The sequence below is a fragment of the Marimonas arenosa genome, assembly GCF_030848945.1.
GTDB lineage: Bacteria > Pseudomonadota > Alphaproteobacteria > Rhodobacterales > Rhodobacteraceae > Marimonas > Marimonas arenosa.
In genome coordinates, this window is sequence record NZ_JANHAX010000006.1 from 280034 (window position 1) to 326842 (window position 46809).

Sequence of the window (46809 nt, forward strand, 5' to 3'; positions counted from 1 at the left end):
GCCATAGGCACCGAGGACGAGTACACGTCTCACCTGGCGGCTCCGAAGAGGCCTTTCAGGGCCCGGGCCACCGTGGCTGAGACCGAAGGCCGTTTGCCCTTTGCAAACGGCAGCGGCCGACAGACCTCCATCGCCGCGACACCCACCCGGGCAGTGAGCGCACCATTGACGACACCCTCGCCGAAGCGGCGCGACAACTTGCCCAAAAGCCCGCCTCCGGCGAGGCTGCCCAGCATATCGTCACCCACCGCGACGGCGCCGGTGGCAACGAGATGGGTCAACACCGCCCGCGTCAGCCGCCAGCTACCAAGCGTGCCCGAACGGCCGCCATAGATCTCGGCAATCCGCCGCATCATGCGCAGGTTGGCGGTGAGTGCCGCCACCACATCGGCCAGCGCCAGTGGCACGATGGCGGTGACGGTGGCGACCTGCCGCGCCGCGGCTTCGATCTCTTTCAGCGCGGCCGCGTCGAGCGGGGCCATCAGTTCGGCCTCGGCCAACGTCATCAGCGTGGCAGCGTCGAACTGTTCCGGCCCACGCTCTTTGAGCCGTGCCCGTCCCCATTCCAGCTCGGCCCGCCCGGCATACAGCCGGTCGAGTCGAGTCACCACATCGCGGGCCGCCTGCAAGTCGTCGGTCGACAGCGCCGCGGTGGCGGCGTGGTGCAACGCATCCATGCGCCTGAGCCGGGCAAAGCCGGCAAGCTCCTTGAGCGCGATCGCCAGCAGAACCAGCAGGAAGGCGGATGTGAGCCCGGTCACCGCCCAGCCGAGCAATGGCGCGCGGTCAATGAGCCCGGTGACGAAATCCCAGGCCGCAACCGACAACCAGGCAGCAACCAGCGCCCCCAGCAGCCCCCAGAACCAGCGCGCCAGCCGCGACGGGCGGCGCGCGGCCAGCGCCGCGACGCTTTGCATCGCGCGACCTTCCGGCAGGTCGGCGGTATCCGGCACCGGCGGCGCTTCGGCCGGGCTCTGCGCCGGGGTGCGGCCTTCCAGGTCGATCAGAACCGGGCCCTTGGTCATGGCGCGTTCCTTTTCCAGATCAGCCGCATGTCCGGGCGGCCTTCATCATTGCCTTGCCCCTCGCAGGACAGGTTCACCGGGTAGAAGCCATGCGCGGCATAAAAGGCCCGGGCGGCGGCATTGTCCTGCGCGGTCCAGAGTTCCAGCCGCTGGGCGGCAGTCTGCGCCTCGGCCATCAGCCGCGAGGCCACGCCCGTCCGGCGTGCCCGCGGATGGGTGTAGAGTGCGTGAATGCGGCTGCCGTCACGGGCCAGGAAGCCGCACGGACCGAGCCGGCCCGGCACATGGGTGATCTGGCCGCGACGGATCAGCCGGGCGAGCAGGACGAGGTCGCCGAGACGGGCGCGCCAATCACGGCGGGGCACCGCCGCCCAGAGGATACGGGCGAGCCGCAACACATGCCAGAGACGGGCACGGCACGGAGTCATAGCCGGTCCCCCAGCAGAAACTCGGCGGCGCGGTCGAGCCGGATATGCGGCGGTCCCTCGCCCGGCTTCAAGCTGAGACGCGCGGGCGCGAAGGTCATCACCTCGTAGTCGGCATCGAGCCATCTGTCCGCGCCCTGGCGCGCCGGGTTCAGGAGCCGCATCGGGTCGTCGGGCAATGCACCGGGATAGAAGGCAGCCTGCTTGCCGCTGTCGCGCAGCGTGCCGCGGACGCAGTCGAGACTGTCCCCGTCGTGGTCGATGGTCTCCTCCACCGTCGCCCGCAGGCTGGCTAGCGCCATGGCGCGGGTCTCGGCCCCGGCAAAATCTGCGCGGTCACGGGCCTCGCGTACCAGCGCCTCCATGATCGCGGCAAGGCGGCCGTGCTGGCTGTGATGCAGGTGATCGGCCTTGGTCGCGGCAAACAGGATCTTCTCGACCCGTTTGCCCATCAGCAGACGGCTGAGGAAGGCGTTGCGGCCGGGACGGAAGGCGCCGAGGATATCGGCCAGCGCCCGACGCAAGTCGTCCACCGCCGGCGGCCCGGCATGGATTGCCCCCAGCGCATCGATCAGCACCACCTGGCGGTCGATCCGCGCGAAGTGATCACGAAAGAAGGGTTGGACGACGCGCGCCTTGTAGGCCTCGAACCGGCGCTCGAACTCGCGCCACAGCGCGCGGCGGGCCGTCCGGTCGGGCCGGGCGAGCGGCGCAAAGGTCAGCACCGGCGATCCGGCGAGATCGCCCGGCAGCAGGAACCGCCCCGGCGTGCAATCATAGAAGCCTGCCGCGCGGGCCGTAGCGAGGTAGTCGGTATAACTGCGCGCCAGCGCCTGGGCCTGGACCTCATCAAGCGGCGATGCGGCGTCGGTCGTCCGCGCCAGCGCCAGGTAGTTGGCGGCCTGCGGCCGGGTCGCGGCCCGGGCCAGTTGGTCGGCGCTCCAGGCCGCGAAATCCTTCTCCATCAGGCCGAGATCGAGCAGCCATTCACCGGGGTAATCGACGATGTCGAGATGCACGGTGCGCGGCCCGGTCAGTCCAGCCAGCAACCCAGCCGGGCGGACCCGGAACGACAGCCGCAATTCGGACACCGCCCGCGTGCTTTCGGGCCAATGCGGCGCGGCACCGGTGAGCGCGGCGAGATGAGCTTCGTAATCGAAACGCGGCACGGTGTCGTCGGGCTGAGGCTGCAGGAAAGCGGCCACGATCCGGCCCTCGGCCTCGGCCGTCAACCCGGCCATGCGGTCCCGGTTGGTCAGATTGGCGACCAGCGAGGTGATGAACACGGTCTTGCCTGCCCGAGACAGCCCGGTGACGCCGAGCCGGATCACCGGCTCGAACAGCGCCTCCGAAACACTGTCGGAGACGGCCTCAACCCCGCGCGCGACGCTGTCTGCCAGCCTGGAGATGACCACTCGCGGCGCCCCTTTCCGCCTGTTCTTTGCTCCAAGATAATGCCGGGGCGGGCTGCGCGCCACCCCTTGCCGGGCCGCTGGCCGCGCGATAAGGGGCGGATATGCCACGATACGCCCTCAGGATCGAATATCACGGCGGCCCGTTCGCCGGCTGGCAGCGCCAGGCCGACCAGCCCTCGGTGCAGGGCGCGGTCGAGGCGGCGTTGGCCCGGCTCGAACCCGGACCGCACACAATAGCCGCGGCAGGGCGTACCGATGCGGGGGTGCACGCATTCGGGCAGGTGGCGCATTGCGACCTGGAAAAGGACTGGGATCCGTTCCGCCTGAGCGAGGCGCTGAACTATCACCTGAAACCGCAGCCGGTGGCGATTCTCGCCGCGGCTCGCGTCGACGACGACTGGCACGCGCGGTTTTCGGCGGTGGAGCGGCGCTACCTGTTCCGCCTGCTGGTGCGGCGGGCCCCGGCCACGTTGCAGCGCGGACTGGTCTGGCAGGTGAAGGCGCCGCTCGACCTCGACGCCATGCGCGCAGGAGCCGCGTATCTGGTGGGACGGCACGATTTCACCACCTTCCGCTCGACCATGTGCCAGGCCGAGAGCCCGGTGAAGACGCTGGATGAGATATCCATCGAGCCGGTGGCGCGGGAGACCGCAGCCGAGTTTCACTTCCGCTTGCGCGCGCGTTCCTTCCTGCACAACCAGGTCCGGTCAATCGTCGGAACGCTGGAACGGGTCGGCGCCGGAAGCTGGTCGCCGGAGGATGTCAAATCGGCGCTCGACGCCGCCGACCGCGCCGCCTGCGGCCCGGTCTGCCCGCCCGAGGGGCTTTATCTTGCCGACGTAGGATACCCCGAGGACCCGTTTGCCGCGGATTGACAGGCCGGGCGCGGACGCCGGAGACTGTGTAAGGTGACGGCCGCTGGTCCCGGCGTCGAGGTCTGATCCGCTTCGATCCGCTGCTTCTTCTGTTCAAAAATACCTCGGGGGTTTGGGGGCAGCGCCCCCAAGGCCTGCGCGCGCCGGCAAACCATTGTGTCAGGCGCTGCGCGACAGGCGGTCTTCCAGCACCTCGAAAGGCACGCCGGGGTCGTCCTTGGCGCAGCGGATCACCAGCGAGGTCTTGACCGACGCCACGTTCTCGGCCGCCGTCAGTTCCTCGGTCAGGAAGGACTGGAAGGTCGAGAGATCGGGCGCCACGCATTTCAGGATGAAATCGACCTCGCCGTTGAGCATGTGGCACTCGCGCACCAACGGCCAGGCACGGCAGCGGGCCTCGAACCTGCTGAGATCGGCTTCCGCCTGGCTCTGCAGGCCGACCATGGCGAAGACCTGCACTTCGAACCCCAGTTCGCGCGGATCGACATCGGCATGGTAACCGCGGATGAAACCCTGCTCCTCGAGCGTGCGCACCCGGCGCAGGCAGGGCGGCGCCGAGATGCCGACGCGGCGGGCCAGTTCGACATTGGTCATGCGCCCGTCGGCCTGAAGCTCGGCGAGGATCTTGCGGTCGATCGGGTCAAGGCGCGTGCCTGCCATGATTGGGCCTCTCCTGAGAATTTAAGGATGTTATAGCATCGCTTCGACTGCGCGCAATATTGTTTCACAACGCCGCAATATCCTTATGCAAGCTGCCCCGGCAGCGACAAAGCCGCGCTGCCAGGCTCCCGGGGGCTTTTCTGTCGCGCAGGCCGTGGTTATATCGCGCGGGACACAGCCTATTCACCCCGGGGGACACAAAATGGCAGAGACGCGTCACACCAAGGTTTTGATCATCGGATCCGGTCCGGCCGGCTATACCGCCGGTGTCTATGCCTCGCGCGCCATGCTGGAACCGATCCTGGTCCAAGGGCTTGAACCCGGCGGCCAGCTGACAACCACGACCGAGGTCGAAAACTGGCCCGGCGACGTCGAGGTGCAGGGCCCGGAGCTGATGATGCGGATGGAAGAACACGCCCGCGCCGTCGGCACCGAGATCATTTCCGACATCATCACCGATCTCGACCTGTCGCAACGCCCGTTCACTGCCACCGGCGACAGCGGCACGATCTACACCGCTGACGCGGTGATCCTGGCCACCGGCGCCCGCGCCAAGTGGCTGGGCCTGCCGAGTGAAGACAAGTTCAAGGGCTTCGGCGTCTCGGCCTGCGCCACCTGCGACGGCTTTTTCTATCGCGGGCAGGAGATCGTGGTGGTGGGCGGCGGCAACACCGCCGTGGAAGAGGCGCTGTTCCTGACCAATTTCGCCTCGAAAGTCACCCTGATCCACCGCCGCGACGAGCTGCGCAGCGAAAAGATTCTGCAGGACCGGCTGTTCAAGAACCCCAAGATCGAACCGCTGTGGTTCCACACGCTGGAAGAGGTGGTCGGCGAAGACAGCCCGCTGGGCGTCACCGGCGTCAAGGTCAAGCACGTGAAGACCGGCGAGATCACCGAGATCCCGTGCAAGGGCGTCTTCATCGCCATCGGCCACGCGCCGGCAAACGAACTGGTCAAGGACGTGCTGGAGACCCATATGGGCGGCTATGTGGTGACCAAGCCGGACAGCACCGAAACGAGCATTCCCGGCGTCTTCGCCGCCGGCGACCTGACCGACCACAAATACCGCCAGGCCGTGACCTCGGCCGGCATGGGCTGCATGGCCGCGCTCGAGGCCGAGCGGTTTTTGGCCGAGCAGGAAGGCTGATCCCCGGCCACATGGCGATCCGCGTCCCGGGCCTGACCCGGGACCTCAACCACTGTTATCCGAGGCCCCGGATCGGGTCCGGGGCCCAGCGGTCCCGCGTTGCAGATGAGTCACGCCCCGAAATCACCCGAATTCACCGCTTGAGGTTTGTTCAGAAATGAACAATACGAGAAATGTTCACGAATGAACGCACCTAGAGCAGACCCGGATGACCCCGACCGACCCGAAAACGCCGCAGAAGACAGCCCTGTCGGAAGACGACGATCTGCGCTTCCGCCTTCTGCGCCAGCTCGATCTGGCGCCGGAGGCGTCGCAGCGCGCGACGGCGCAGGCACTGGGCATCTCGCTGGGGCGGCTCAACGGGCTGATGCGGGCCGCTGCCGAGGCCGGGCTGATCAAGGTCGGAGACCGCGACGGCCCCGACCGGCGGGCACGCTTCGCATACAGCCTGACCACCCGCGGCGCAGCGGAAAAGCTGCGCCTCACTGACCAGTTCCTGGCCCGCAAATTCGCCGAATACGACGCGCTCCATGCCGAGTTGACCGGCACCACCAGCGGCCATGCTCCCTTCAAACACAGGACCAAAATCGTGCAGAACAACCTTGCCCCCATCCCCGAACTCTATGTCTCCTACGACAGCGCCCAGAAGCTCAAGGTCGAGGCTGCCGATTTGGTCAGCCATGACCTGACGCCGCGGCAGATCTGCGATCTGGAACTGTTGATGAACGGCGGGTTCAACCCGCTCAAGGGGTTCCTCAGCGAGGCGGACTATGACGGCGTGGTCGAGAACATGCGGCTGGCCAACGGGTCGCTCTGGCCGATGCCGGTCACGCTGGATGTCAGCGAAACCTTCGCCGAAAGCATCGAACTGGGTCAGGATATCGCCCTGCGCGACCAGGAAGGCGTGATCCTTGCCACCATGACGGTAACCGACCGCTGGACGCCGGACAAGAAACGCGAAGCCGAAAAGGTCTTCGGCGCCGACGACGACGCGCACCCGGCGGTCAACTACCTGCACAACACCGCCGGCAAGGTCTATCTCGGCGGCCCGGTGACCGGCATCCAGCAGCCGGTACATTACGATTTCCGCGGCCGCCGCGACACGCCGAACGAGTTGCGCGCCTATTTCCGCAAGCTGGGCTGGCGCAAGGTCGTGGCCTTCCAGACCCGCAATCCGCTGCACCGGGCGCACCAGGAACTGACCTTCCGTGCCGCCAAGGAGGCGCAGGCCAACCTGCTGATCCACCCGGTCGTGGGCTTGACCAAACCGGGTGACGTCGATCATTTCACCCGGGTGCGGTGCTATGAGGCCGTGCTCGACAAATATCCGGGGTCGACCACGACGATGAGCCTTCTGAACCTCGCCATGCGGATGGCCGGTCCGCGCGAGGCGGTCTGGCACGGGCTCATCCGCAAGAACCACGGCTGCACCCATTTCATCGTCGGCCGCGACCACGCCGGGCCGGGCAAGAACTCGCAGGGCGAGGATTTCTACGGGCCCTATGACGCCCAGGAGATGTTCCGCGAGTATCAGGACGAGATGGACATCGAGATGGTCGACTTCAAACACATGGTTTTTGTCCAGGAACGCGCTCAATACGAGCCGGCGGACGAGGTCGAGGACGACGCCACCGTGCTGAACATCTCGGGTACCGAGCTGCGGCGGCGGCTGCGCGAGGGGCTGGAAATTCCGGAATGGTTCTCGTTCTCGGAGGTGGTGGGCGAGCTGCGCCGGCGCTATCCGCCGCGCTCCAACCAGGGCTTCACGGTTTTCTTCACCGGCTTCTCCGGGTCGGGCAAATCGACCATTGCCAACGCGCTGATGGTCAAGCTGATGGAAATGGGCGGACGGCCCGTAACGTTGCTCGATGGTGATATCGTGCGGAAGAACCTTTCCAGCGAGCTCGGCTTCTCGAAGGAACACCGCGACCTCAACATCCGCCGCATCGGCTATGTCGCCAGCGAGATCACCAAGAACGGCGGCATCGCCATCTGCGCGCCGATCGCGCCCTATGCCACCACCCGCCGGGCGGTGCGCGAGGAGGTCGAGCAATACGGTGCCTTTGTCGAGGTGCATGTCGCGACAAGCATCGAAGAATGCGAACGCCGTGACCGCAAGGGGCTCTACAAGCTGGCGCGCGAAGGCAAAATCAAGGAGTTCACCGGGATTTCCGACCCCTATGACGTGCCGGACCACCCCGAGCTGCGGGTCGAAACCGAGAACGTGGATGTCGACAACTGCGCCCACCAGGTGATCCTGAAGCTGGAGCAGATGGGGCTGATCGCAGGGTAGAACGCGCCTCGGCACGAATCTGAAAGCTCCCCGGCGCCGGCGCGTCGGGGTGTTTTCGTTCAGGCTTCGTGATCAGCCGTTGCGTTCGGTTGCAGTGCTCAGGCTTCGGGCGTGCCGCCGGCGAGAATGGTCTGGTAAAGCGGCCGGTCGATGTTTCCGCCTGACAGCACCAGCCCGACCTTTCGGCCTTTCAGCCGCTCCTTTTCCTGCAGCGCAAGCGCCAGGGCCGCCGCCCCTGCCCCCTCGGCAAGGTTGTGCGTGGCGCTGTAGAAGAGCCGCACGGCGTCGGCGATTTCATCATCCGTGACCGCGCCGATATGGCTGGTGCCGGTGGAATAGATGTCGAAGGCTTCCTGAACGGGAACACGCACGCAGGTGCCGTCGGCGAAGGTGCGGGCCTCGTTGGTCTCGATCAGCCGACCCGCCTCGACCGAAAGCTTGACGCAGGGCGCGCCGGCGGCCACGACCCCGACGACCTCGGTGCTGAGCCCCAGCGCATCACGCGCCGCGATGGTGCCACAGATACCTGAGCCGCAGCCAATCGGGACATAGACCACGTCGAGATCCGGATGCGCCGTGAAAAGTTCATAACCATAGGTGGCCACGCCACGCACCAGTTCGCGATGAAACGGCGGCACCGGATAAAGCGGCTCGGTCTGCGCGAGCCGCATGGCTTCGTCCTTGGCCTCGTCGAAATCTCGGCCGTGCACGATCAGATCGGCCCCATAAGCGCGCATCGCGGCGTTCTTTTCGACCGAGTTGCCGTGCGGGACGAGGATTTTCGCGGTCAACCCGGCGGCGATGGCCGCGCGCGCCTGGGACTGACCGTGGTTGCCACGGGTGGCGGTGACAACCCCCTGCATGTCGGGGTGGGTGCGTTTGAGCCAGTCGATGAAGGTGATGCCGCCGCGCACCTTGAAGGCGCCGGTGGGGGCGTGGTTCTCGTGCTTGACGATGACGGTGGCGCCCAGCGCTTCGCTGAGCAGCGGCCAGTCATGCGCCGGAGTCGGCGGCACGTGACGCCCGACCAAGGCATGCGCCTCCTCCAGCTCGGGTATGGTGAACATGGCTCCGACCCTCCTGTCTGTTGCGGCAAAGATTGACAGCGCAGACGGGCGGGGTAAACCCCGGCTGACGACCGAAGGGACTGCGATGACCGTGATCGCCCTCACCTCGGTCCCGCCACGCTTTGCCGGGCTGGGACCGGTGCTGGAAAGCTTGTTGGCCCAAGGGGCCGCTAAGGTGGTGCTCGCCCTACCCCGGCGCTATCTGCGTTTTCCAGGCGCGGTCTCTCCCCCGCCCTTGCCGGGCGGCGTCGACCTGCTCCGATGCGAGGATCACGGCCCGGCAACCAAGTTCCTGGCAGCGCAATCCGCCGAACCAGGCGCAGCAATCGCGATTTGTGATGACGATTGCCTTTACGCGCCGGGCTGGCTGGCGGCGCTGGAGGACGCCGCGGAGCACGGCGCGGCGGCGGGTTCGGTTTTTTCCGTTGAACGGCTGAAACGGCGCGGCGGGCTGGTGGCGCAGGGGTTTGCCGGGGTACTGGTACCGGCGGGATTCACGTGCCCGCCGCCGCCCGAGGTGTGCCTTGCGGCAGATGATCTGTGGCTGTCGGCGCATCTGGCGCTGGCGGGGGTCGAAATCTCCGAATGCAGCTCGGCGCGGGCGGCCGTTGCGCCGTTCTCCGCGCCGGAGCCGCTACAGGACCGGAAGCGGGCAGAGACCTACGCCAAGGCGGCGGCGGATATCCACGACCGCCTGGGCATATGGCCACCGACGTACGGTGAGTGAAAACACCCGCCCTAAGGGGTCAGTGCACGGTGACCGGTGCCAGGTCGTTCTGCCGTGCCAGCACGAAGGCCAGCGCCCGGTTCGGCACCAGTGCCAGCTGTTCACCATCGGCACGGTACACGCCGTAAAGGCTTTCGAGGCCGCCGGCCTGCGCCTGCACGTCCGCAGGCAGGTCTTTCACCGCCACCTTACGCACGTAAACGATGCGGTTCTCATCTTCAGGCCCAAAATCGTATTTCACATCCATGACGTTACCCTTTCCTGATCGAGATCGTCTGCACCACCTGTTCGGGGACGGCGCGGGTCAGATCGACATGTAAAAGACCGTTTTCCATCACCGCCTCGCCCACCTCGACGCCGTCCGCCAGCACGAAGCTGCGCTGGAACTGACGCGCCGCGATGCCGCGATGCAGGAAGATGCGGCCCTCGGCATCGTCGCTCTGGCGGCCGCGGATCACCAGTTGTCGGTCCTCGACGGTGATCGAGAGGTCGGATCCAGAAAACCCGGCCACGGCCAGTGTGATGCGATAGGAGTTGTCCGAGGTCTGCTCGATATTGAAGGGCGGATAGCCTTCGTTGCCGGACTTGGCGTTGCGTTCCAGCAGACGTTCGAGCTGTTCGAACCCGAGAAGATAGGGGGCAGTCCCCAGGGTGAGTTTCGTCATCGACACGGCCCTTTTGGTGCATAAGCGACAGTGCAAGGGCGGCCCCGTTCCGGCAGCCGCCTGGTAAGAATATGGTAGCGCTCGACAAACCATGCAAGAGCCCATGCAGGGGCTTTGCGAAAACGCGGAATTTCAGTATCTTATCGTTGTCTGAAGTGAAAGGAATCAAGCTGCGATGAACGCCCCTTCGGATATCTCGATGAAAACTGACGAGGTGCTGCGCGTGGAACTGGAAGTGTTCCGCCGTGAGCACCGGGAACTTGACGAGTCGATCCGGGTCATGCAGGAGCGCGGCACCGCCGATCAACTTATGCTGCAGCGGCTGAAAAAAAAGAAACTGGCGCTGAAGGACATGATTGCCCTGATCGAGGACCGCCTGACGCCGGATATCATTGCCTGAGGCGGAATTATCCCTATAGTGCGCCTCTCTTGATACCGGGGACAGATCATGAGCGATGTGAAAGTCGGCATCATCATGGGCAGCCAGTCAGACTGGCCCACGATGAAAGAAGCGGCGAATATTCTGGACGAATTGGGTGTTCCTTACGAGGCGAAAATCGTCTCGGCCCACCGCACGCCCGACCGGCTATGGGACTATGGCAAGACCGCCGTCGACCGCGGCTTGAACGTGATCATCGCAGGCGCCGGCGGAGCGGCGCATTTGCCGGGCATGATGGCTTCGAAAACGCGGGTTCCGGTGATCGGCGTTCCGGTGCAGACACAGGCCCTGTCGGGCGTCGACAGCCTCTATTCCATCGTCCAGATGCCGAAAGGCTACCCGGTTGCCACGATGGCGATCGGGGCCGCCGGAGCGGCTAATGCCGGGTTGATGGCAGCGGGCATTCTCTCCGTGTCGGATCCGGCGCTCGCCGAACGGCTGGACGAGTGGCGTGCAACACTGTCGGCCTCGATCCCGGAGACACCAAGCGATGACTGAGCCGCTCGTCGCCGGATCGATGATCGGCATCCTCGGTGGTGGGCAGTTGGGCCGCATGCTGTCCGTTGCAGCGGCGCGGCTGGGGTATCGCTGCCACATCTACGAGCCCGGCGCGGGCGCGCCCGCCGGCCACGTGGCCGAGCGGGTGACGACCGCGGGCTATGACAACGAAGCGGCGCTACGCACCTTCGCCGAGAGCGTCGACGTGATCACCTATGAGTTCGAGAACATCCCGACCTCGGCGCTCGACATCCTCGAGACGTTGAAACCCATCCGCCCCGGGCGCGAGGCGCTGAGAGTCAGCCAGGACCGGATCATCGAGAAAGATTTCCTGACCGGGCTCGGGCTGCAGACGGCCCCCTACGCGCCGGTCAACTCGGAGAACGATCTGCGGGCCGGCATCGCCACGATCGGCACACCCGCGATCCTGAAGACCTGCCGCTTCGGCTATGACGGCAAGGGGCAGGCCCGGCTCGATGCGCCGGACGAGACCGGCGCGGCCTGGGCGGCGATGGCCGGAGCACCGTCGGTGCTGGAGGGCTTTGTCGATTTCAGTCACGAGGTGTCGGTGATCGCGGCGCGGGGGCTGGATGGCTCGGTCGCCTGTTTCGACCCGGGCGAGAACGTGCACCGCGAGGGCATCCTCCGCACGACCACCGTACCGGCGCGGCTCACACCCGCCCAGCGTACTGACGCGGTGCTCTTGGCGGCGAAGATCCTCGGCGCGCTCGATTATGTCGGCGTGATGGGGGTGGAGCTGTTCGTGACCCCTGGCGGTCTGATCGTCAACGAGATCGCCCCCCGGGTGCACAATTCCGGCCATTGGACGCAACAGGGCTGCAGCATCGACCAGTTCGAACAACATATCCGGGCCATCGCCGGCTGGCCGTTGGGCGACGGCGAGCGCTATTCCGATGTCGTGATGGAAAACCTGATCGGCGACGACATGGACAAGGTGCCGGCGCTGGCAACGGAACCGAATGTGGCGATCCATCTCTATGGCAAGGCCGAGGTCAAAACCGGCCGCAAGATGGGCCATATCAACCGGGTCAAGCGCGGTTGAGAGGTCGCGGGGGGCGCTGCCCCCCAGCCACAAAATCCATGGATTTTGTGGCATCCCCCCGGAGTAATTTCTGCAAGATGAAGGGGCGAGAGGCCTTCTCTCTCAGTGCCGAGCCGCCTTGAGCGCATCGATTTCGGCTTGCATCCGTGCCATCTGCTCCTGCTGGCGGGCGATGTAGATATGAGCATGCTCAAGTTCGTTCAGCATGCGGCCGAGCTTGTCCGAGACGTTGATCGGTTCATTCTCGCTCGTCGGGCCGACATTGGGCAGGTGGCCCAGCGCGAACATCCGCTCGGTGTGCTCGGCAATCGACGGCAGGTCGTAGTCGTCGCTGAACACCAGGTCGCAGCCGCCGCCGCAGGTGGTGCCGCCGGTTGTCAGCGTGCCGGTCAGCGTGGCGTCGCCGTTTGATTTGACTTCGAAGAGCTTGGTCTTGGCCGAGGAGGCGGAACCGACGGCGCCCTGTTTGAGGATGAAGTTCGTCCCCGCCCCGAACGACCATTCGCCACCCGTCGAGGTATTGCCCATCACGATCTCGGGGCGGCCGAAATTGCGCAGGTCGAGCAGGGTGCGGGGGCTGGAGACGGCGCTGTTTTCCTGGACATAGAGCCTGGCCGTGCCATTCGAGCGCAGCACGTGCAGCGCCGCTTCGGGGGTGAAGGCACCGACGCCGACCCGGCCGGCGTCGTCGACCACCAGCGAATAGCCGTTGATGCCGGTCTTGACATAGATCGGGGTGATGCCGGCGGTCGGGTTATAGAGCTCGAAGCCGCCGTGATTGCCCTGAAGCACCCATTGCTGCGGCGTCTAGCCTTGGCTGCCGTCCTGTTCGAGCCGGATCGCCGGCGTGGTGCCGTCGACGATGTGCAGATCGCTTTGCGGCAGGGCGGTGCCCAGCCCGATATTGCCGCTGCTGCCGAGCCAGAACGCGTTCTCGGGCGCGCCGCCTGCGATGGTGAAGGGGGTGGTGCCGGCGGTGGTGTCCTCGACGGCGAACTTGTCGATCCCGCCCGAAGCGCGGGTGTTGGGATCGTTGATCCGCAGTTTCCAGTCGCGGTCGGGGCTGGTGGACGAGGAGGTGTCGTTGAAGACGATGGAATGCTGCGTGTACTGGAAGACCAGCGTTTCGTCGTTGGCGAAGGCCATGCCCGGGGCGCAGGTGTTGCCAAGGCAGAGGCTGCCGTCGATGACGCTGTCATCCTCGACATAGAGACTGCCCGTGGTGCCGGCATCGACGGTCAGGTCACCCTGGATTTCGACCTTGCCGGGATGGACGGTGGTTTGGGCCGCGGCCGAGAGGGCGAAGCCGGAAAGGATGGCGGCGGAGAGAAGAAGATGCCTGGTCAATGCGGGTCTCCCGAAATGGGTTGAGGGGAACAATGGCGCAATCCTACGCCCGGCGGCGCGTCATGCGAAAAACCCAAATGGGTTATGCCGGGGCATTTCGGTGCGAACCCGCGCCCCGGAGGCAGGCCGCAACATGCCTCGCGCGAAGGCGCATCGATCTGGCCGGAATGCAAAAAGGCGAGGCCCCTGCCTCGCCTTTCGGTTGCTCCGGTGACCGCTTCAATGCCCCAAGATCTGGCTGAGGAACAGCTTGGTGCGGTCGCTTTGCGGGTTGTTGAAGAACTCTTGCGGTTCGTTCTGTTCGACGATCTGACCGGCATCCATGAAGATCACCCGGTTCGCTACCTGGCGGGCAAAGCCCATCTCGTGGGTGACGCAGAGCATGGTCATGCCCTCCTCGGCGAGCTCGATCATGGTGTCGAGCACTTCCTTGATCATCTCGGGGTCGAGCGCCGACGTTGGTTCGTCGAACAGCATGATCCGCGGTTTCATGCAGAGCGAGCGGGCGATCGCCACGCGCTGCTGCTGGCCGCCGGACAGCTGACCGGGATATTTGTCGGCCTGTTCCGGGATCTTGACCTTCTCCAGGTAGAAGCGGGCGGTTTCCTCGGCCTCCTTGCGCGGCGTCTTGCGGACCCAGATCGGTGCCAGCGTCAGGTTCTCCAGCACGGTGAGATGCGGGAACAGGTTGAAGTGCTGGAACACCATGCCGACTTCGGAGCGGATCTTGTCGATGTTCTTCAAGTCTGAGCTGAGCACCGTGCCGTCCACCTCGATCCGGCCCTGCTGGTGTTCCTCCAGCGCGTTGATGCAGCGGATCAGCGTCGACTTGCCCGAACCCGAGGGCCCGCAGATCACGATCCGCTCGCCGCGCTGCACGGTCAGGTCGATGTCGCGCAGCACGTGGAAGGTGCCGTACCACTTGTTCATGTTGGTGATTTCGATAGCGACCTCGTCCGAGACGGACATCTGGCTGCGGTCTACATCGCGATCGATTGCGAGTTCGGACATGAAACTCTCCTTTCGGGCGTCGGCCCTATCTGCTGTGGCCGGTGTGGAGCTTTCGCTCGAGATACATGGAATAGCGGGACATCGAGAAACAGAAGACGAAGAACATCAGCGCGATGAACCCGTAGATCTCCCATACGACACCATTCCACGCGGCATCCGCGCGGATGTTGTTCGAGAGGCCCAGCGGGTCCAGCAAACCGATGATCGACACCAGCGTGGTGTCCTTGAACAGCCCGATGAAGGTGCTGACGATGCCCGGGATCGAGATTTTCAACGCCTGCGGCATGATGATCAGCCGCTGCGCCTGCCAGTAGTTGAGGCCGAGGCTGTCGGCCCCTTCGTACTGACCCTTGGGCAGCGCGGCGAGGCCACCACGCACGACTTCGGCCATGTAGGCCGAGGCGAAGAGCGTGGCCATTATGATCACCCGCAGGATGATGTCAAAATTCGTCCCCGGCGGGAGGAAGATGTTCAGAAGCGTCGAGGCCACGAACAAGAGCGTGATCAGCGGCACGCCGCGGATGAACTCGATAAAGCCGACGCACAGCGCCTTGAGAAGTGGCAGGTTCGATTGCCGTCCAAGCGCCAGCAAGATGCCCAGCGGCAGCGATATCGCGATCGCGACGACACCGATTGTCAGCGACAGCATCATGCCCCCGAAGTTACGGCTTTCGACCGGGCGCAGTCCAATCAGCGCCGCATTGGCATAGGTCGATTCGACCGTCTGTTCGGTGAACAGCACCTCGCCTTCGAGCCGCAGCACCTCTTCGAGCGCGTCGACGTCTTCGGACGGGATATCCAAGTTCTCGTCGACAATCCGTTTCGTCAACGCCTTGAAGCCGTTTTCCGACACCACCTTCGAAACCGTGTCCGGTAGCGCGGCACGCGCGGCGTCGGCTGCATCCCGAAGACCCGGCAGTTTCTCGATCAGCGCCGGCAACTGCTCCATTTGGCGTTCATAGGATTGCAGGTCCGACAGGGTTGTGGCGGCAAGGCCTATTTCACTGCGCAGGGCGTCGAGCTTGTCCCGCAGCGGGCGGGCTTCTGCGATTAGATCGCGATAAGCCCTGCCGCCGCTTTCCTCGGCACTGGCTTCGCCTTCCATCACCGCATTCACCGCCGCTTCGGCGGTTTCAATCTCGCCTTCCAGCCGGGCGATCTCGGATTGCAGCCGGTCGATCTCGGCCGCGGTCTGTTCCAGCTGGCCGTCGATCCGGGCGGCCCCGATCGACGAGTTAATCAGACCAGAAACGGCGCCGACACCCCAGGCGAACCAGACCGCAGCAAACACCACCGCGGCAATGAGCCCCACAAGCGACGACGCGCTTCGTTCGACATAGGAATAGACCAGATAGGCCAGCACGAACCCAGCCAAAACCAGAAGCGGCGTCCACACGGCCCCGCCCCAGAGCATCCAGGGAAACAGCACAGGGTAGATCGCTGAAAACCACAGCAGCTTGGGGCTGACCTTGTCTGAGAACAGAACCGGCGCCAGCGCCATTCCCAGAAGCAGGAAGGCCAGGATCGGACGCCAGTAAAGGTCGGCGGGGTAGAACCCGAAGAAGAGCTGCACCCAGCGGTCGCGGATCACCCCCCAGCAGGCGCCGGCGAAATGCCCGTCGCGGCCCAGTTCATGGAGGATGGCGCGGCATTCGTTCAGTGAGGCCGCTTGCCACGTCGGTGAAAACAGCCAAGGCAGCGCGACCGACAACACGAAGAAGATCAGCAGCGCCGACAGCACCGTCAACACCGTGTTGAACCACCCCGAGAACAGGTTCTCGCGCATCCAGCCGATAATACCGGTGGTCGAGGCGGGCGGTTCCTGTTCGGGAACCATTTCCGTGCGGACATAGGATACATCGCTCATCTTACCGCTCCACCAGTTTGACGCTGTTGTTGTACCAGTTCATCACCGCCGAGATGCTGAGCGAGATCGTCAGATAGATCAGCATGCCGAGCAGCACGGTTTCGAGCTCGCGCCCGGTCTGGTTGAGCGTGATACCCATCAGCGTGCCGGTGATGTCCATATACCCCACCGCGATGGCCAGAGAGCTGTTCTTGGTGAGATTGAGGTAGTTCGAAATCAGCGGCGGAATGATGACGCGCAACGCCTGCGGCAGGATCACCAGGCTCATGATCCGCTTCGGCCGCAGGCCCAGCGCCGCGGCGGCCTCGGTCTGGCCGTGGCTGATTGCCATAATGCCGGCGCGGACGATTTCGGCGATGAAGGCGGCGGTGTAGAGGCTGAGTGCCAGCCACAGGGCAATCAGCGAGTTACGCATATGCGTGCCGCCCTGGAAGTTGAAGCCCCGCTCGATCGACGGGTAGGTCAGATATGTTCCCATTGCCCAGAACAGGATGGCCAGCGGGATCACGATCACGCCCAGGCGAAGGTACCAGGTGGTCGGGCGTTCACCGGTGGCCTCCTGAATATGGTCTGCCCTGGTCTTGATGCGGTGCGAGACATAGAACCCGGCCATCAGCACCAAAATTATCGCCATCAGGTCGAGGCTGATCTGGAAGCGGCCACAGCCCGGCCCCGGCTCTCCGGCCATTGGGCCTTCCGAGGCAAAATAGCTTTCACAGGAGGGGTTGTCGGGATCGGCGCCGACGGGGAAATCACCCAGCCCCGTCCGCCAACCGGTCGGCTCGTCGAGATACTCGCCCTTGTCGTCCTTGGCATCGCGCCCGAACTGGACCTCGGGGACATAGATGCCGCGGTTGGTGACGGCGACAGTGTCGAAGACCTTCATCGTCGCTGAGGGATTTTCGCCCTTGAAGGCCCGCGGCGCCGGCAGGCTCTCGATCAGGATTGCCATCACGAAGACGATCCACAACAGTACCGGGACGTTGCGGAACATCTCGACATAGATGGTCATCAGACGCGCGACGAGCCAGTTTTTGGACAACCGCAGGACGCCGATGATAACGCCCAGGACCGTGGCCGTGATACAGCCCAAGAAGGCCACCAGCAGCGTGTTGAGAAGGCCGATGAAGGCCGCGCGCAGGTGAGTGTCCTGGTTGTTGTAGTCAATCAGGCGCTGGTTGATGTCATATCCGGCCGGATCGCTGAGGAATCGAAACGACGGCTCTTTGCCGAGTTCCGTCAGGTTCTGCATGGTGTTGCTGAACAGCCAGCCAAGCAGGATCAGGAAGCCGATCAATGCAACGACCTGGATGGTCATCGACCGGTAGCGCGTGTCGTAGATGAGCTGAGAAAGCCTGAACGACTCCCTGGGAGGGTCGGAAAGTGTTACCATTGATGTCGCCCCTGTCAGTGGCGCGGGCCGCCTATCCGGCAGGGTATTCCCTGCTCGCCTTAGCCCGGTTTTTATGTGTGCAGAAGGGAAAGGGGCGCGGTTTCCCGCGCCCCTGTCCTGGTGCCGATCAGCGGAACGGCGGCGAGTAGATCAGGCCACCGTTGGTCCACTGCGCGTTGAGACCACGGCTCAGGCCGATCGGTGTGTTCTCACCGATGTTTTTCTCGAAGATCTCGCCATAGTTGCCGTTGGTGGCAATGGCATTCACGGACCAGTCAGCGCTGAGGCCCAGCATCTCGCCGAGATTGCCCTCGGTACCGAGCAGGCGGTTGATCTCGGGGTTGTTGCCGGCAGCCGACGCCATTTCCTTGACGTTCGCCGAGGTGATGCCGAGTTCTTCAGCAGTGACGAGCGCGTTCAGCGTCCAGCGCACCACGTCACCCCATTCGTCGTCGCCGTGGCGCACGAGCGGGCCGAGCGGCTCTTTCGAGATGATCTCGGGTAGAACAACATGGTCGCCCGGGGTCTCGAAGGTGGCGCGGGTCGCGGCGAGGCCCGAAGCGTCGGTGGTGTAGACGTCGCAGGCGCCGGCCAGGTATTGCTGCTGCGCTTCGGCGTTGGTTTCGATCGGCACCGGTTCGTAGCTGATGTTGTTGGCGCGGAAGAAGTCCGCCAGGTTCAGCTCGGTGGTGGTGCCGGTCTGGATGCAGACCGTCGAACCATCGAGTTCCTTGGCCGACGAAACGCCCAGTTCCTTCGGCACCATGAAACCCTGACCGTCATAGTAGTTCACGCCGACGAAGGTAAACTTGAGATCCACGTCGCGCGAAAAGGTCCAGGTGGTGTTGCGGGCCAGCATGTCGACCTCGCCCGAGGCAAGCGCTGTGAAGCGGGTTTTGCCGGTGGTCGGCACGAACTCGACCGCTTTCGGGTCACCCAGAACAGCGGCGGCCACGGCGCGGCATACGGCAACGTCAAAGCCATCCCATTCGCCATTGGCGTCGGCGGCCGCAAAGCCGACCAAGCCAGTGGACACACCACAGTTCAGCTTACCGCGGGCCTTCACGTCATCCAGCGTTCCGGCCGCGGCGGCTCCGGCTGCGAGACCGGCCACCGTCAGTGCGCCAAGAAATACGGTTTTTTTCATGTTTACCTCTTCCTGATTGTCCGCCGTCTTGAGGCGGCTTTCTCCGGCTGTCCCAGCCGGGTGAGATTGCAAAGAAGGATGTTCCCCCTTCTGTGCCGACGAGTTTGGTCGGATTCATCCCGAAACGTCAAGCGATTCATCGGCAAAAAGAACGTGAGGAAACGGGCACTTCCGGGGGCGCAGGGTGATCTTTGGTCAACCGCCCGGAGCGGCTTCGCCGGTCAGGAAATAGAACCGCGCGGCGTGAAGGAACGCCTGGCGTTTGCCCTCGGCGAACGCCGCGGCTTCATCATCCGTGCCCCATTGTTCCTCCTGCCAGGTCTCGTCGATGCGCGACAACGCCCACAGCGTTTCGGGCGAGGCGAAGCCGCGGGTCGCGGCCAGGCCCAGGACAAACGACCCCGACAACCCCACCAGATCGTGGAAGGCGGTCAGTTGGAACGCATCCATCGCCTGCGTCAGGGCCGCTGCCATCGCCAGCGCTTCGGGCTTTTGCGGGCGGTGGACCAGCCCGGAAACCGTTTGCAGATCAAGGTTTTGCCCGTCGCGTGCCCAGTCCAGCAGCGGATCCCAACCTTGCGCCTGCCGCGCCACAAGCTCGGCCGGCTCCTCGGCGCGATAACACAGCAGGTCACTGTCGCCATAGGCGGCGATCAGACCGGCGACCTCGGCCATCTGGTGGGCAACCTTGTCGATGGCGGCGTTGGCCGACCGGGTGAACGGCATCCTCGTGGGGTCGACCACACCCTCCTGCGCATCCCATTCGGCGGCGATTTCCTGTGCCAGTGCTTCGCTCGGCACGATCAGCGATGCCTTGGCCGGGGTCTTCACCTTGCGCCCGTCGAGAAGCACGGTGAAACCGTCGCCCTCGGGGGCGATGCTGGCAGCAGTCCAGAAGCGTTTGGGTTTCCATTCACTCATGAACGATTCTCCTCTTGCGCGCCCAGGATTTCAGCAATCGTCCCGGGCAACGCCGGGAAATCCGTCACCACCCGGTCGGCGTCAAGCCGCGCGATCGGGTGATATCCCCAGGCGACGCCGATCGCGGCGCAACCGGCCGCCCGGGCCATCTCGATATCGAATGAGGTATCACCGATCATCACCGCTTGCCCCGGCCCCACTGCCGCTTCGGCGAAGGCCGCCTGCAGCATCGCCGGGTGCGGTTTGGAGGGATGGAAATCGGCCACCTGCCGGGTGACGAAGAACCTCTCCAGCCCGTGCGCCTCGAGCAGAGCGTCGAGCCCGCGTTTCGACTTGCCGGTGGCCACGCCGAGCAGCAGGAACGGGTCCTGCGCCAGCCGCTCCAGCGCTGCCAGCGCACCGGCATAGAGAGGCGACGCGCCGTTGCGGACGCGCTGCTCGAAATAGGCCTGCTTGTAGGCCGCGACCAGCCGGTCTTGCCGAACCGGATCAAGATCGCGCGCCAGCTGTGCCATGGCACGGTCGAGCGAGAGGCCGACAATTGACAGGATCTTGGCCCGCGGGGGCGGAACCTGATTTTCGGAGGCGAAGGCCGCACGCATCGCGGCGACGATCTCGCCCTGGCTGTCGGCCAGAGTGCCGTCGACATCGAATACCGCCAGGCGAAGATCGCTCATGTCAGCGCCTCGAACGGGTCCTCGGCCGCGAGGTCCTCTGTCCAGCCGAAGGTCTCGAAGGTACGGGCCATGTGCTCGGGCAAAGGCGCCGCAACGGTGATCAATTCGCGCGTCACGGGGTGCTCGAACCGCATCATGCGGGCGTGCAGGTGCAGCTTCGACGAGATGATCCCACCCAGTTTCGCCCCCCAACCATCGCCCAGGTTTTCCTGCCCCGAACCGCCGTACTTGCCATCACCCACGATCGGGTGACCGATCTCTGCCATGTGGGCGCGCAGTTGGTGGGTGCGCCCGGTGATCGGCTCCATCGCGACCCAGCTGGCGCGCTCACCGACACGGTAGAGCGTGACGTATTGGGTGATCGCCCGTTTGGCCCCCGGCGTCTGCTCGACGTCACGGGGGTGCAGGCAGAGCATCTTTTCCCCCTGCCCCTTGCCGCCGCCGGGCGCTTTGACAAGGCCATACTTGATCTCGCCCAGATAGGGGCGCGGCACGCCGGCGACCACGGCCCAGTAGATCTTGCGGGTCTCTCGATGCCGGATCGCGGCGGTCAGCCCCTGGGCCACCTGGCGTGTACGCGCCAACAGCAGCACGCCCGAGGTGTCCTTGTCGAGCCGGTGTACGAGGCGGGGTTTCTCGTCGAAGCCGAATTTCAACGCCTCGGAGAGCCCGTCGACATGGCGGGTTTGCTTGCTGCCGCCCTGCGTCGCGAGCCCCGGCGGCTTGTTAAGCGCGATGATGAAATCATCCTTCCAGATCACCGCTTCCCGGATCATCTCAGCATCAGCTTTCGAGACCTGCGACTTGACCGGTTTCGGTGTCTCGCCCGGCTCTGGCAACGGCGGAACACGGATCTGGTTGCCCGCTTCCACCCGGGTCGCGGGTTTCGCCCGTCCACCGTCTATGCGGATTTCGCCCTTGCGGCACATCTTCTCGATCCGCCCCTGCGGCACATGCGGGAAACGCCGCCGGAACCAACGGTCGAGCCGCTGCCCACCTTCGTCCGGTTCGACGGCTATGGTCTGCACCCGGCTCATTGGTAGAACCCTCTCGTCAACCAAAGCGCCAGCACGATCGCGCCGAGCGACAGAAGAACCGAGGCGGTGATGTAGAAGGCGGTCAACCCGATGTTGCCGCGTTCCCACAGCGTCAACGCGTCGAGCGAAAACGCGGAAAACGTGGTGAATCCTCCAAGCATCCCGGTCATCAGCAACGGTGCCAGCCGCGTGCTGCCATCCTTGTGCGCCAGCACCACCACCAGCACGCCCATCAGGAAAGAACCGGCAATGTTGACGGCAAGAGTGGCCCAGGGAAAGCCCGGCCCCATGACGCGCATCGCGCCCACGTTGACGAGATAACGCGCAGCGGCACCGATGGCCCCACCGATTGCGACCTGGAGAAGATTGGACAGCATGGCCGGTCTGTCTCAGGGGGCGCGACAATTGTCAAGCTGGCCGCGATCAGCCTTGCCGCTTGAACACTCCATTCTTGTCTTCCAGCGAAACCCGCCAGATCGAGGCAACGCCGAAAAGAAACACCCCGACACCACCGAGAAAGATCCCAAGACTCGTCATGTTCAGTCCTCCTTCTGCTACTCTGCGCCCGATCGACCCCGTTTGGCACGCAGGCCGGCGAACCAGTCGAGGCGTTTTTTCAACTCACGCTCGAAACCGCGTTCAACCGGCTGATAGAGCACCGGGCGTTTCATCCCGTCCGGGAAATAGTTTTGGCCCGAGAAACCGTCCTCGGCCTCATGGTCATAGGCATAGCCGGCGCCATAGCCCTGCTCTTTCATCAGCCGGGTCGGCGCATTCAGGATATGCTTGGGTGGAGGTTCCGAACCGGTTTTCTTGGCGCTCGCTGCGGCCGCCTTGTAGGCGGTATAGACGGAGTTCGATTTCGGGGCCAGCGCCAGGTAGACCACTGCCTGAGCCAGCGCGAGTTCGCCCTCGGGCGATCCGAGGCGTTCGTAGACCTGCCAGGACTGCAGACAATGGGTTTGGGCGTTGGGATCCGCTAAGCCGATGTCTTCCACCGCCATCCGGGTCAGGCGACGGGCGAGAAACCGCGGATCCTCACCACCTGCCAGCATTCGCGCCAGCCAGTACAGCGCCGCATCCGGGTCCGAGCCGCGCACCGATTTGTGCAGCGCCGAAATCAGGTTGTAGTGCTCGTCGCCCGACTTGTCGTATTTCGCCGCCCGCCGCATCAGGCGGGTGGTCAGCGCGTCGGTATCGAGCTTGCCGTCGAGCTTCCAGGCCATGATCTGTTCGATCAGGTTCAAAAGCGCGCGGCCGTCGCCATCGGCCATCTCGAGAAGCGCCTCGCGGGCCTCGCCCTTGAGCGGAAGTTCCCGGCCCAGATCCTTCTCGGCCCGTTGTGCCAGCCGCTCCAGTGCGGCGAGATCGAGGCGGTTGAGGGTGAGGACCTGGGCGCGGGAGAGAAGCGCCGCGTTGAGTTCGAAACTGGGATTCTCGGTGGTGGCTCCGACGAGAAGGATGGTGCCGTCTTCCATGTGGGGCAGGAAACCGTCCTGCTGCGCTTTGTTGAAGCGGTGGATCTCGTCGACGAAAAGCAGTGTCCCCTGGCCGTTCTGGCGGCGATGCTTGGCGGCCTCGAACACCTTGCGCAGCTCGGGCACGCCGGTAAAGATCGCACTGATCTGGACGAAATGCAGGTCGGTCTCGTCCGCCAGCAACCGGGCGATGGTGGTCTTGCCGACGCCCGGCGGGCCCCAGAAGATCAGCGACGACAGAGCGCCCGAGGCGAGCATGACCCCCAGAGGAGCCTCGGGGCCGAGGATATGGTCCTGGCCGATCACCTCGGAAAGCGCTTTCGGCCGCAGCCGGTCGGCCAGCGGCCGCGGGCCCTTCGGTGGCTCGTCCCGCGCCGACGCGGTATCGAAAAGATCGGCGCTCACAACCGGAACCGCATGACAACACGCTGGGTGCCGCGCTGAATGTCGAGCGTGAGGTTGCGGCCCGCAGTCTCGAGCGCACGCTCGGCGTCGCGCGACGTACTTACCGCCACGCCGTTGATGGCGCGCAGCACGTCGCCGCGCTTTAGGCCGGCACGGGTACCGGCCGGACCAGGATCTCCGATGACCGCGCCCTCGATGCTGAGTGGCAGGCCCAGCTCGGCCAGCACCGCAGGGTTGATGGTCCAAAGCTCCATCTCGGGAATGGCCGAGCGGTGCCCGGTCACGACCACGTCGCGCGGCGGACTGTTGGGCGCGGGAATCAGCGCCACCTCGACCTGTTCGGCCACTCCGTTGCGGACGCGGGTCACAGATACGGTATTGCCGAGGCCGGCGACGGTCATGCGGAAGACCATTTCGTCGGGCGTGTTCACCGGTTGCCCACCCACCGCCTCGATCACGTCACCGGGCCGGAAACCGGCAGCGAGGAAGGGGCTGACCGCATGGATGTCGGAAATCACCAGACCGCGCGGCGTTTCGAGCCCGAGGCTCTCGGCGATGTCGGTATCGACCGGTTGCCCGTTCATCCCCGCCCAGGGACGCTGAAACCGCGACTGGCCGGCGCGGGCCTGTTCGACGAAGCGCTGCACCAGCGCCGACGGGATGGCGAAGCCGATCCCGTTCGAGCCGCCCGAGCGGGTGAGGATACGGGTGTTGATGCCGATGAGCGCACCGTTGACATCGATCAGGGCGCCGCCCGAATTGCCCGGATTGATCGGCGCGTCGGTTTGAATGAAATAGCCGCGCGACGACCCGCTTGCGGTGCCTGATCGCGCCAGGCCCGACACGATTCCGGAGGTCACGGTCTGGCCAACACCGAACGGATTACCGATGGCCAGCACCAGTTCGCCCACCTCGACGCTCTCGCTGTCGCGTAGCGGGATGAACGGCATCTCCGACGCGCCGTCGAGCTGCAGGATCGCCAGGTCGCTTTCCTCGTCCGCAAGCAGGACGCGGGCATCAAATTCGCGGCGATCATTGAGTACGGCACGGATTTCAGTGGCGTCAGCCACCACGTGATAGTTTGTCACCATCAGGCCGTCGGCACTGAGGACCACGCCGGATCCGAGGCTGTTCTGCACCTGCGGACGCGGCTGACCGAAGCCTTGGAAGAACTCCTGGAAAAAGGGGTCGTTCATGAGCGGGCTGCGGCTGCGCACCTGGACGATCTGCTTCGCATAGATGTTCACCACCGCCGGGGCCGCCTTCTTGACCAGCGGCGCAAAACCGAGACTGATCTCCGCCGCGCTTTGCGGCACACGGGTCTCGGCGGCGAGCGGGGTTGCGATGAGAACGAGGATCAGGATGAATGCGCGGATCATGCGGGGCTTCCTTCTCTTGGCACCAGATATGCAAAGGCCGCAGCAGGATTGCAAGCCAAGGCGCACCGTTCAAAAAACGAAAACCCCCGCCACATGGGACGGGGGGTTCCAGAATTCCGAACCGGCGAAGCATTATTCTTCTTCGGTTGCGGCCTCTTCCTCGGCGGTGCTGCGGGCCTTGTCGGCGGCACCCTTGGCATCGAGGTCGCGATCGACCAGCTCGATGATCGCCATCGGCGCCATGTCACCATAACGGAAACCGGCCTTCAGAACGCGGGTGTAGCCGCCCTTGCGCTCGGCATAGCGCGGACCCAGCACCTCGAACAGCTTGGCGACGTCCTTGTCTTCCTTGAGCTGGCTCGCGGCCTGGCGACGGGCGTGCAGATCGCCGCGCTTGCCCAGCGTGATCAGCTTGTCTATCACCCGCTTGAGTTCCTTGGCCTTGGGCAGCGTAGTCTTGATCTGCTCGTGCTCGATCAGCGAGCCGGCCATGTTGGAAAAGAGCGCCTTGCGGTGCTCGTGGGTGCGGTTGAGGCGGCGATAGCCTTTTGCGTGACGCATGTTTCTTACTCCTTAGGTGCCCTCTACGGGCGATTTTGCTTTGTCCGGCCGGCGATGCGTGTCACCGGCTCTCCTTGGGGCATCAGGCCCGTGTTTTCCCCGCCAGTGCGGGCATCTTCGGGTGCCGGGCTGAAGCCCGGCCTACCCCGGTTTTCGTAGGCCGGGCTTCAGCCCGGCATGGCCCTCAGAACGCGTCTTCGAATTTCTTGGCGAGATCCTCGATGTTGTCGGGCGGCCAGTCCTCGACGTCCATGCCCAGATGCAGGCCCATGCCGGACAACACTTCCTTGATCTCGTTCAGCGACTTGCGGCCGAAGTTCGGGGTGCGCAGCATCTCGGCTTCGGTCTTCTGGATCAGGTCGCCGATGTAGACGATGTTGTCGTTCTTCAGGCAGTTCGCGGACCGCACCGACAGCTCCAGCTCGTCCACTTTCTTCAACAGAAGCGGGTTGAACTCCAGCCCGTCGTCCTCTTCCTGGCGGCCGGCGGCTTCGGGCTCTTCGAAGTTGACGAAGATCGACAGCTGGTCCTGCAGGATGCGCGCGGCGAAGGCCAGCGCATCGTCGGGCGTGATCGAACCGTCGGTGTCGATCTTCATGGTCAGCTTGTCATAGTCCAGAACCTGGCCTTCGCGGGTCGGCTGCACGTCGTAGGAGACGCGCTTGACCGGCGAATAGATCGCATCGATCGGAATGAGGCCGATCGGCGCATCTTCGGGCTTGTTCTTGTCGGCGGCGACATAGCCCTTGCCAGTATTGACCGTCAGTTCCATGTAGACATCCGCGCCCTCGTCGAGGTGGCAAATCACGTGGTCGCGGTTCAGGATCTCGATGCCGGCGCTATCGGCGATGTCCGCAGCAGTGACGACACCCGGGCCCTTGGCATTGATCGAAAGCCGCTTGGGGCCTTCGACTTCCATGCGCACCGAAACGCCCTTGAGGTTCAGCACGATGTCGGTGACGTCTTCGCGCACACCGGCGACCGAGCTGAACTCGTGCAGCACGTTGTCGATCTGAACGGATGTGATGGCGGCGCCCTGCAGGCTGCTCATCAGCACCCGGCGCAGCGCGTTGCCCAGCGTCAGGCCGAAGCCACGCTCGAGCGGTTCGGCGACGATGGTCGCCTGACGGGTCGGGTCATTTCCCGGCTTGACGTCAAGCTGCGTCGGTTTGATCAGTTCCTGCCAGTTCTTGTGGATCATGCGTCCCTCCATTCCTGTCTTTCGCCCCATGTCCAAAGGCAAAAGACGCCCGAGGTAAAAATGACGGAATGAGGCCGTGCAGAACGCTCGGCCTCACTATTGATTAACGATCAGACCCGGCGGCGTTTCGGCGGGCGGCAACCATTGTGGGCAATCGGGGTCACATCACGGATCGAGGTGATGTTGAACCCGACGGCAGCCAGCGCACGCAGCGCCGACTCACGGCCCGAACCGGGACCCTGTACTTCGACTTCCAGCGTCTTGACGCCGTGTTCCTGTGCCTTGCGGCCGGCGTCTTCGGCGGCCATCTGCGCGGCATAGGGGGTCGATTTGCGCGACCCCTTGAAGCCCATCGTGCCGGCCGACGACCATGAGATCGCGTTGCCCTGCACGTCCGAGATCAGGATCTTGGTGTTATTGAAGCTGGAGTTCACATGTGCGACGCCAGCGGCGATGTTCTTGGAGACCTTTTTCTTGCCTCCGCGACGGGTATCACGTGCCATCTGTGCAGCCCTCCCTTACTTCTTCTTGCCAGCGATGGGTTTCGCCGGGCCCTTGCGCGTGCGCGCATTGGTGTGGGTGCGCTGACCGCGCACGGGGAGGTTGCGGCGATGGCGCAGGCCGCGATAGCAGCCAAGGTCCATCAGGCGCTTGATGTTCATCTGCGTCTCGCGACGCAGATCACCTTCCACCATGTAGTTGGCGTCGATGTGTTCGCGGATGGCCAGAACTTCGGCATCGCTCAACTCGTTGACACGACGGGCTGCGTCGATGTTCACGGCTTCGCAGATATTCTTGGCCGAGGTATGGCCAATTCCGGTGATGTAGGTGAGCGCGATCGGAACGCGCTTGTGCGTCGGGATGTTGACGCCGGCGATACGTGCCACGTGTATCTTCCTTTCGTTGCGGACCCGTAACTCCAGGTCCTTTTTTCACAACGTAAGCCCGAGGCGTTTTCCGCTTCGGGCCGCAGCTGAATTCGAGGTTATCAGTTCATGTCGGGCGCGACCCGAGCAGAATCAGTTCACCTAGGTGATGGTGCTGGTTATTGGGATTTCAGGGGGGCGTCAAGAGGGTGTGATTACACCGCGCCGGCCACGTCCAGGACGCAGCCGATCCCGACCCTGTGTCGGGAAAGGCGAACCCCGCACAAAGCACCGGGTCCGCCAAATGTTCGCACAAGCGCCCGCGCGCCGTGCAGCTTAGTGACTGGAGCTGCTGGAAACCGCCGCCGCGACGATCACAAGCACGAGCAGCGGCAGGAGGATCCCTGGCGAGGACGACGATGCCGCTTCATCCATGGTGCTGATGATCTGGCCTTCGCTCATCTTGGATTTGTCAGCAGCCAGTGCCCCGCCGGCGGCAGAGAACGTAATGGCTGCAACGGCAGCCAGCGTCGCGATCGAATTCTTCATAGTGGATGTGTCCCTTCCCTTGATCGGCTGGCGCAGTCCCGGCGCCGCCGCGTTCTTCGTTTCCCGGTTAACCGGTTCCGAACAGCGAAGGGTGAAAAAAATGACGGGTTGAAAACGCAACATCCCCCAACGCTGCGGTTGGAGGATGGCACGATTCTATCTTTCAGGCAAATTATACCGCGGGAACACGGATCACGCGTCCAGCGCCCCGGCAATCGCGGCCTGCACCTCGGCAATCTCGCCCAGACCGTTCACCGATTTCAGCTGACCCTTGGCATAGTAGTAACCGATCAGCGGCGATGTCTTCTTGTAATATTCCATCAGCCGCGTGCGCAGGCTCTCTTCGTTGTCGTCGGCGCGATGCTTCATGTCCTGCGCGCCACATTTGTCGCAGGTGCCTTCGACCGCCTCTTTCTTGGTGGTGCGATGATAGACCTCGCCACAGTTCCCGCAGGTGTAGCGACCGGTGATCCGCTCTACCAGCGCCTCGTCATCAACCTGCATTTCGACAACGGCATCAAGCGTCTCGCCGCAGTCCGCCAGAAGATCGGCCAGCGCATCGGCTTGGGCCAGCGTGCGCGGAAACCCGTCGAAGATGAAACCGCCCTGCTTGTCGCCCTCGAGTTTCTCGCGGATAAGACCGATGACGATCTCGTCGGTGACCAGTTCGCCGCGAGCCATCACATCGGCGACGATCTTGCCCATTTCGGTGCCGCTGTCTTTCGCCTCGCGCAGCATGTCGCCGGTCGAAAGCTGGATCATGTTGCGAGTGTCAACGAGATGGCGCGCCTGGGTGCCTTTACCAGCCCCCGGCGGGCCGAGCAGGATGATATTCATCGCCGTGCCGGTCCTTTCCGTTTGCGCCGCCGCCCCTTTCCGGACAGCTGCGAGCGTTCAATCAACCCCTCGTATTGATGTGCCAGGAGGTGGCTTTGCACCTGCTGAATCGTATCCATGGTGACCGAGACCACGATCAGCACCGAGGTGCCCCCGAAATAAAACGGGATCGCCAACTGGCTGCGCAGGATCTCTGGCAGCAGGCACACTGCGGCGAGATAGCCCGAGCCGAGGACGAGGACACGGTTAACGACATACTCGAGGTATTCGGAGGTCTTCTTGCCGGGACGGATACCCGGCACGAAGCCGTTCTGGTTCTTCAGGTTGTCGGCCACATCGTCGGGCTTGAAGCTGACGTTGAAGGTGTAGAAATACGCGAAGAACACGATCATCGCCACGAAGAAGGCGAGATACAGAGGCTGACCGGGGCCGAAATAGGCCAGGATCGTCGACATCACCGGGCCGGTTTGGTTGCCCGAGAAGGTGCTGATTGTCACCGGCAGCAAGAGCAGCGAGGAGGCGAAGATCGCCGGGATCACGCCGGCCGGGTTGACCTTGACGGGCAGATGGCTCGACCCGCCCTCATAAATTTTCATGCCCTGCTGTCGGCGCGGATACTGGATGTGGATCTTCCTCAAGGCCCGTTCCATGAAGACCACGAAGGCGATCACCGCCACCACCATGACGATCACGCCGATGATCACAGCCGGGCTCAGCGCGCCCGAGCGGCCCTGGCTGAAGAACTGCGCCAGTGCCGCCGGCACCTCGGCGATGATGCCCACGAAGATGATGAGCGAAATGCCGTTGCCGACGCCGCGGGCAGTGATCTGTTCGCCCAGCCACATCAGGAACATCGTGCCGCCCACCAGCGTGATCACCGTCGAGGCCTGGAAGAACAGGCCGGGATCGGTGGCCAGCTCCCCGGCCTCCAGGCTTTTCGCCAGGCCATAGGCCTGCAGCGTGGCCAGGAAAACCGTGCCGTAACGGGTATACTGGTTGATCTTCTTGCGGCCCTGTTCGCCCTCTTTCTTGAGCTGTTCCAGCGCCGGCACCATCGACGCCAGCAGTTGAACGATGATCGAGGCCGAAATGTACGGCATGATGCCCAGCGCGAAGATGCCCATCCGGCCCAGCGCACCGCCGGTGAACATGGTCAGGATGCCACCGATGCCCTGACCGGCGCTCGCCATGAACTCGCGCAGGGCCTGGCCGTCGATGCCCGGCACCGGAATGAAGGTGCCCAGCCGATAGACGATCAGCAGGCCCAGCGTGAACAGGATGCGATTGCGGAGGTCGGTGGCTTTTCCCAGCGCCGCCCAACTGGTGTTGGCGGCCATTTGCTCTGCGGCAGATACCATGCTCGGTCTCTTTCGTGCATGCGCCGCCGGGGCGGTTCTCCCAGCCCGGCGGCGCGAATTTGGAAAACTTGAGGTTATGTAAGCCCCCGGCGTGCCGGGGACAACCTCTTATTCGGCGGCTGCCGGACCCGTGACCGTGAGTTTACCGCCAGCCTTTTCGACGGCCTCGACGGCAGCTTTCGACGCACCGGTGACTTCCAGGTTCAGCTTTGCCGAGATGTCGCCCTTGGCCAGGACGCGCACGCCATCGAGCTTGCGGCGCACCACGCCGACCTCGACGAGAACATCCTCGGTGATGGCCGTCTTGGCGTCGAGTTTCTTCGCATCGACGAATTTCTGGATGATGCCGAGATTCACCACCGCGAATTTCTTGCGGTTGGGCTTGTTGAAGCCACGCTTGGGCAGACGTTGGTAGAGCGGCATCTGGCCGCCTTCGTAACCGGCGATGGCCACGCCCGAACGGGATTTCTGACCCTTGATGCCCCGGCCACCGGTCTTGCCCTTGCCCGAACCCGGGCCGCGGCCGATCCGTTTGCGGGATTTGGTTGCGCCGTCGTTGTCGCGCAGCTCATGCAGTTTCATGTCGCTTCTCCTTTGCCGGATGTGACCCCCGAAGCGTATTGGGCCAACCGCGGCGTTTCTTGATTTTTGAGTCGTGGATCTGATTGTCCACCCGCGGGCGTATAGACCGAATGAAACGGCCTGGCAAGCACAAGACCACAGCAGAACGGAACGGTCCGAGAGAGACGGCGGCGCCGCTTTCGAGCGGGCCGCTCTTAGGTCCGCCCTTACCGGTCACGCCGGAACAGTCGAAGCCGACGTTCACGGGGCCAGCATGGCCGCGCGGATGACGGACGCCGCCGCAGCATTCCGCCCCTGGCTGACGGCAGTATCGTCAATTGCCAAAATATCGCCCCAGGTTCTCCCAATTCGCACCCCCTGCCCCGGATACCCTGTTGTCAAACGAACGAGGGATGTATGCTCAGAGCCATGGCTTTCTGCTTGGGGGTCCTGTTCACGTCGTTGCCCGCGGCCGCGCAAAAGGTCGGGATCGGCGCATGGGAGAATCCGTCCAAGACCATGCTCGAGTGGATCGAGGACCGCGCGGGGCTGACCTGGTATTACAACTGGCGCCCCGATCACCTCTGGCACAAGGGCGGCACAGCGCGGACGGTCGAGTTCGTGCCGATGATCCACTCGGCGCGCGACATCAACAAACGCATCGTTTCGGGCCGCGGTGTCCGGGCGCTGCTGGGCTTCAACGAACCTGACAAGAACAACGGCAAGCACCAGGCGGGACTTTCGGTGGACGAAGCGATCGCGCTCTGGCCCAAGCTAGAGGCGCGCGGGCTGCGGCTCGGCAGCCCGGCCACGACCCAAGGCGGCACGCTGGGCAAGGGCTCGTGGCAACGTCGCTTCATGGACGAGGTCGAACGGCACGGGTTGCGGGTCGATTTCATGGCGGTGCATTACTATTCCACGAACGGTGACGTCGCCGCCTTCCGCCGCTGGCTGCAGAAGGTGCATGCGGAGTACAAGCGCCCGATCTGGGTCACCGAGTTCGCCATGATCGACTGGTCCCGGCCCGGCGCCGTGACCTACGAACAGAACGCCCGTTTCGCCGAAGAGGCGATCACGATGATGGAAAGCCTGCCTTATGTCGAGCGCCACGCCTGGTTCTCGGCCAATCCCTATCCCTGGAAAGGGCAGACGCCGCGTATCAACCTCGTCGACGCCAACCTGAAGCCGACCCCGGTTGGCCGCACCTTCGACCGCGTCTTGGCGCGTGTGGGTGCGCGCAAGGTGGCCGGGCTGAGCGAGTAAATCGCGCCAAGAGCACTGAGTTCCCGACAGAGGTTCGAGCCCGGCGCCGAGAGTGGGCGCGTTGGAGCTCAGCTAACCGATCTCGAATAATCCAAACGCATCGACTTTTTCAAGAGTGAGAACATTTTGCGCCCACCTAGGGCAGGGTCCCTCCGGGCCGATTTCGCAGAGCAAAATCGCCTGCCGGTCAAGGCAGGCGCGAACCGGATCGCACGCGATCCGGAGTTTGAGCGCTACCAGACAAGCTTTTTCGCCCAAGCGTTGCGCGACCCCACGCAGCGGCGCAGGAAAAAGAGCGGGTAATTCGCCGGTTCTGCAACCACGCTGCTTGCGGAACCCGCTTTGTAGACCTGCCCCAGGTCCGTGGTTGCGCGAACTTCGCATTCCAACCGATAGCTGGAATTCGGCTGGCTGGGATGCTCCGGTCGATCAAGCTGAAAGACCAGTTCCGAGCTTTTGATCCAGCCTGGATCAATCCCTTGTGCTTCAACCTTGCTCAGAAAATAAGCCCTGAGCGCCGGTGCGATTGCGAAAGCTTCGCTACCTTCTGCGGCGGGCAGAGGCATCAGGTGCACAACCAAGGTGTTCTCGCCCGTATCTTCGAGATGCTGCGTGATCGCCGCCATTCCCCAATAGCCATCCACGTCAAAATTCCTGTTACACAGGAAATCAACGAAGTCCTTCAGGATAGCCTTCAATTGTTTTCGCCGTGCCATATCTCTTTACCTGGTTTCAAAAGAAAAGGGCCCCTACTATCAGACCCAAATCCAACAAGGCAACAAAAAAAGCCCCCGGCTTTCACCGGGGGCGTTGTCAATTTCGTAGGGTGGGTATCAACCCACCGTAGGCTCAGCCCTTTTCTTCGATGATCTCGACCATGTGGGGGATCTTGGCGATCATGCCACGCACGGCCGGGGTGTCTTCCAGCTCGCGGGTCTTGTGCATCTTGTTGAGGCCGAGGCCGATCAGCGTCTGGCGCTGCTTGGCGGGGCGGCGGATCGGGCTGCCGATCTGTTTGACGACGATGGTTTTTGCCATGGGTCGGTCTCCTTACGCGTCTGCCGCTTCGGCAGCTTCCGGTGCGGGCGCGTCGCCCTTGTCGAGGATGTCGGCCACTTTCTTGCCGCGGCGTTGGGCCACCATGCGCGGGCTCGATTGCTTTTTCAGGCCGTCGAGAGTGGCGCGGATCATGTTGTAGGGGTTCTGCGAGCCCAGCGATTTCGACACCACGTCCTTGACGCCCAGCATCTCGAACACGGCCCGCATCGGACCACCGGCGATGATCCCGGTGCCTTCCGGCGCTGTCCGCATCACCACCTTGCCGGCGCCGTGACGGCCTTCGATATCATGGTGCAGAGTGCGGCCTTCGCGCAGCGGCACACGCATCATCTGGCGCTTGGCCTGTTCGGTCGCCTTGCGAATCGCCTCAGGCACCTCTTTCGCCTTGCCCTTGCCGAAACCGACGCGGCCTTTCTGGTCGCCCACCACGACGAGCGCGGCAAATCCGAAGCGTTTGCCGCCTTTCACGGTTTTCGACACACGGTTGATCGCCACCAGACGATCAGCGAATTCCGGTGCTTCCTCGCGCTCGCGACGCGGTCCGCGTCCCCGGCCTCTTTGTTCACGTTCTGCCATCTGGCATCTCCTTGATCTTGGCGCGTTCCGTGCGCCGTTAACTCAATCCTGGTGCCGAGCGTGCTTGCCACACGAGGCCCGGATCATCGGGGCCGCGCAGGGCGCGCGACCCTCAGGGTCTTAGAGCTTCAGCCCGCCTTCACGCGCGGCGTCGGCCAGAGCCTTCACCTTGCCGTGGAACAGAAAGCCGCCGCGGTCGAAATAGGCCTCGCTGACGCCCGCCTTCTTGGCGCGCTCGGCGATCGCCGTGCCGACTTTGGCCGCGGCATCGACGTTGTTCTTGCCAATCACGCCGAGATCCTTCTCGAGCGTCGAGGCCGACGCCAGCGTCACGCCTTTGACATCGTCGATCAACTGGCAGCTGATGTTCTTGTTCGAACGGTGCACGGAAAGACGGATCTTGCCGCGGTTCACCTTGCGAAGCTTGTTCCGGACGCGCAGGCGGCGCTTGAGGAACAGTTCCCGTTTGCTGTTTGCCATCTGTCTGGTCCTTACTTCTTCTTGCCTTCCTTACGGAAGATATACTCGTCTTTGTATTTGATGCCCTTGCCCTTATAGGGCTCCGGCGCACGCCATTCGCGGATATTGGCCGCGACCTGGCCGACGAGCTGGGCGTTGGTGCCTTCGATGACGATTTCGGTCTGCTTGGGGCAGGTGACTGTCACGCCGGCGGGGACTTCGAAGTCCACGTCATGGCTGAGGCCGAGGTTCAGCTTCAGGGTGTTGCCCTGCATCTGTGCCCGGTAACCCACACCGTTGATTTCAAGCTCTTTCTTGAAGCCCTCGGTGCAGCCCTGGACCATGTTGGCCACGATGGTGCGGCTCATGCCCCACTGCTGGCGGGCGCGCTTGGACTTGCCACGCGGGGTTACCGTGATGGCGTTGTCTTCCTGCGCGATGGTCACATCGTCGGTGGCGGTGAAGGACTGGGTGTCCTTCGGGCCTTTGATTTCGATGGTCTGGCCGGAGATCGAGGCGGTGACGCCCGACGGCAGCTCGACCGGTCTTTTCCCAATTCGAGACATTTCCAGCTCCTTAGAACACCGTGCAGAGCACTTCGCCGCCGACATTGGCCGCGCGCGCTGCTGCATCCGACATCACACCTTTCGGGGTGCTGACAATCGACACACCAAGGCCCTGACGGACCGAGGGAATGTCCTTAACGCCCATGTAGACGCGGCGGCCGGGCTTGGAAACCCGCTTGAGCTCGCGAATGACGGGGGTGCCGTCGAAGTATTTCAGGCTGATTTCAAGGGTCGGGTGACCGTTGGCATCGGTGCCTTTTTCGTAACCGCGGATGTAGCCTTCGTCGGCCAGCACATCCAGGACCCAGGCGCGCAGCTTCGAGGCCGGGGTGGAAACGGTGGATTTACCGCGCATCTGCGAGTTGCGGATACGGGTGAGCATATCGCCGATAGGATCGTTCATATCGTCTCTCCCTTACCAGCTTGATTTTACCATGCCGGGGATCTGTCCGGCAGACCCCAGCTCGCGCAGCGCGATCCGGCTGACCTTGAGCTTACGATAGTAAGCGTGCGGACGGCCTGTGAGCTGGCAGCGGTTGTGAAGGCGCGTGGCCGAGCTGTTGCGCGGCAGTTTCGCCAGCTTCAGGGAGGCGCGGAAACGCTCTTCCATCGGCTTTTCTTGATCGTTAATGATCTCTTTCAGGGCAGCGCGTTTGGCGGCGTATTTCTCCACCAGTTTCTGGCGCTTGGCTTCCCGTGCGATCATGGATTTCTTAGCCATTTCTAAAACTCCTCCGGCGGATCAGCTGTTGAAGGGCATGTTGAAAGCTTTCAACAGCGCCTTGGCTTCCGCGTCGGTTTTCGCGGTGGTGGCGATCACGATGTCCATGCCCCAGGCTTCATCGATCTTGTCGAAATCGATTTCCGGGAAGACGATGTGCTCTTTCAGGCCCATGGCATAGTTGCCGCGGCCATCGAACGATTTGCCCGAAACGCCGCGGAAGTCGCGGACGCGGGGCATCGCAATGGTGATGAGCCGGTCGAGGAATTCATACATCCGGTCACCACGCAGGGTGACTTTGGCCCCCATCGGCATGCCTTCACGGACGCGGAAGCCGGCGATCGAGTTCTTCGCCATGGTCATCACCGCCTGCTGGCCGGCGATGGCGGTCAGGTCCTCAACAGCCGACTTGGCTTTCTTCGAATCCTTCACGGCAGCACGGCCACAGCCGATGTTCAGCACAATCTTGTCGAGCTTCGGGATCATCATGTCGTTCGTGTAGCCGAACTCTTCCTTCAGGGCGGCGCGGATCGTGTCCTTAAAAGCGGCCTTAAGGCGCGGGGTATAGGTTGCAGCATCAAGCATCGATCACGTCCCCCGTGCTCTTGGCGTAACGTACCTTCTTGTCGCCTTCGGTTTTGAAGCCGACGCGGGTGGCTTTACCGTTCTTGTCAACGAATGCCAGGTTCGAAAGGTCGATCGGCATCGCCTTGGGCAGGCGGCCGCCTTGCGACGTCTGGCTCTGCCGGGTGTGGCGGATGGCCATGTTGATACCGTCGACGACAGCCTTGCCGGCCTTCGGGTCCACCGACGAAATGGTGCCCTGCTTGCCCTTGTCCTTGCCGGCCAGCACGACGACCTTGTCGCCCTTTTTCAGTTTCGCAGCCATCTTACAGCACCTCCGGGGCGAGCGAGATGATTTTCATGAAGTTCTTCGCGCGCAGTTCGCGCACCACCGGCCCGAAGATCCGGGTGCCGATCGGCTCGCCTGCGTTGTTGAGGATGACCGCGGCGTTGCGGTCGAACCGGATCGCGGTGCCGTCTTCACGGCGGACTTCCTTGGCGGTGCGCACGACGACGGCCTTGCGCACGTCGCCTTTTTTCACGCGGCCCCGCGGGATGGCTTCCTTGACGGACACGACGATGATGTCACCCACCGACGCGTATTTCCGCTTGGAACCACCCAGGACCTTGATGCACTGAACACGGCGCGCGCCGCTGTTGTCAGCAACATCCAGGTTGGTCTGCATCTGGATCATTTGGTTTCTCCCGACCTATGGGGGGCGATGCAATGCCTGTTCCCCAGGGTTTCGAATAATGCCGAAAGGCGCCGGAGCTTTACGCTTCCAGCACCTCCCAACGTTTCGTTTTCGATTTCGGTGCGCATTCGATGATGCGGACTTGGTCACCGACCTTGAAAGCGTTCTTTTCATCGTGAGCCCGGTATTTCTTGGACTTACGGATGGTTTTCTTCAGCACCGGGTGGGTGAAACGGCGTTCGACCGACACGGTTACGGTTTGTGCGTTGGCGTCGCTGGTCACGGTGCCTGTGAGAATTCGCTTGGGCATCTGTCAGGCTCCCTTATTCAGCGTCCGCAGCAGCGGCTGCGGCTTTTTCATTGAGAATGGTCAAAACGCGGGCCGTATCGCGCTTGACGTCGCGCATACGGGCGGGATTTTCCAGCTGGTTGGTGGCAAGCTGGAACCGCAGGTTGAAGCTCTCTTTCTTGAGGTTGGCCAATTCGTCTTTCAACTGGTCAACCGACTTCTCACGAAGTTCGCTGGCGTTCATAGCCGTATTTCCTTTTTCAACATCACTGGAGAGCCCGACGCGCATCACGAGGTTCAGATACGCTGAGGTCACCCTGATTCCAGTGGAGTTCGTGGTGAAGGCTGGGCAATAGCGCGCCGGCCGCGACAACGCAAGCGCTTTTCTTGCCCTGTACGCGGCGGCGAGTGCCGCGACGGTGGAAAACGTCGACTCCACCACCCGGAATATCTTAATCTGCAAACGCAGGCTGTTGTTCCGGAGGCAGGTCATGAACCAGATAATCGCGCCATGCACATGCGGCAAGTCGCATATCGAACTCCGCCATCTGCCCAGCTTTCGCTTCTTCTGCCACTGCACGATTTGCCAGCGGGTTTACGGAAAGCCGTATTCGGACGTGGCGGCCACACATATGCGGAACGTGACGCTGCCGGCGCAGCACGCCACCCGGTTCGGGAAATACAAGCGCTTCATGGCGCTCGACCGCGGCCTCTGCGGTGAATGCGGCGAACCCGTTGTCGGCTTCATGCGCTACCTGCCGGGCGTGCCGCTGGCCATGGTGCCGGTCGCCAACCTCGGAGAACAAGGCGCATCCATCATGCCCCGCATGCATATCTACTACGGCACACGCCAGCGCGACATAGACGATGATCTGCCGAAATACGAGGGCGCCCTGCGCAGCATAACCGCGTGTATCGCGCCTTTCCTTGCGTCGTGCGCGAAGTCTGAAGACCCGCCAAAAAACGTGGCCGCATGACCGCGTTGGACCGCGCCGCGCGGCGGGACCTCTCGCGAGAGGCAAAACGCCTCTCGCCAGCCGGTTGGCGCTGCGCTATCAGACGCCCATGGCTCAGATTACATCGCTATTCGTCACCCGCCTCTATCGCGCCCGGCTCTCCGAACTGGGATCACAGATCGACACCAATGAGCTCGAGACCTCCTGTTTCTCGATCGCCGAGGATGACGAGGCCGGCCAGACGTGGTGCGAGGAAAACGCCTATCCCGGCTACACCTCCTATGCCTCGCTGACCGACCTTCCCTGGCGCTTCCCGATCTTCGCCGATCTGAAAGAGGCGCTGGACAGACACGTCGAGGCCTTCGCCGAAGACTTGGAATTCGATCTGGGCGACGGCAAGCTTGAGCTGGAAGATCTCTGGATCAACATCCTGCCCGAGGGCGGCACGCATTCATCGCACATTCACCCTCATTCGGTGATTTCCGGCACGACCTATGTGTCGATGCCCGACGGCGCCTCGGCGCTGAAACTGGAAGACCCCCGCTCGGCCCGGATGATGGCCGCCCCGCCGCGCAAGAAGGATGCGCGCGAGGAGTTGAAGGCCTTCGTCTATGTCAAGCCGCAGGTGGGCGACGTGCTGCTCTGGGAGTCGTGGCTCCGCCACGAGGTGCCGCTGAACATGGCCGAGGACGAGCGGGTGTCGGTGAGTTTCAATTACAAGTGGGTGTGAGCGCTTAGGGCAGCGACCGACCCGGGGTAGGCGCAGAAGCGCCCGCCTTCACGCCGAAGGCGTGCCTCTGGCACGACGGGCGGGTCGGGCGCTGCCCGGCGTGCCGCCGGGCGGGACACTTGAAAGCTGGTCAGTGCAGCCGCCACGCCAAGCGAGGCGGTGACGAAGTCACCACAAGCTTCCCCCAGTCTCCAGACAACTCATAGCCTTGATGCGTTTTTGAGAACGTATCGATATTGCCGAGGTCGACATTGCCACTCGCATCAGTAAATGCCACGGCCGTTCTTTGGAAATCGACAACCTCTGTGACGCCGGAAAAGACAATCCGGCCCAGAGCATAACAGTATTGTTCATCGGGCTTCGGAGACTGAAATTGCGGCGCATCCTCGCAAACGACAAACTCCACCTCGAAAACGATTTCGTCCTCGGTTTGCTTTATGTCCAAGACATAGCTGTCTTGCAGGACGACGTGCTCGAACCCTTCAATAGTGTCACAGTCATTCATGTGGAAAAGCCCCCAATCCAAATGATTGACATATCTAAACGCCAGAACCCAACAAGCAAAACCCCCGCACGATCTCTCGCGCGAGGGCCTAATTCTCTTCACCGGGGCCCGGCCCGGACAGTTTCTTCGAAACTGCCTACACCGCGCTGTCCGCGTGGATTGGTTTTACCAATCCTCGCGAACGACAATCCGGCTCTTGATCGGCAGCTTCATCGCCGCCAGGCGCAGGGCCTCGCGGGCGACGTCGTCGTCGACGCCGTCGATCTCGAACATGATCCGGCCGGGCTTGACCTTGCAGGCCCAGAAATCGACCGAGCCTTTACCCTTACCCATCCGCACTTCGGTGGGCTTCGAGGTCACCGGCGTGTCCGGGAAGATCCGGATCCAGACGCGGCCCTGACGTTTCATGTGACGCGTCATGGCACGGCGGGCGGCCTCGATCTGGCGGGCAGTGATGCGCTCGGGCTGGGTGGCCTTCAGGCCATAGGACCCGAAGTTCAGATCCGACCCACCCTTGGCTTCGCCGCGGATGCGGCCCTTATGCATCTTGCGGAATTTCGTGCGCTTCGGTTGCAGCATCTCATCAACTCCTTACCGGCGGCCAGCCGCGCCACGCGGGGCGGGGCCATCCTGGATTTCCTGTGACCGGCGATCACGCGCCTGCGGGTCGTGCTCCATGATCTCGCCTTTGAAGATCCAGACCTTGATCCCGATGATGCCATAGGGCGTCGAGGCCTCTGCACCGGCGTAATCGATGTCGGCCCGCAGGGTATGCAGCGGCACGCGGCCTTCGCGGTACCATTCGGTCCGGGCGATCTCGGCGCCGCCCAGGCGACCGGCGACGTTGACCCGGATACCCAGGGCACCCATCCGCATGGCGTTCTGCACGCCCCGCTTCATCGCACGGCGGAAGCTGACCCGGCGCTCCAGCTGCTGGGCGATCGACTCGGCCACCAGTTGGGCGTCAAGCTCGGGCTTGCGCACTTCGACGATGTTGAGGTGCAGCTCGCTGTCCGTCATCTTGGCAATCTTCTGACGCAGCGCTTCGATGTCTGCCCCTTTCTTGCCGATGATAACGCCAGGACGCGCGGTATGGATCGTGACGCGGCACTTCTTGTGCGGACGCTCGATGATCACACGGGCGACGCCGGCCTGCGCGCATTCCTTCTTGATGAACTCTCGGATCTTGATGTCTTCCAGCAGAAGATCACCATAATCCTTGGTGTTCGCGAACCAGCGGCTGTCCCAGGTGCGGTTGACCTGAAGGCGCATGCCGATCGGATTGACTTTCTGACCCATTAGGCTTGCTCCTCTACCTGGCGCACCTTGATGGTGAGCTCGCTGAACGGCTTCAAGATGCGGCCAAAACGGCCACGGGCGCGCGGACGGCCGCGCTTCATCACCAGGTTCTTGCCGACCCAGGCCTCGGCGACGATCAGTTCGTCGACGTCGAGGTTATGGTTGTTCTCGGCATTGGCGACGGCCGATTGCAGGCATTTCTTCACGTCCTGCGCGATCCGCTTCTTCGAGAAGGTCAGGTCCGTGAGGGCCTTGTCCACCTTCTTGCCGCGGATCATCTGCGCCACAAGGTTCAGTTTCTGTGGGGAGGTGCGAAGCATGCGGGTTTTCGCCATCGCTTCGTTCTCGGCCACGCGGCGGGGGTTCTTTGCCTTGCCCATGGCTTACTTCCTCTTCGCTTTCTTGTCGGCCGCGTGCCCGTAATAGGTGCGGGTCGGCGAGTATTCACCGAATTTCTGGCCGATCATGTCTTCGCTGACCGACACGGGAATGTGCTTGTGGCCGTTGTAGACACCGAAGGTGAGGCCCACGAACTGGGGCAGGATGGTCGAGCGGCGCGACCAGATCTTGATCACGTCGTTGCGGCCGGATTCGCGCGCGGCTTCGGCTTTTTTCAGCACGTAAGCGTCGACGAACGGCCCTTTCCAAACAGAGCGAGACATCTCTTAACGCCCCTTCTTCTTGGCGTGGCGCGAGCGGATGATCAGCTTTTGCGACGCTTTGTTCTTGTTGCGGGTACGAGCCCCCTTGGTCGGCTTGCCCCAGGGCGTCACCGGGTGGCGACCACCCGAGGTCCGACCCTCACCACCGCCGTGCGGGTGATCGATCGGGTTCATGACCACGCCGCGGACGCTGGGCCGTTTGCCCTTGTGGCGGTTGCGCCCGGCCTTGCCGATGTTCTGGTTCGAGTTGTCGGGGTTGCTGACGGCGCCGACGGTGGCCATGCATTCCTGGCGCACCATGCGCAGCTCGCCCGAGCTCAGACGGATCTGGGCGTAGCCGCCATCGCGACCGACGAACTGGGCATAGGTGCCCGCGGCGCGTGCGATCTGACCGCCCTTGCCGGGCTTCAGCTCGATGTTGTGCACGATGGTGCCGATCGGCAGGCCCGAGAACGGCATCGCGTTGCCCGGTTTGATGTCGGCCTTCTCGGAGGCGATCACCTGGTCGCCCACGGCCAGCCGCTGCGGCGCCAGGATATAGGCCTGTTCGCCGTCATCGTATTTGACCAGCGCGATAAAGGCAGTCCGGTTCGGATCGTATTCGATCCGCTCGACGGTGGCCGCCACATCGAACTTGTTGCGTTTGAAATCGACGATCCGGTAGAGGCGTTTGGCGCCACCCCCGCGACGACGCGAGGTTATCCGCCCGGTGTTGTTCCGGCCGCCCGACTTGGTCAGACCCTCGGTGAGGGCTTTGACGGGGCGTCCTTTATACAGCTCCGAACGGTCGATCAGCACCAGCCCGCGCTGGCCCGGCGTCGTCGGCTTGTACGACTTGAGTGCCATGCTTTCTGTCTTCCGTTAGCAAACGAGGAAACGTGCGCTTCCCCTATGTAGGGTGGGCAATCTGCCCACCATTTTCATAGGGCCCCGAAGGTCCCCGGTTCAAAAGTTGCACGGCCCCGGAACGAATCCGAGGCCACGCGACTTGGGCGATGTAACAGGGAAGACCGGGGCTGTCCATAGAAAGAAGGGGCTTATTGCGCCTGTCTTTGACCAGGTCCCTGCCCCGCTGCCTGCGCCTTCACTTTTTGTCGCGTGCGGCCTTCTCTTCTTTGCTCAGCTTGTTGCCCCAGACATTCTTGCTCAGGCCCAGTTCTTTCGGCAGCGGTTTGGTTTTGCCAACGCTGACCTCGCCGCCCTTGTCCAGAAATTCCTGGATCAGCGCGTCATCGGTGTTTTTTTTGGGGACATATTTCATCCACCTAGCCTACGCGCTGCACCGGGCACAAGCAACGACTGGTTTAGAGACCCTAGCCGCGCCTCGCCGGGCCGCGGTGCGGCGATCCTCCGTCAGTTATGGGCATTTTATCGCCGCCAAATCCGAAAAACGTCAGAGCGTCACGCCAACTTTGACCAAATCGCCGTGCCGGGGGGCGGCCCGGCGATGCGCGGCGGCCCAAGGGCCGCTGTTTCGCGCTTAGCGTTTGCAAAAAAGTATCTTACACTGCAAACCGAAGAAAAAATTACGAACTCTGAACCATCGACAGCTCAAACAGGCTGCATCTCCGGATCGTCCGAACCAGAAGGTCGCACAAGAAAAACACGGCGACGGCGACCTGTTTTTGTCAAGAACACTATTTCTTCAGATCCATCACTATTGACCACGTATCTTAAACGATCCAACGAAAAGACCGTTCCGGAAAAACTGGCAGACAAGTCATTTTCCGAAACTTTTATCGACGCATTTTCCTTCGCTAGAGCTGAAAGAATTTTGAGCATTGCATTCGTCTCATATTCTCTGACCTCACGAAGAATTTGTCGCGGTGTTATCGAATCTAAACCGCCCTTTTTTCTTTCCTCATTGAGTTTTCGCATAAATCGGCGCGTGAGAAACAATAACAAGCCACCACCCAGCATTGCCCCACCTGCGGCGGCCCATCCGATAACAGTTAACCCAAGGAATGTGGGAACGGGAGCAATCCCAAGCCAAGCAGCAGCGCTGCCCAACCCGATTTTAGTCAGAGCGATACCCAGCCCAGCCGCCATTCCAGTTGCCAACCCAGAAAGCATCCCGGACGCTGCGGCTAAACCAGCCGCCGAAACTAAGCCGAGACTCGAAAAGAATGTTGCATTCCCCAGAATAAGCGCTCCAGTCCAAGTTGAGGATAGAGTTCCCGCTATGTAGCCAGTTCCATAGTAAGCGATCCACCCGCCGGACGAATGGAGGACCGGATATGCGAGCGCAAGAAGTGGCATTGTGATGTCCTTTCCAAAAAAAATGTAGAACTAGAACTGAGTTGACTTTCTTTTATCAACAGGGACTAGTTGCCACGATGACCTAAAACAATAAGCCTCCACCAAACGGCAGGGGCTTTCCAATCTCTTCAAAAAGACAAATGTCCGATCAGAGCCCAGTGCTCACGTCGATCGTGTTGCCGTCTTCCAGCGTCACGTAAGCCTTCTTCACGTCTTTCCGCTTGCCCAACTGGCCGCGGAAACGCTTGACCTCACTCCCTGACGGTCGCGGTTCTGAGCTCCTCACTGATTGCCGGGAAAACCCCGCCACGGCCTCCGGGTCAGTCCGTCACCGGGCGGTATACCCCGGGCGAGACGAACTCGACGGCGGCCTCGATCTGCGCCTCGGAGACCTCTGTCCCGAGGAACCCGGCAATCTCGCGCACCGTTTCCTCGGTCTTCAGCAGCAGTTTCTCGTAGCTGACCAGCAGGGTCGGCCGGTGGAATCGCATGATCAGCGAATAATTCTTCTGGGTCTGCAGGAACACCGTCTCGAGCGCGCGCAGGTCGTCGAACCCGGCGTGCCGCGAGGCGATCGCCAGCCCGTTCGCCGCCAGGTCGCGCGTCACGCAGATCAGGCGGCTGTTGCGCAGGTCCTTGGCGATATGGTCGAGATAGTTGGCCGCGTTCGGGAACTTCCAGCCCCAGACGGCATGGTCGGCGTTGCGCTGCGCCACCAGTTCGGCATTGACCTTGGCCGGCCGCGAGAACAGCGGGTCCTCGAGATTGACTGGCAGGTCATCGCCGAGGAACACGCCAAGCTTCCGGATACACCCGGCCACCGCGGTCGTGCCCCCGCGTGGCAGGCCGAAGATCGGGAAGGTCTTCTCGGCCCGAGACCGCGAAGTTTCGTGATCGAACAGGGAAATCGTGGTGGCGAGAACGTCTGGTTGGGACACGGCTGGCATTTCCTGGTCGCGGGATTCGGGGTCCGGTGCCAGCTCCGATCGGGATGCGGCTTTGCACCGGAGGGAGAAGGCGCCGACGCGGTTCACGCGCCCCCGAGGTCAGGCGCGGGAGGCGGGGCCAGGACGGCCTCGCCTCCCGCTGATCTTCATCACAGAGCTCAGAGGCCCGTGGTCACGTCGATCGTGTTGCCCTCTTCGAGGGTAACATAGGCCTTTTTCACGTCCTTCCGCTTGCCCAGTTGGCCGCGGAAACGCTTGACCTTGCCCTTGGTGATCGTGGTGTTGACCGCCTTGACCTTGACCCCGAAGAGTGCCTCGACGGCCTCCTTGATCTGCGGTTTCGAACTGTCGATCGCCACCTCGAACACCACCGCGTTGGCCTCGGAGGCCATGGTGGCTTTCTCGGTGATCACCGGTTTGCGGATCACGTCGTAATGTTGTGCTTTCGCGCTCATTTCAGACGAGCCTCCAGTGCTTCGACACCCGCCTTGGTGAGCACCAGCGTGTCACGCTTTAGGATGTCATAAACGTTTGCGCCCATCGACGGCAGGATATCCAGGCCTTCGATGTTCCGCGATGCCTGCAGGAAGCCTTCATTGACGTCCGCACCATCGATGATCAGCGCGCGTTTCCAGCCCAGGTTCTTGACCTGTTTGGCCAGTGCCGCGGTCTTGCCGTCGGATTCGGCCGCGTCGATCACGACGATGGCGCCTTCCTTGGCCTTGGCCGACAATGCGTGCATCAGACCCAACTTGCGGAATTTCTTCGGCAGGTCATGGGCGTGGCTGCGCGGGGTCGGACCCTTGTAGATGCCGCCCTTGCGGAAGATCGGCGCCTTGCGCGACCCGTGGCGTGCGCCGCCGGTGCCCTTCTGGCGATAGATCTTCTTGGTCGAGTAGTTCACTTCCGAGCGGGTCTTGACCTTGTGCGTACCGGCCTGCGCCTTGTTGCGCTGCCAGCGCACGACGCGGTGCAGGATGTCGGCCCGCGGCTCGAGCCCGAAGAGCTCTTCATCGAGCTCGACCGAACCGGCCTTGCCGCCGTCGAGTTTGATCACGTCGAGTTTCATGCTTCACCACCTTCTGCGGGAGCTTCTTCCGCAGGTGCTTCGGCTGCCGCGGCAGCCGCCGATTTCAGCGCGGCCGGGAACGGCACGCCATCGGGCAGTTTCTTCTTCACGGCGTCCTTGACGGTGACCCAGCCACCCTTGGAACCGGGCACGGCGCCTTTGATGAACACCAGGCCGCGGGTCGCGTCGGTTTTCACCACTTCCAGGTTCTGGGTGGTCACACGGGCAGCGCCCATGTGGCCGGCCATCTTCTTGCCCTTGAACACCTTGCCGGGGTCCTGGCACTGACCAGTGGAACCGTGCGAACGGTGCGAGATCGACACGCCGTGCGAGGCGCGCAGACCACCGAAATTGTGCCGCTTCATGGCACCGGCAAAGCCTTTACCGATCGAGGTGCCCGAAATGTCGACCCGCTGACCGGCGATATAGTGCTCGGCCGAGATCTCCTCGCCGACACCGATCAGGTTGTCTTCGCTGACACGGAATTCCGCGATCCTGCGTTTCGGTTCCACCTTGGCGGCGGAAAAGTGGCCGCGCATGGCTTTCGAGGTCCGCTTGGCCTTGGCATTGCCCGCGCCCAGTTGAACGGCGGTATAGCCATCCCTGTCGGCGGTGCGCTGTGCCACGACCTGCAGATGGTCGAGTTGAAGGACGGTCACGGGAATCTGCTTCCCGTCCTCCATGAACAGGCGGGTCATGCCCACCTTTTTCGCGATGATACCAGAGCGCATTGTGAAATACCCTCCTTAGACCGAGATCTGAACGTCAACACCGGCAGCGAGGTCGAGCTTCATCAGCGCGTCCACGGTCTGCGGGGTCGGATCGACGATGTCGAGCAACCGCTTGTGAGTGCGGATCTCGAACTGGTCACGGGATTTCTTGTTCACGTGGGGGCCACGCAGAACGGTGAATTTTTCGATCTTGTTCGGCAGCGGAATCGGCCCGCGCACTTGGGCGCCGGTCCGCTTGGCCGTGTTGACGATCTCCTGGGTGCTGGCATCCAGGACGCGATAGTCAAAGGCCTTCAGCCGGATACGAATGTTTTGGCTTTGCATTGCCATGTTCATGTTCCCTTTGACGGGTTTTCAGTTGAGAGGAGGACCGGCGACCACCGCCGGACCTCGTCGAACCGTTTGTCTGTCGCATGGCGCGCAGATGCGCACCCTGCCGAGCGCCGGTCAGATGCGCGTTACGCGCACCGTCCCGATCACTCGATGATCTTGCTGACCACGCCGGCGCCGACGGTGCGGCCGCCTTCGCGGATGGCGAAGCGCAGCCCGTCTTCCATCGCGATCG

At 63.1% G+C, this 46809-nt stretch carries 63 protein-coding genes and 2 pseudogenes (1 of these 65 running past the window's edge); 10 read left to right on the forward strand and 55 right to left on the reverse strand.

Features of this window, described 5'->3' with window-relative positions:
* The 4 genes in view from NO357_RS18360 to NO357_RS18375 are tightly spaced (each overlapping or abutting the next) and all read right to left on the reverse strand, a layout consistent with a single transcriptional unit that may run on beyond the window.
* Positions 1 to 33, reverse strand: partial view of an SDR family oxidoreductase gene (locus NO357_RS18360; RefSeq protein ID WP_306737194.1) — the 5' end (the start) only. Its footprint begins 1266 nt before the window's first position; the window shows 33 of its 1299 coding nt (coding positions 1–33); the start codon lies at positions 31 to 33; its stop codon lies beyond the left edge, outside the window.
* Complete coding sequence (locus tag NO357_RS18365; RefSeq protein WP_306737195.1) at positions 30 to 1025, reverse strand: YcjF family protein; 996 nt, start codon at positions 1023 to 1025, stop codon at positions 30 to 32. The genes NO357_RS18360 and NO357_RS18365 overlap by 4 nt, the downstream gene beginning before the upstream one ends.
* On the reverse strand, positions 1022 to 1453 hold the full coding sequence (locus tag NO357_RS18370; protein ID WP_306737196.1) for a GNAT family N-acetyltransferase: 432 nt from the start codon (positions 1451 to 1453) through the stop codon (positions 1022 to 1024). The genes NO357_RS18365 and NO357_RS18370 overlap by 4 nt, the downstream gene beginning before the upstream one ends.
* On the reverse strand, positions 1450 to 2865 hold the full coding sequence (locus NO357_RS18375) for a YcjX family GTP-binding protein (RefSeq protein ID WP_306737197.1): 1416 nt from the start codon (positions 2863 to 2865) through the stop codon (positions 1450 to 1452). Before NO357_RS18375 ends, NO357_RS18370 begins: the two co-directional genes overlap by 4 nt.
* A 101-nt stretch (positions 2866 to 2966) precedes the next feature.
* Here NO357_RS18375 and truA point away from each other — a divergent pair, with 101 nt between their 5' ends.
* Entirely contained in the window at positions 2967 to 3740 is a 774-nt protein-coding gene (truA, locus tag NO357_RS18380) for a tRNA pseudouridine(38-40) synthase TruA (RefSeq protein ID WP_306737198.1), read from the forward strand.
* Positions 3741 to 3899: 159 nt separating this feature from the next.
* On the opposite strand, the gene NO357_RS18385 is transcribed toward truA, so the two are convergent.
* Positions 3900 to 4400 (reverse strand): Lrp/AsnC family transcriptional regulator, encoded by a 501-nt coding sequence (locus NO357_RS18385; RefSeq protein ID WP_306737199.1) that lies wholly within the window; start codon positions 4398 to 4400, stop codon positions 3900 to 3902.
* A gap of 202 nt (positions 4401 to 4602) precedes the next feature.
* Here NO357_RS18385 and trxB point away from each other — a divergent pair, with 202 nt between their 5' ends.
* Entirely contained in the window at positions 4603 to 5547 is a 945-nt protein-coding gene (gene trxB / locus NO357_RS18390; RefSeq protein WP_306737200.1) for a thioredoxin-disulfide reductase, read from the forward strand.
* Between the two features lie 208 nt (positions 5548 to 5755).
* On the forward strand, positions 5756 to 7840 hold the full coding sequence (locus NO357_RS18395; RefSeq protein ID WP_306737201.1) for a bifunctional sulfate adenylyltransferase/adenylylsulfate kinase: 2085 nt from the start codon (positions 5756 to 5758) through the stop codon (positions 7838 to 7840).
* Between the two features lie 98 nt (positions 7841 to 7938).
* On the opposite strand, the gene NO357_RS18400 is transcribed toward NO357_RS18395, so the two are convergent.
* Positions 7939 to 8907, reverse strand: coding sequence for a threonine dehydratase (locus tag NO357_RS18400; protein WP_306737202.1), 969 nt, complete (start codon positions 8905 to 8907; stop codon positions 7939 to 7941).
* 85 nt (positions 8908 to 8992) lie between these two features.
* On the opposite strand from NO357_RS18400, the gene NO357_RS18405 reads away from it, so the two are divergent.
* Complete coding sequence (locus NO357_RS18405; RefSeq protein WP_306737203.1) at positions 8993 to 9634, forward strand: hypothetical protein; 642 nt, start codon at positions 8993 to 8995, stop codon at positions 9632 to 9634.
* Between the two features lie 19 nt (positions 9635 to 9653).
* Here NO357_RS18405 and NO357_RS18410 read toward each other — a convergent pair whose 3' ends face one another.
* Together NO357_RS18410 and NO357_RS18415 are read right to left on the reverse strand one after the other, a co-directional pair.
* Positions 9654 to 9881 (reverse strand): DUF1150 family protein, encoded by a 228-nt coding sequence (locus NO357_RS18410; RefSeq protein WP_306737204.1) that lies wholly within the window; start codon positions 9879 to 9881, stop codon positions 9654 to 9656.
* Between the two features lie 4 nt (positions 9882 to 9885).
* A complete protein-coding gene (locus NO357_RS18415) occupies positions 9886 to 10299 on the reverse strand; it encodes an Hsp20 family protein (RefSeq protein WP_306737205.1) in 414 nt (137 codons plus the stop codon).
* Between the two features lie 175 nt (positions 10300 to 10474).
* Between NO357_RS18415 and NO357_RS18420 the strand changes: the two genes are divergently transcribed.
* From NO357_RS18420 to NO357_RS18430, 3 genes are read left to right on the forward strand one after another with little or no spacing between them, the layout of a single operon-like run.
* Positions 10475 to 10699, forward strand: a complete 225-nt coding sequence (locus NO357_RS18420; RefSeq protein WP_306737206.1) for a YdcH family protein — start codon at positions 10475 to 10477, stop codon at positions 10697 to 10699.
* Between the two features lie 48 nt (positions 10700 to 10747).
* Complete coding sequence (purE, locus tag NO357_RS18425) at positions 10748 to 11236, forward strand: 5-(carboxyamino)imidazole ribonucleotide mutase (protein WP_306737207.1); 489 nt, start codon at positions 10748 to 10750, stop codon at positions 11234 to 11236.
* Positions 11229 to 12299, forward strand: coding sequence for a 5-(carboxyamino)imidazole ribonucleotide synthase (locus NO357_RS18430; RefSeq protein ID WP_306737208.1), 1071 nt, complete (start codon positions 11229 to 11231; stop codon positions 12297 to 12299). The genes purE and NO357_RS18430 overlap by 8 nt, the downstream gene beginning before the upstream one ends.
* Before the next feature lie 102 nt (positions 12300 to 12401).
* Here NO357_RS18430 and NO357_RS18435 read toward each other — a convergent pair whose 3' ends face one another.
* The 20 genes and pseudogenes from NO357_RS18435 to rplO all read right to left on the reverse strand — a co-directional run bounded on the left by NO357_RS18435 (position 12402) and on the right by rplO (position 30915).
* Positions 12402 to 13091 (reverse strand): hypothetical protein, encoded by a 690-nt coding sequence (locus NO357_RS18435; RefSeq protein WP_306737209.1) that lies wholly within the window; start codon positions 13089 to 13091, stop codon positions 12402 to 12404.
* Positions 13092 to 13106: 15 nt separating this feature from the next.
* Positions 13107 to 13646, reverse strand: a complete 540-nt coding sequence (locus tag NO357_RS18440) for a hypothetical protein (protein WP_306737210.1) — start codon at positions 13644 to 13646, stop codon at positions 13107 to 13109.
* A gap of 219 nt (positions 13647 to 13865) precedes the next feature.
* Entirely contained in the window at positions 13866 to 14657 is a 792-nt protein-coding gene (locus tag NO357_RS18445) for an amino acid ABC transporter ATP-binding protein (protein ID WP_306737211.1), read from the reverse strand.
* A gap of 25 nt (positions 14658 to 14682) precedes the next feature.
* A pseudogene (locus tag NO357_RS21450) lies at positions 14683 to 15342 on the reverse strand (amino acid ABC transporter permease); the annotation flags it as partial.
* A gap of 1183 nt (positions 15343 to 16525) precedes the next feature.
* Complete coding sequence (locus NO357_RS18455; protein ID WP_306737213.1) at positions 16526 to 17917, reverse strand: amino acid ABC transporter permease; 1392 nt, start codon at positions 17915 to 17917, stop codon at positions 16526 to 16528.
* 127 nt (positions 17918 to 18044) lie between these two features.
* A complete protein-coding gene (locus tag NO357_RS18460; protein WP_306737214.1) occupies positions 18045 to 19064 on the reverse strand; it encodes an amino acid ABC transporter substrate-binding protein in 1020 nt (339 codons plus the stop codon).
* Between the two features lie 195 nt (positions 19065 to 19259).
* On the reverse strand, positions 19260 to 19985 hold the full coding sequence (locus NO357_RS18465) for an ATP12 family chaperone protein (protein WP_306737215.1): 726 nt from the start codon (positions 19983 to 19985) through the stop codon (positions 19260 to 19262).
* Positions 19982 to 20662 (reverse strand): HAD-IA family hydrolase, encoded by a 681-nt coding sequence (locus tag NO357_RS18470; RefSeq protein WP_306737216.1) that lies wholly within the window; start codon positions 20660 to 20662, stop codon positions 19982 to 19984. Before NO357_RS18470 ends, NO357_RS18465 begins: the two co-directional genes overlap by 4 nt.
* A complete protein-coding gene (locus NO357_RS18475) occupies positions 20659 to 21699 on the reverse strand; it encodes an RluA family pseudouridine synthase (protein WP_306737217.1) in 1041 nt (346 codons plus the stop codon). The genes NO357_RS18470 and NO357_RS18475 overlap by 4 nt, the downstream gene beginning before the upstream one ends.
* Positions 21696 to 22076, reverse strand: a complete 381-nt coding sequence (gene crcB / locus NO357_RS18480; RefSeq protein ID WP_306737218.1) for a fluoride efflux transporter CrcB — start codon at positions 22074 to 22076, stop codon at positions 21696 to 21698. The genes NO357_RS18475 and crcB overlap by 4 nt, the downstream gene beginning before the upstream one ends.
* A 177-nt stretch (positions 22077 to 22253) precedes the next feature.
* Positions 22254 to 23582, reverse strand: coding sequence for a replication-associated recombination protein A (locus NO357_RS18485; RefSeq protein ID WP_306737219.1), 1329 nt, complete (start codon positions 23580 to 23582; stop codon positions 22254 to 22256).
* Positions 23579 to 24961: a trypsin-like peptidase domain-containing protein gene (locus NO357_RS18490; protein WP_306737220.1), complete on the reverse strand. Its 1383-nt coding sequence runs from the start codon at positions 24959 to 24961 to the stop codon at positions 23579 to 23581. Before NO357_RS18490 ends, NO357_RS18485 begins: the two co-directional genes overlap by 4 nt.
* Before the next feature lie 132 nt (positions 24962 to 25093).
* Positions 25094 to 25522, reverse strand: coding sequence for a 50S ribosomal protein L17 (rplQ, locus tag NO357_RS18495; RefSeq protein ID WP_306737221.1), 429 nt, complete (start codon positions 25520 to 25522; stop codon positions 25094 to 25096).
* 184 nt (positions 25523 to 25706) lie between these two features.
* Positions 25707 to 26723, reverse strand: a complete 1017-nt coding sequence (locus NO357_RS18500; protein WP_306737222.1) for a DNA-directed RNA polymerase subunit alpha — start codon at positions 26721 to 26723, stop codon at positions 25707 to 25709.
* 110 nt (positions 26724 to 26833) lie between these two features.
* On the reverse strand, positions 26834 to 27226 hold the full coding sequence (gene rpsK / locus NO357_RS18505) for a 30S ribosomal protein S11 (RefSeq protein WP_085786913.1): 393 nt from the start codon (positions 27224 to 27226) through the stop codon (positions 26834 to 26836).
* Between the two features lie 15 nt (positions 27227 to 27241).
* Positions 27242 to 27610, reverse strand: coding sequence for a 30S ribosomal protein S13 (gene rpsM, locus NO357_RS18510; protein ID WP_306737223.1), 369 nt, complete (start codon positions 27608 to 27610; stop codon positions 27242 to 27244).
* Positions 27611 to 27925: 315 nt separating this feature from the next.
* Positions 27926 to 28138, reverse strand: coding sequence for a hypothetical protein (locus NO357_RS18515; protein WP_306737224.1), 213 nt, complete (start codon positions 28136 to 28138; stop codon positions 27926 to 27928).
* 192 nt (positions 28139 to 28330) lie between these two features.
* Complete coding sequence (locus NO357_RS18520) at positions 28331 to 28975, reverse strand: adenylate kinase (RefSeq protein WP_306737225.1); 645 nt, start codon at positions 28973 to 28975, stop codon at positions 28331 to 28333.
* Complete coding sequence (gene secY, locus NO357_RS18525; RefSeq protein WP_306737226.1) at positions 28972 to 30333, reverse strand: preprotein translocase subunit SecY; 1362 nt, start codon at positions 30331 to 30333, stop codon at positions 28972 to 28974. Before secY ends, NO357_RS18520 begins: the two co-directional genes overlap by 4 nt.
* Positions 30334 to 30441: 108 nt before the next feature.
* Positions 30442 to 30915, reverse strand: coding sequence for a 50S ribosomal protein L15 (gene rplO, locus NO357_RS18530; RefSeq protein WP_306737227.1), 474 nt, complete (start codon positions 30913 to 30915; stop codon positions 30442 to 30444).
* Between the two features lie 396 nt (positions 30916 to 31311).
* Between rplO and NO357_RS18535 the strand changes: the two genes are divergently transcribed.
* Entirely contained in the window at positions 31312 to 32157 is an 846-nt protein-coding gene (locus tag NO357_RS18535; protein WP_306737228.1) for a glycosyl hydrolase, read from the forward strand.
* Between the two features lie 233 nt (positions 32158 to 32390).
* Here the strand turns inward: NO357_RS18535 and NO357_RS18540 are convergent, their stop codons facing one another.
* From NO357_RS18540 to rpmC, 12 genes are all read right to left on the reverse strand, one after another.
* On the reverse strand, positions 32391 to 32873 hold the full coding sequence (locus tag NO357_RS18540; protein ID WP_306737229.1) for a hypothetical protein: 483 nt from the start codon (positions 32871 to 32873) through the stop codon (positions 32391 to 32393).
* A gap of 133 nt (positions 32874 to 33006) precedes the next feature.
* The gene (rpmD, locus tag NO357_RS18545; protein ID WP_251418727.1) at positions 33007 to 33195 is read right to left on the reverse strand and encodes a 50S ribosomal protein L30; all 189 of its coding nucleotides are present in this window, start codon (positions 33193 to 33195) and stop codon (positions 33007 to 33009) included.
* Positions 33196 to 33207: 12 nt separating this feature from the next.
* Entirely contained in the window at positions 33208 to 33792 is a 585-nt protein-coding gene (gene rpsE / locus NO357_RS18550; RefSeq protein ID WP_306737230.1) for a 30S ribosomal protein S5, read from the reverse strand.
* A gap of 120 nt (positions 33793 to 33912) precedes the next feature.
* Complete coding sequence (rplR, locus tag NO357_RS18555; protein ID WP_306737231.1) at positions 33913 to 34272, reverse strand: 50S ribosomal protein L18; 360 nt, start codon at positions 34270 to 34272, stop codon at positions 33913 to 33915.
* 11 nt (positions 34273 to 34283) lie between these two features.
* A complete protein-coding gene (rplF, locus tag NO357_RS18560; RefSeq protein WP_306737232.1) occupies positions 34284 to 34817 on the reverse strand; it encodes a 50S ribosomal protein L6 in 534 nt (177 codons plus the stop codon).
* Positions 34818 to 34827: 10 nt separating this feature from the next.
* A complete protein-coding gene (gene rpsH, locus NO357_RS18565) occupies positions 34828 to 35220 on the reverse strand; it encodes a 30S ribosomal protein S8 (RefSeq protein WP_306737233.1) in 393 nt (130 codons plus the stop codon).
* A gap of 12 nt (positions 35221 to 35232) precedes the next feature.
* Positions 35233 to 35538: a 30S ribosomal protein S14 gene (gene rpsN, locus NO357_RS18570; protein WP_306737234.1), complete on the reverse strand. Its 306-nt coding sequence runs from the start codon at positions 35536 to 35538 to the stop codon at positions 35233 to 35235.
* Positions 35539 to 35559: 21 nt separating this feature from the next.
* Positions 35560 to 36123 (reverse strand): 50S ribosomal protein L5, encoded by a 564-nt coding sequence (gene rplE / locus NO357_RS18575; RefSeq protein ID WP_306737235.1) that lies wholly within the window; start codon positions 36121 to 36123, stop codon positions 35560 to 35562.
* Positions 36116 to 36427 (reverse strand): 50S ribosomal protein L24, encoded by a 312-nt coding sequence (rplX, locus tag NO357_RS18580; protein WP_306737236.1) that lies wholly within the window; start codon positions 36425 to 36427, stop codon positions 36116 to 36118. The genes rplE and rplX overlap by 8 nt, the downstream gene beginning before the upstream one ends.
* Before the next feature lies 1 nt (position 36428).
* A complete protein-coding gene (gene rplN, locus NO357_RS18585; protein WP_138845646.1) occupies positions 36429 to 36797 on the reverse strand; it encodes a 50S ribosomal protein L14 in 369 nt (122 codons plus the stop codon).
* A 79-nt stretch (positions 36798 to 36876) separates the two neighbouring features.
* The gene (gene rpsQ, locus NO357_RS18590; RefSeq protein WP_299423839.1) at positions 36877 to 37107 is read right to left on the reverse strand and encodes a 30S ribosomal protein S17; all 231 of its coding nucleotides are present in this window, start codon (positions 37105 to 37107) and stop codon (positions 36877 to 36879) included.
* A 13-nt stretch (positions 37108 to 37120) separates the two neighbouring features.
* On the reverse strand, positions 37121 to 37330 hold the full coding sequence (rpmC, locus tag NO357_RS18595) for a 50S ribosomal protein L29 (protein ID WP_306737260.1): 210 nt from the start codon (positions 37328 to 37330) through the stop codon (positions 37121 to 37123).
* Positions 37331 to 37577: 247 nt separating this feature from the next.
* Here rpmC and NO357_RS18600 point away from each other — a divergent pair, with 247 nt between their 5' ends.
* Entirely contained in the window at positions 37578 to 38063 is a 486-nt protein-coding gene (locus NO357_RS18600; protein WP_306737237.1) for a GFA family protein, read from the forward strand.
* Positions 38064 to 38151: 88 nt separating this feature from the next.
* Positions 38152 to 38772 carry a 2OG-Fe(II) oxygenase family protein gene (locus tag NO357_RS18605; RefSeq protein WP_306737238.1) on the forward strand — a complete coding sequence of 207 codons (621 nt, stop codon included), beginning with the start codon at positions 38152 to 38154 and terminating at the stop codon, positions 38770 to 38772.
* A 130-nt stretch (positions 38773 to 38902) separates the two neighbouring features.
* Here NO357_RS18605 and NO357_RS18610 read toward each other — a convergent pair whose 3' ends face one another.
* From NO357_RS18610 to NO357_RS18680, 15 genes and pseudogenes are all read right to left on the reverse strand, one after another.
* Positions 38903 to 39277 carry a hypothetical protein gene (locus NO357_RS18610; protein WP_306737239.1) on the reverse strand — a complete coding sequence of 125 codons (375 nt, stop codon included), beginning with the start codon at positions 39275 to 39277 and terminating at the stop codon, positions 38903 to 38905.
* Between the two features lie 165 nt (positions 39278 to 39442).
* Positions 39443 to 39856, reverse strand: coding sequence for a 50S ribosomal protein L16 (gene rplP, locus NO357_RS18615; RefSeq protein WP_306737240.1), 414 nt, complete (start codon positions 39854 to 39856; stop codon positions 39443 to 39445).
* 12 nt (positions 39857 to 39868) lie between these two features.
* Entirely contained in the window at positions 39869 to 40576 is a 708-nt protein-coding gene (rpsC, locus tag NO357_RS18620; RefSeq protein ID WP_306737241.1) for a 30S ribosomal protein S3, read from the reverse strand.
* Positions 40576 to 40956: a 50S ribosomal protein L22 gene (gene rplV, locus NO357_RS18625; RefSeq protein ID WP_306737242.1), complete on the reverse strand. Its 381-nt coding sequence runs from the start codon at positions 40954 to 40956 to the stop codon at positions 40576 to 40578. The genes rpsC and rplV overlap by 1 nt, the downstream gene beginning before the upstream one ends.
* A 3-nt stretch (positions 40957 to 40959) precedes the next feature.
* Positions 40960 to 41238, reverse strand: a complete 279-nt coding sequence (rpsS, locus tag NO357_RS18630; protein ID WP_121068443.1) for a 30S ribosomal protein S19 — start codon at positions 41236 to 41238, stop codon at positions 40960 to 40962.
* Between the two features lie 3 nt (positions 41239 to 41241).
* Positions 41242 to 42084: a 50S ribosomal protein L2 gene (gene rplB, locus NO357_RS18635; RefSeq protein WP_306737243.1), complete on the reverse strand. Its 843-nt coding sequence runs from the start codon at positions 42082 to 42084 to the stop codon at positions 41242 to 41244.
* Between the two features lie 238 nt (positions 42085 to 42322).
* Positions 42323 to 42499, reverse strand: a complete 177-nt coding sequence (locus NO357_RS18640; protein WP_306737244.1) for a hypothetical protein — start codon at positions 42497 to 42499, stop codon at positions 42323 to 42325.
* A 290-nt stretch (positions 42500 to 42789) separates the two neighbouring features.
* Entirely contained in the window at positions 42790 to 43497 is a 708-nt protein-coding gene (locus tag NO357_RS18645; protein WP_306737245.1) for a hypothetical protein, read from the reverse strand.
* 148 nt (positions 43498 to 43645) lie between these two features.
* Positions 43646 to 43750: pseudogene (locus tag NO357_RS18650) on the reverse strand (uL23 family ribosomal protein); the annotation flags it as partial.
* A 67-nt stretch (positions 43751 to 43817) separates the two neighbouring features.
* On the reverse strand, positions 43818 to 44435 hold the full coding sequence (locus NO357_RS18655) for a sulfotransferase (RefSeq protein WP_306737246.1): 618 nt from the start codon (positions 44433 to 44435) through the stop codon (positions 43818 to 43820).
* A 167-nt stretch (positions 44436 to 44602) separates the two neighbouring features.
* Positions 44603 to 44899, reverse strand: coding sequence for a 50S ribosomal protein L23 (locus tag NO357_RS18660; protein ID WP_306737247.1), 297 nt, complete (start codon positions 44897 to 44899; stop codon positions 44603 to 44605).
* A complete protein-coding gene (gene rplD, locus NO357_RS18665; RefSeq protein WP_306737248.1) occupies positions 44896 to 45513 on the reverse strand; it encodes a 50S ribosomal protein L4 in 618 nt (205 codons plus the stop codon). The genes NO357_RS18660 and rplD overlap by 4 nt, the downstream gene beginning before the upstream one ends.
* Complete coding sequence (gene rplC, locus NO357_RS18670) at positions 45510 to 46244, reverse strand: 50S ribosomal protein L3 (protein WP_306737249.1); 735 nt, start codon at positions 46242 to 46244, stop codon at positions 45510 to 45512. The genes rplD and rplC overlap by 4 nt, the downstream gene beginning before the upstream one ends.
* A 15-nt stretch (positions 46245 to 46259) precedes the next feature.
* Positions 46260 to 46568, reverse strand: a complete 309-nt coding sequence (rpsJ, locus tag NO357_RS18675) for a 30S ribosomal protein S10 (RefSeq protein WP_037273464.1) — start codon at positions 46566 to 46568, stop codon at positions 46260 to 46262.
* A gap of 152 nt (positions 46569 to 46720) precedes the next feature.
* On the reverse strand, positions 46721 to 46809 hold an 89-nt coding region (locus tag NO357_RS18680), incomplete at its 5' end, for an EF-Tu C-terminal domain-related protein (RefSeq protein ID WP_206020970.1).

Bases quoted from the DNA above. Each gene is read 5' to 3' on its own strand.
- NO357_RS18365 (WP_306737195.1), bottom strand. From the start codon at position 1,025: ATGACCAAGGGCCCGGTTCTGATCGACCTGGAAGGCCGCACCCCGGCG.
- NO357_RS18370 (WP_306737196.1), bottom strand. From the start codon at position 1,453: ATGACTCCGTGCCGTGCCCGTCTCTGGCATGTGTTGCGGCTCGCCCGT.
- truA (WP_306737198.1), top strand. From the start codon at position 2,967: ATGCCACGATACGCCCTCAGGATCGAATATCACGGCGGCCCGTTCGCC.
- NO357_RS18385 (WP_306737199.1), bottom strand. From the start codon at position 4,400: ATGGCAGGCACGCGCCTTGACCCGATCGACCGCAAGATCCTCGCCGAG.
- trxB (WP_306737200.1), top strand. From the start codon at position 4,603: ATGGCAGAGACGCGTCACACCAAGGTTTTGATCATCGGATCCGGTCCG.
- NO357_RS18395 (WP_306737201.1), top strand. From the start codon at position 5,756: ATGACCCCGACCGACCCGAAAACGCCGCAGAAGACAGCCCTGTCGGAA.
- NO357_RS18400 (WP_306737202.1), bottom strand. From the start codon at position 8,907: ATGTTCACCATACCCGAGCTGGAGGAGGCGCATGCCTTGGTCGGGCGT.
- NO357_RS18405 (WP_306737203.1), top strand. From the start codon at position 8,993: ATGACCGTGATCGCCCTCACCTCGGTCCCGCCACGCTTTGCCGGGCTG.
- NO357_RS18410 (WP_306737204.1), bottom strand. From the start codon at position 9,881: ATGGATGTGAAATACGATTTTGGGCCTGAAGATGAGAACCGCATCGTT.
- NO357_RS18415 (WP_306737205.1), bottom strand. From the start codon at position 10,299: ATGACGAAACTCACCCTGGGGACTGCCCCCTATCTTCTCGGGTTCGAA.
- NO357_RS18420 (WP_306737206.1), top strand. From the start codon at position 10,475: ATGAACGCCCCTTCGGATATCTCGATGAAAACTGACGAGGTGCTGCGC.
- purE (WP_306737207.1), top strand. From the start codon at position 10,748: ATGAGCGATGTGAAAGTCGGCATCATCATGGGCAGCCAGTCAGACTGG.
- NO357_RS18430 (WP_306737208.1), top strand. From the start codon at position 11,229: ATGACTGAGCCGCTCGTCGCCGGATCGATGATCGGCATCCTCGGTGGT.
- NO357_RS18445 (WP_306737211.1), bottom strand. From the start codon at position 14,657: ATGTCCGAACTCGCAATCGATCGCGATGTAGACCGCAGCCAGATGTCC.
- NO357_RS18455 (WP_306737213.1), bottom strand. From the start codon at position 17,917: ATGGTAACACTTTCCGACCCTCCCAGGGAGTCGTTCAGGCTTTCTCAG.
- NO357_RS18460 (WP_306737214.1), bottom strand. From the start codon at position 19,064: ATGAAAAAAACCGTATTTCTTGGCGCACTGACGGTGGCCGGTCTCGCA.
- NO357_RS18465 (WP_306737215.1), bottom strand. From the start codon at position 19,985: ATGAGTGAATGGAAACCCAAACGCTTCTGGACTGCTGCCAGCATCGCC.
- NO357_RS18470 (WP_306737216.1), bottom strand. From the start codon at position 20,662: ATGAGCGATCTTCGCCTGGCGGTATTCGATGTCGACGGCACTCTGGCC.
- NO357_RS18475 (WP_306737217.1), bottom strand. From the start codon at position 21,699: ATGAGCCGGGTGCAGACCATAGCCGTCGAACCGGACGAAGGTGGGCAG.
- crcB (WP_306737218.1), bottom strand. From the start codon at position 22,076: ATGCTGTCCAATCTTCTCCAGGTCGCAATCGGTGGGGCCATCGGTGCC.
- NO357_RS18490 (WP_306737220.1), bottom strand. From the start codon at position 24,961: ATGATCCGCGCATTCATCCTGATCCTCGTTCTCATCGCAACCCCGCTC.
- rplQ (WP_306737221.1), bottom strand. From the start codon at position 25,522: ATGCGTCACGCAAAAGGCTATCGCCGCCTCAACCGCACCCACGAGCAC.
- NO357_RS18500 (WP_306737222.1), bottom strand. From the start codon at position 26,723: ATGATCCACAAGAACTGGCAGGAACTGATCAAACCGACGCAGCTTGAC.
- rpsK (WP_085786913.1), bottom strand. From the start codon at position 27,226: ATGGCACGTGATACCCGTCGCGGAGGCAAGAAAAAGGTCTCCAAGAAC.
- NO357_RS18515 (WP_306737224.1), bottom strand. From the start codon at position 28,138: ATGAAGAATTCGATCGCGACGCTGGCTGCCGTTGCAGCCATTACGTTC.
- NO357_RS18520 (WP_306737225.1), bottom strand. From the start codon at position 28,975: ATGAATATCATCCTGCTCGGCCCGCCGGGGGCTGGTAAAGGCACCCAG.
- secY (WP_306737226.1), bottom strand. From the start codon at position 30,333: ATGGTATCTGCCGCAGAGCAAATGGCCGCCAACACCAGTTGGGCGGCG.
- rplO (WP_306737227.1), bottom strand. From the start codon at position 30,915: ATGAAACTGCATGAGCTGCGCGACAACGACGGCGCAACCAAATCCCGC.
- NO357_RS18535 (WP_306737228.1), top strand. From the start codon at position 31,312: ATGCTCAGAGCCATGGCTTTCTGCTTGGGGGTCCTGTTCACGTCGTTG.
- NO357_RS18540 (WP_306737229.1), bottom strand. From the start codon at position 32,873: ATGGCACGGCGAAAACAATTGAAGGCTATCCTGAAGGACTTCGTTGAT.
- rpmD (WP_251418727.1), bottom strand. From the start codon at position 33,195: ATGGCAAAAACCATCGTCGTCAAACAGATCGGCAGCCCGATCCGCCGC.
- rpsE (WP_306737230.1), bottom strand. From the start codon at position 33,792: ATGGCAGAACGTGAACAAAGAGGCCGGGGACGCGGACCGCGTCGCGAG.
- rplR (WP_306737231.1), bottom strand. From the start codon at position 34,272: ATGGCAAACAGCAAACGGGAACTGTTCCTCAAGCGCCGCCTGCGCGTC.
- rplF (WP_306737232.1), bottom strand. From the start codon at position 34,817: ATGTCTCGAATTGGGAAAAGACCGGTCGAGCTGCCGTCGGGCGTCACC.
- rpsH (WP_306737233.1), bottom strand. From the start codon at position 35,220: ATGAACGATCCTATCGGCGATATGCTCACCCGTATCCGCAACTCGCAG.
- rpsN (WP_306737234.1), bottom strand. From the start codon at position 35,538: ATGGCTAAGAAATCCATGATCGCACGGGAAGCCAAGCGCCAGAAACTG.
- rplE (WP_306737235.1), bottom strand. From the start codon at position 36,123: ATGCTTGATGCTGCAACCTATACCCCGCGCCTTAAGGCCGCTTTTAAG.
- rplX (WP_306737236.1), bottom strand. From the start codon at position 36,427: ATGGCTGCGAAACTGAAAAAGGGCGACAAGGTCGTCGTGCTGGCCGGC.
- rplN (WP_138845646.1), bottom strand. From the start codon at position 36,797: ATGATCCAGATGCAGACCAACCTGGATGTTGCTGACAACAGCGGCGCG.
- rpsQ (WP_299423839.1), bottom strand. From the start codon at position 37,107: ATGCCCAAGCGAATTCTCACAGGCACCGTGACCAGCGACGCCAACGCA.
- rpmC (WP_306737260.1), bottom strand. From the start codon at position 37,330: ATGAACGCCAGCGAACTTCGTGAGAAGTCGGTTGACCAGTTGAAAGAC.
- NO357_RS18600 (WP_306737237.1), top strand. From the start codon at position 37,578: ATGAACCAGATAATCGCGCCATGCACATGCGGCAAGTCGCATATCGAA.
- NO357_RS18605 (WP_306737238.1), top strand. From the start codon at position 38,152: ATGGCTCAGATTACATCGCTATTCGTCACCCGCCTCTATCGCGCCCGG.
- NO357_RS18610 (WP_306737239.1), bottom strand. From the start codon at position 39,277: ATGAATGACTGTGACACTATTGAAGGGTTCGAGCACGTCGTCCTGCAA.
- rplP (WP_306737240.1), bottom strand. From the start codon at position 39,856: ATGCTGCAACCGAAGCGCACGAAATTCCGCAAGATGCATAAGGGCCGC.
- rpsC (WP_306737241.1), bottom strand. From the start codon at position 40,576: ATGGGTCAGAAAGTCAATCCGATCGGCATGCGCCTTCAGGTCAACCGC.
- rplV (WP_306737242.1), bottom strand. From the start codon at position 40,956: ATGGGCAAGGCAAAGAACCCCCGCCGCGTGGCCGAGAACGAAGCGATG.
- rpsS (WP_121068443.1), bottom strand. From the start codon at position 41,238: ATGTCTCGCTCTGTTTGGAAAGGGCCGTTCGTCGACGCTTACGTGCTG.
- rplB (WP_306737243.1), bottom strand. From the start codon at position 42,084: ATGGCACTCAAGTCGTACAAGCCGACGACGCCGGGCCAGCGCGGGCTG.
- NO357_RS18640 (WP_306737244.1), bottom strand. From the start codon at position 42,499: ATGAAATATGTCCCCAAAAAAAACACCGATGACGCGCTGATCCAGGAA.
- NO357_RS18645 (WP_306737245.1), bottom strand. From the start codon at position 43,497: ATGCCACTTCTTGCGCTCGCATATCCGGTCCTCCATTCGTCCGGCGGG.
- NO357_RS18660 (WP_306737247.1), bottom strand. From the start codon at position 44,899: ATGAGCGCGAAAGCACAACATTACGACGTGATCCGCAAACCGGTGATC.
- rplD (WP_306737248.1), bottom strand. From the start codon at position 45,513: ATGAAACTCGACGTGATCAAACTCGACGGCGGCAAGGCCGGTTCGGTC.
- rplC (WP_306737249.1), bottom strand. From the start codon at position 46,244: ATGCGCTCTGGTATCATCGCGAAAAAGGTGGGCATGACCCGCCTGTTC.
- rpsJ (WP_037273464.1), bottom strand. From the start codon at position 46,568: ATGCAAAGCCAAAACATTCGTATCCGGCTGAAGGCCTTTGACTATCGC.